Origin of the sequence: Streptomyces sp. CC228A (assembly GCF_021390935.1) — a bacterium.
GTDB lineage: Bacteria > Actinomycetota > Actinomycetes > Streptomycetales > Streptomycetaceae > Streptomyces.
Genome location: NZ_JAJPUI010000003.1, coordinates 344,926 through 402,596, shown reverse-complemented (window position 1 = coordinate 402,596; position 57,671 = coordinate 344,926). Strand labels below are relative to the sequence as shown.

General features: G+C 72.9%; 38 protein-coding genes and 4 pseudogenes (1 of these 42 running past the window's edge). 38 read left to right on the top strand and 4 right to left on the bottom strand.

Features of this window, described 5'->3' with window-relative positions; translation table 11 throughout:
* Positions 1 to 259 precede the first annotated feature (259 nt).
* From L6E17_RS11670 to clpX, 3 genes are all read left to right on the top strand, one after another.
* Positions 260 to 865 carry an ATP-dependent Clp protease proteolytic subunit gene (locus L6E17_RS11670; protein WP_071265509.1) on the top strand — a complete coding sequence of 202 codons (606 nt, stop codon included), beginning with the start codon at positions 260 to 262 and terminating at the stop codon, positions 863 to 865.
* Positions 866 to 944: 79 nt separating this feature from the next.
* Positions 945 to 1,604 carry an ATP-dependent Clp protease proteolytic subunit gene (locus tag L6E17_RS11665; protein WP_071265507.1) on the top strand — a complete coding sequence of 220 codons (660 nt, stop codon included), beginning with the start codon at positions 945 to 947 and terminating at the stop codon, positions 1,602 to 1,604.
* 169 nt (positions 1,605 to 1,773) lie between these two features.
* Positions 1,774 to 3,063, top strand: a complete 1,290-nt coding sequence (gene clpX, locus L6E17_RS11660; RefSeq protein WP_071265505.1) for an ATP-dependent Clp protease ATP-binding subunit ClpX — start codon at positions 1,774 to 1,776, stop codon at positions 3,061 to 3,063.
* A 69-nt stretch (positions 3,064 to 3,132) separates the two neighbouring features.
* Here the strand turns inward: clpX and L6E17_RS11655 are convergent, their stop codons facing one another.
* The gene (locus L6E17_RS11655) at positions 3,133 to 4,119 is read right to left on the bottom strand and encodes a hypothetical protein (protein WP_236240693.1); all 987 of its coding nucleotides are present in this window, start codon (positions 4,117 to 4,119) and stop codon (positions 3,133 to 3,135) included.
* Between the two features lie 137 nt (positions 4,120 to 4,256).
* Between L6E17_RS11655 and L6E17_RS11650 the strand changes: the two genes are divergently transcribed.
* From L6E17_RS11650 to galU, 23 genes and pseudogenes are all read left to right on the top strand, one after another.
* Entirely contained in the window at positions 4,257 to 6,905 is a 2,649-nt protein-coding gene (locus L6E17_RS11650; RefSeq protein WP_236240692.1) for a valine--tRNA ligase, read from the top strand.
* 107 nt (positions 6,906 to 7,012) lie between these two features.
* On the top strand, positions 7,013 to 8,551 hold the full coding sequence (locus tag L6E17_RS11645; RefSeq protein ID WP_236240691.1) for a folylpolyglutamate synthase/dihydrofolate synthase family protein: 1,539 nt from the start codon (positions 7,013 to 7,015) through the stop codon (positions 8,549 to 8,551).
* Positions 8,552 to 8,560: 9 nt separating this feature from the next.
* Positions 8,561 to 8,914 carry a DUF4233 domain-containing protein gene (locus L6E17_RS11640; protein WP_236240690.1) on the top strand — a complete coding sequence of 118 codons (354 nt, stop codon included), beginning with the start codon at positions 8,561 to 8,563 and terminating at the stop codon, positions 8,912 to 8,914.
* Between the two features lie 614 nt (positions 8,915 to 9,528).
* Positions 9,529 to 9,942, top strand: coding sequence for a nucleoside-diphosphate kinase (gene ndk / locus L6E17_RS11635; protein WP_236240689.1), 414 nt, complete (start codon positions 9,529 to 9,531; stop codon positions 9,940 to 9,942).
* Between the two features lie 261 nt (positions 9,943 to 10,203).
* Positions 10,204 to 11,223, top strand: a complete 1,020-nt coding sequence (locus L6E17_RS11630; RefSeq protein WP_236240688.1) for a rod shape-determining protein — start codon at positions 10,204 to 10,206, stop codon at positions 11,221 to 11,223.
* Positions 11,224 to 11,337: 114 nt separating this feature from the next.
* Positions 11,338 to 12,345, top strand: coding sequence for a rod shape-determining protein MreC (gene mreC, locus L6E17_RS11625; protein ID WP_236240687.1), 1,008 nt, complete (start codon positions 11,338 to 11,340; stop codon positions 12,343 to 12,345).
* Between the two features lie 5 nt (positions 12,346 to 12,350).
* Positions 12,351 to 13,028 carry a rod shape-determining protein MreD gene (gene mreD / locus L6E17_RS11620; RefSeq protein WP_236240686.1) on the top strand — a complete coding sequence of 226 codons (678 nt, stop codon included), beginning with the start codon at positions 12,351 to 12,353 and terminating at the stop codon, positions 13,026 to 13,028.
* Between the two features lie 58 nt (positions 13,029 to 13,086).
* The gene (gene mrdA / locus L6E17_RS11615) at positions 13,087 to 15,285 is read left to right on the top strand and encodes a penicillin-binding protein 2 (protein ID WP_236240685.1); all 2,199 of its coding nucleotides are present in this window, start codon (positions 13,087 to 13,089) and stop codon (positions 15,283 to 15,285) included.
* A 9-nt stretch (positions 15,286 to 15,294) separates the two neighbouring features.
* A complete protein-coding gene (gene rodA, locus L6E17_RS11610) occupies positions 15,295 to 16,500 on the top strand; it encodes a rod shape-determining protein RodA (RefSeq protein ID WP_236240684.1) in 1,206 nt (401 codons plus the stop codon).
* A gap of 25 nt (positions 16,501 to 16,525) precedes the next feature.
* Positions 16,526 to 18,061 (top strand): CYTH and CHAD domain-containing protein, encoded by a 1,536-nt coding sequence (locus L6E17_RS11605; RefSeq protein WP_236240683.1) that lies wholly within the window; start codon positions 16,526 to 16,528, stop codon positions 18,059 to 18,061.
* Positions 18,062 to 18,128: 67 nt separating this feature from the next.
* Entirely contained in the window at positions 18,129 to 20,054 is a 1,926-nt protein-coding gene (locus L6E17_RS11600; protein ID WP_236240682.1) for a TIGR03960 family B12-binding radical SAM protein, read from the top strand.
* A 520-nt stretch (positions 20,055 to 20,574) separates the two neighbouring features.
* Positions 20,575 to 21,747 (top strand): peptidoglycan bridge formation glycyltransferase FemA/FemB family protein, encoded by a 1,173-nt coding sequence (locus L6E17_RS11595; protein WP_236240681.1) that lies wholly within the window; start codon positions 20,575 to 20,577, stop codon positions 21,745 to 21,747.
* 392 nt (positions 21,748 to 22,139) lie between these two features.
* Positions 22,140 to 23,743: pseudogene (murJ, locus tag L6E17_RS11590) on the top strand (murein biosynthesis integral membrane protein MurJ).
* A gap of 50 nt (positions 23,744 to 23,793) precedes the next feature.
* Complete coding sequence (locus L6E17_RS11585) at positions 23,794 to 24,477, top strand: response regulator transcription factor (RefSeq protein ID WP_236240680.1); 684 nt, start codon at positions 23,794 to 23,796, stop codon at positions 24,475 to 24,477.
* Positions 24,474 to 25,968, top strand: a pseudogene (locus L6E17_RS11580) (ATP-binding protein). Before L6E17_RS11585 ends, L6E17_RS11580 begins: the two are co-directional and overlap by 4 nt.
* Positions 25,965 to 26,558, top strand: a complete 594-nt coding sequence (locus L6E17_RS11575; protein ID WP_236240679.1) for a hypothetical protein — start codon at positions 25,965 to 25,967, stop codon at positions 26,556 to 26,558. The pseudogene L6E17_RS11580 and the gene L6E17_RS11575 overlap by 4 nt, the downstream one beginning before the upstream one ends.
* A gap of 414 nt (positions 26,559 to 26,972) precedes the next feature.
* Positions 26,973 to 27,755, top strand: coding sequence for a TIGR03936 family radical SAM-associated protein (locus tag L6E17_RS11570; protein ID WP_236240678.1), 783 nt, complete (start codon positions 26,973 to 26,975; stop codon positions 27,753 to 27,755).
* Positions 27,756 to 27,986: 231 nt separating this feature from the next.
* Positions 27,987 to 32,011 (top strand): annotated as a pseudogene (locus L6E17_RS30480) (ribonuclease E/G).
* 390 nt (positions 32,012 to 32,401) lie between these two features.
* Positions 32,402 to 33,520, top strand: a complete 1,119-nt coding sequence (locus L6E17_RS11560; protein WP_236240677.1) for a DegT/DnrJ/EryC1/StrS aminotransferase family protein — start codon at positions 32,402 to 32,404, stop codon at positions 33,518 to 33,520.
* Positions 33,517 to 34,527 carry a Gfo/Idh/MocA family oxidoreductase gene (locus L6E17_RS11555; RefSeq protein WP_308315867.1) on the top strand — a complete coding sequence of 337 codons (1,011 nt, stop codon included), beginning with the start codon at positions 33,517 to 33,519 and terminating at the stop codon, positions 34,525 to 34,527. The genes L6E17_RS11560 and L6E17_RS11555 overlap by 4 nt, the downstream gene beginning before the upstream one ends.
* An 18-nt stretch (positions 34,528 to 34,545) precedes the next feature.
* Entirely contained in the window at positions 34,546 to 36,171 is a 1,626-nt protein-coding gene (locus L6E17_RS11550; RefSeq protein WP_236240676.1) for a glycosyltransferase, read from the top strand.
* Positions 36,168 to 37,451 carry a nucleotide sugar dehydrogenase gene (locus tag L6E17_RS11545; RefSeq protein WP_236240675.1) on the top strand — a complete coding sequence of 428 codons (1,284 nt, stop codon included), beginning with the start codon at positions 36,168 to 36,170 and terminating at the stop codon, positions 37,449 to 37,451. The genes L6E17_RS11550 and L6E17_RS11545 overlap by 4 nt, the downstream gene beginning before the upstream one ends.
* A 106-nt stretch (positions 37,452 to 37,557) precedes the next feature.
* Positions 37,558 to 38,448: a UTP--glucose-1-phosphate uridylyltransferase GalU gene (gene galU / locus L6E17_RS11540; RefSeq protein WP_236240674.1), complete on the top strand. Its 891-nt coding sequence runs from the start codon at positions 37,558 to 37,560 to the stop codon at positions 38,446 to 38,448.
* 108 nt (positions 38,449 to 38,556) lie between these two features.
* Here the strand turns inward: galU and L6E17_RS11535 are convergent, their stop codons facing one another.
* From L6E17_RS11535 to L6E17_RS11525, 3 genes are all read right to left on the bottom strand, one after another.
* Positions 38,557 to 40,866 (bottom strand): glycosyltransferase family 4 protein, encoded by a 2,310-nt coding sequence (locus L6E17_RS11535; RefSeq protein WP_236240673.1) that lies wholly within the window; start codon positions 40,864 to 40,866, stop codon positions 38,557 to 38,559.
* Positions 40,863 to 42,197 carry a glycosyltransferase gene (locus L6E17_RS11530; protein ID WP_236240672.1) on the bottom strand — a complete coding sequence of 445 codons (1,335 nt, stop codon included), beginning with the start codon at positions 42,195 to 42,197 and terminating at the stop codon, positions 40,863 to 40,865. The genes L6E17_RS11535 and L6E17_RS11530 overlap by 4 nt, the downstream gene beginning before the upstream one ends.
* A 79-nt stretch (positions 42,198 to 42,276) precedes the next feature.
* Positions 42,277 to 42,873: an acyltransferase gene (locus tag L6E17_RS11525; RefSeq protein ID WP_236240671.1), complete on the bottom strand. Its 597-nt coding sequence runs from the start codon at positions 42,871 to 42,873 to the stop codon at positions 42,277 to 42,279.
* A 433-nt stretch (positions 42,874 to 43,306) separates the two neighbouring features.
* On the opposite strand from L6E17_RS11525, the gene rplU reads away from it, so the two are divergent.
* The 12 genes and pseudogenes from rplU to L6E17_RS11465 form a co-directional block, all read left to right on the top strand.
* Entirely contained in the window at positions 43,307 to 43,627 is a 321-nt protein-coding gene (gene rplU / locus L6E17_RS11520; protein ID WP_236240670.1) for a 50S ribosomal protein L21, read from the top strand.
* 14 nt (positions 43,628 to 43,641) lie between these two features.
* Positions 43,642 to 43,896, top strand: coding sequence for a 50S ribosomal protein L27 (gene rpmA / locus L6E17_RS11515; RefSeq protein ID WP_071273601.1), 255 nt, complete (start codon positions 43,642 to 43,644; stop codon positions 43,894 to 43,896).
* 162 nt (positions 43,897 to 44,058) lie between these two features.
* Positions 44,059 to 45,495 carry a GTPase ObgE gene (obgE, locus tag L6E17_RS11510; RefSeq protein WP_236240669.1) on the top strand — a complete coding sequence of 479 codons (1,437 nt, stop codon included), beginning with the start codon at positions 44,059 to 44,061 and terminating at the stop codon, positions 45,493 to 45,495.
* Between the two features lie 163 nt (positions 45,496 to 45,658).
* The gene (locus L6E17_RS11505) at positions 45,659 to 46,714 is read left to right on the top strand and encodes a hypothetical protein (RefSeq protein WP_236240668.1); all 1,056 of its coding nucleotides are present in this window, start codon (positions 45,659 to 45,661) and stop codon (positions 46,712 to 46,714) included.
* 329 nt (positions 46,715 to 47,043) lie between these two features.
* Positions 47,044 to 48,393, top strand: coding sequence for a glycosyltransferase family 4 protein (locus L6E17_RS11500; protein WP_236240667.1), 1,350 nt, complete (start codon positions 47,044 to 47,046; stop codon positions 48,391 to 48,393).
* Entirely contained in the window at positions 48,390 to 49,214 is an 825-nt protein-coding gene (locus L6E17_RS11495; RefSeq protein WP_236240666.1) for a hypothetical protein, read from the top strand. The genes L6E17_RS11500 and L6E17_RS11495 overlap by 4 nt, the downstream gene beginning before the upstream one ends.
* Before the next feature lie 265 nt (positions 49,215 to 49,479).
* On the top strand, positions 49,480 to 50,979 hold the full coding sequence (locus tag L6E17_RS11490) for a bifunctional cytidylyltransferase/SDR family oxidoreductase (RefSeq protein WP_236240665.1): 1,500 nt from the start codon (positions 49,480 to 49,482) through the stop codon (positions 50,977 to 50,979).
* 148 nt (positions 50,980 to 51,127) lie between these two features.
* Positions 51,128 to 53,356, top strand: coding sequence for a hypothetical protein (locus L6E17_RS11485; protein WP_236240664.1), 2,229 nt, complete (start codon positions 51,128 to 51,130; stop codon positions 53,354 to 53,356).
* 527 nt (positions 53,357 to 53,883) lie between these two features.
* Positions 53,884 to 55,035: a glutamate 5-kinase gene (gene proB / locus L6E17_RS11480; RefSeq protein ID WP_236240663.1), complete on the top strand. Its 1,152-nt coding sequence runs from the start codon at positions 53,884 to 53,886 to the stop codon at positions 55,033 to 55,035.
* A 123-nt stretch (positions 55,036 to 55,158) separates the two neighbouring features.
* Positions 55,159 to 55,728: a hypothetical protein gene (locus L6E17_RS11475; protein WP_236240662.1), complete on the top strand. Its 570-nt coding sequence runs from the start codon at positions 55,159 to 55,161 to the stop codon at positions 55,726 to 55,728.
* Positions 55,729 to 56,053: 325 nt separating this feature from the next.
* Entirely contained in the window at positions 56,054 to 57,358 is a 1,305-nt protein-coding gene (locus tag L6E17_RS11470) for a glutamate-5-semialdehyde dehydrogenase (protein ID WP_236240661.1), read from the top strand.
* A gap of 110 nt (positions 57,359 to 57,468) precedes the next feature.
* A pseudogene (locus tag L6E17_RS11465) lies at positions 57,469 to 57,671 on the top strand (hypothetical protein) (it continues 353 nt past the right edge of the window).

Sequence of the window (57,671 nt, the reverse complement as noted above, 5' to 3'; positions counted from 1 at the left end):
CGCCCGGGGCCCGCCGCGTCCGGGCGCCAGGGCCGCGCCCGGCGTCCCGCACGGCCGCGGCGCGCCCCTGCCCCCGCCGCGACCCGGGCCAACTACCTTGCGCTCCCAGCGAACAGCTCGGGAAGCGGGATGGCGCCCGCCCACCTGCGCGTTAGGGTCCATGAATACGAGGGCAGGGGAGTACCCGCCCCCGGTACGCAACACACTGAGACGGCCGTCAGCCGTCAAGAGACGAGCAGGTGGATACGTGACGAATCTGATGCCTTACGCCGCCGGTGAGCCGTCCATCGGTGGTGGCCTCGGCGACCATGTGTACAACCGGCTGCTCGGCGAGCGCATCATCTTCCTCGGCCAGCAGGTGGACGATGACATCGCCAACAAGATCACCGCGCAGATGCTGCTCCTTGCCGCCGACCCGGACAAGGACATCTACCTGTACATCAACAGCCCCGGCGGCTCGGTGACGGCCGGCATGGCGATCTACGACACCATGCAGTACATCCCGAACGACGTCGTGACGATCGGCATGGGCATGGCGGCCTCCATGGGGCAGTTCCTGCTCACCGGCGGCACCGCCGGCAAGCGCTTCGCCCTGCCGAACACCGACATCCTCATGCACCAGGGCTCCGCCGGCATCGGCGGCACCGCCTCCGACATCAAGATCCAGGCCGAGTACCTGCTCCGCACGAAGAAGCGGATGGCCGAGATCACCGCGCGCCACTCCGGCCAGTCCATGGAGACGATCATCCGCGACGGCGACCGCGACCGCTGGTTCACCGCGGAGGAGGCCAAGGACTACGGCCTCATCGACGAGATCATCTCCGCCGCCTCGGGCGTCCCGGGCGGTGGCGGCACCGGCGCCTGAGCCGGCCGACACCGAAAGACACGCCCCGCCCCACCAGCAGAACGCCCCCAGGCGAAGCCACCAGGATGGTGAACACCCCATGAGCAACTTCTCCGCGAGCGGCCTCTACACCGGCCCGCAGGTGGACAACCGGTACGTCGTCCCCCGCTTCGTCGAGCGCACCTCCCAGGGCGTGCGCGAGTACGACCCGTACGCGAAGCTCTTCGAGGAGCGCGTGATCTTCCTCGGTGTGCAGATCGACGACGCCTCCGCCAACGACGTCATGGCGCAGCTGCTGTGCCTGGAGTCCATGGACCCCGACCGGGACATCTCGATCTACATCAACAGCCCCGGCGGCTCGATGACGGCCCTGACGGCCATCTACGACACCATGCAGTTCGTGAAGCCGGACATCCAGACGGTCTGCATGGGCCAGGCCGCGTCCGCCGCCGCCGTGCTGCTGGCCGCCGGCACGCCGGGCAAGCGCATGGCGCTGCCGAACGCCCGCGTGCTCATCCACCAGCCCTCCGGCGGCACCGGCCGCGAGCAGCTCTCCGACCTGGAGATCGCGGCCAACGAGATCCTGCGCATGCGCACGCAGATCGAGGAGATGCTGGCGAAGCACTCCAACCAGCCCATCGAGAAGATCCGCGACGACATCGAGCGCGACAAGATCCTCACGGCCGAGGACGCCCTGGCGTACGGCCTGGTCGACCAGATCGTCACCACCCGCAAGAGCACGGCAGCCGCTGCGGCCTGACACTCCACCTTCCCTTGGCGCGGCGCACGGGCGCGGCGGATGAGACCGCCCGCCGATGTGAACCGCGCCAAGGGGGGCCCGAACAGTGGGCCCGGCAAGGTACCGTCGGATATGAGGCACCAGGAGTCGGCTGCGGACAAGCCGCTCCCAGGCGAAGGGGAAGCACCTCGTGGCACGCATCGGTGATGGCGGCGACCTGCTCAAGTGCTCGTTCTGCGGCAAGAGCCAGAAGCAGGTGAAGAAGCTCATCGCGGGCCCCGGTGTGTACATCTGCGACGAGTGCATCGACCTCTGCAACGAGATCATCGAGGAGGAGCTCGCGGAGACGAGCGAGGTGCGGTGGGAGGAACTCCCCAAGCCCCGCGAGATCTACGAGTTCCTGGAGGGCTACGTCGTCGGCCAGGAGCCGGCGAAGAAGGCCCTCTCCGTCGCGGTGTACAACCACTACAAGCGGGTCCAGGCCGGCGAGAACGGCGGCGCGCAGGGCCGGGACGACGCGATCGAACTCGCCAAGTCCAACATCCTGCTGCTGGGACCCACGGGCTCCGGCAAGACCCTCCTGGCGCAGACCCTGGCCCGGATGCTCAACGTCCCCTTCGCCATCGCCGACGCGACGGCGCTCACCGAGGCCGGCTACGTCGGCGAGGACGTCGAGAACATCCTGCTGAAGCTCATCCAGGCCGCGGACTACGACGTCAAGAAGGCCGAGACGGGCATCATCTACATCGACGAGATCGACAAGGTCGCCCGGAAGAGCGAGAACCCGTCGATCACCCGTGACGTGTCCGGCGAGGGCGTCCAGCAGGCCCTGCTGAAGATCCTCGAAGGCACCACGGCGTCGGTCCCGCCCCAGGGCGGACGCAAGCACCCCCACCAGGAGTTCATCCAGATCGACACGACGAACGTCCTGTTCATCGTGGGTGGTGCCTTCGCCGGACTGGAGAAGATCATCGAGTCCCGGGCCGGCGCCAAGGGCATCGGCTTCGGCGCCACGATCCGCTCCAAGCGGGAGATCGAGGCACGCGACCAGTTCCAGGAGGTCATGCCGGAGGACCTGGTGAAGTTCGGGATGATCCCCGAGTTCATCGGCCGCCTCCCCGTCATCACCTCGGTCCACAACCTCGACCGCGAGGCCCTGCTGAAGATCCTCGTCGAGCCCCGCAACGCCCTGGTGAAGCAGTACCAGCGGCTCTTCGAACTCGACGGCGTGGAGCTGGACTTCGACCGCCCGGCGCTGGAGGCCATCGCCGACCAGGCGATCCTGCGCGGCACCGGCGCCCGCGGCCTGCGCGCCATCATGGAAGAGGTCCTGATGTCCGTGATGTACGAGGTGCCGTCCCGCAAGGACGTGGCCCGCGTCGTCATCACCGAGGACGTCGTCCACAACAACGTCAACCCGACCCTGGTGCCCCGCGTGGTCAAGGACCAGGGCCCGGGCCGCCACGAGAAGTCGGCCTGACCCGCTGTCACGGACAGGGGCGCCCGCCCGGTTGCGGAACCGGACGGGCGCCCCTGCCGCATGCACGGGTCACGCCTTGACGCGGACCTCCTTGCGCATGCCGGCGGCCAGCTCCGCCGCAGTCTCCTTGCCCACGCCCTGCGCCTGGCTCGGGATCACCCAGGCGAAGGTGCTGTGGTCGGACCACGCGCAGATCCAGCTGCTCTGCTGCTGCTTCGTGATCGCGTTCTCGCCCGTCGCGGCCTGGCACTTCATGATCCCGTTGAAGTCGTCAGGGGAGACCTCCTCCGGGGAGCCGACGAGCTTGAAGTCCTCGTCCTCGCCCTCCTTCTGCGACTTCTCGTTGATCTCGGCGAAGAAGCCGTCGAGGGTCTTCTCCGGGTCCGCGATCGTGCCGTAGACGCCCATCAGGGTGAGCGACTTGGCGGCCAGCAGCTCCGGTGAGGCCGCGGGGTTGTTCGGGTCGACCTTCGTCGGGTCGATCTTCGACGGGTCCAGCGTGGAGTACGTCCCCCGCACGGACTTGGCGCCCTGCACCCCGTGCTTGGCGGCGTCCGCCTCCAGTTCGCCGTCGGTCGCCCCCTCCTTGGACCGGCGCTCGTACTCCCCGAGGACCTGCTGCGGAGTCGCCAGCTTGTGCGGGCCGTCGTCCTCCAGCCCGCCGCCCAGACCGGGACCGAACACGAAGTACGCGCCGACCGCCACCGCCGCCACCGCGGCGGCGACCCCGATGATCAGGCCCGTCTTCTTCTTCGGGGCCTGCGGGGCCGGTGCGCCCGGGTAGCCGCCGGGCGCACCGCCGTACGGGTGCGGCTGCTGCGGCTGCCCGTACGGCGGCTGAGGCGCCTGGGCGTACGGGTTCGGCTGGCCCGGCTGCTGCTGCGGGTAGCCGTAACCCGGCTGCGGCTGCGGCTGCTGCTGCGGATAGCCGTAGCCGGGCGGAGGCGCCTGCGGCGGCGGGCCGTACGGCCCCGGCTGGCCCTGCGGTCCCGGCTGGCCGTACGGACCGGGCTGCTGCGGCTGGCCGCCGTACGGGCCCGGCTGGTGGTAGCTCATCGAGAAGTTCCCCCTCCAGATCGTTGTGCGCTGCCCACATAGTGGCCGAAGCGGCGATCCGGGAGGACGCCGGGGGCCGCACCGTCACGGAACATTCCCGTTTCAGTACGTGCCTGTGACACCCCTAAACTGGGCCCGTGACCGAGAACACTCAGCAGCAGCCAGCATCCGTCCCCGAACTGCCGACCCAGTACGCGCCGGCCGAGGTGGAGGTGCCGCTGTACGAGCGCTGGGTAGAGCGCGGTTACTTCACGGCCGACGCCACCGGTTCCAAGCCGGCCTACACCATCGTCATCCCGCCGCCGAACGTCACCGGCAGCCTCCACCTGGGCCACGCCTTCCAGCACACCCTCATGGACGCCCTCACCCGCCGCAAGCGGATGCAGGGCTTCGAGGCGCTGTGGCTGCCCGGCATGGACCACGCCGGCATCGCCACCCAGAACAAGGTCGAGCAGCAGCTCGCCGAGGAGGGCAAGTCCCGCCAGGACCTGGGCCGCGACGAGTTCGTCCGCCGCGTGTGGCAGTGGAAGGAGGAGTACGGCGGCCGGATCCTCGGCCAGATGCGCCGCCTCGGCGACGGCGTCGACTGGAGCCGTGAGCGCTTCACCATGGACGAGGGCCTGTCCCGCGCCGTCCAGACCATCTTCAAGCGGCTCTACGACGACGAGCTGATCTACCGCGCCGAGCGCATCATCAACTGGTGCCCCCGCTGCCTCACCGCCATCTCCGACATCGAGGTGGAGTACCAGGAGGACGACGGCGAGCTCGTCTCCATCCGGTACGGCGAGGGCGAGGACTCCCTGGTCGTCGCCACCACCCGCGCCGAGACGATGCTCGGTGACACCGCCGTCGCCGTCCACCCCGACGACGAGCGCTACAAGCACCTGGTCGGCACGCACATCAAGCTGCCGCTGACGGACCGTACGATCCCGGTCGTCGCGGACACCCACGTCGACCCGGAGTTCGGCACCGGCGCCGTCAAGGTGACCCCCGCGCACGACCCGAACGACTTCGCGATCGGCCAGCGCCACGGCCTGGAGTCCATGACGATCATGGACGAGCGCGGGGTCATCACCGTCCACGGCCCGTTCCAGGGACTCGACCGCTTCGAGGCGCGCGACGCCGTCGTCACCGCCCTGCGCTCGCAGGGCCGGATCGTCGCCGAGAAGCGCCCGTACGTCCACTCCGTCGGCCACTGCTCCCGCTGCGGGACCACCATCGAGCCGCGCCTGTCCCTCCAGTGGTGGGTCAAGGTGGAGCCGCTCGCCAAGGCCGCGGGCGACGCCGTCCGCGACGGCCGCGTCGCCATCCACCCCGAGGACCTGTCGAAGCGCTACTTCGACTGGGTGGACAACATGCACGACTGGTGCATCTCGCGCCAGCTGTGGTGGGGCCACCGCATCCCCGTCTGGTACGGCCCGGACGGCGAGGTCGTCTGCGTCGGCCCCGACGAGGAGCCGCCCGCGGGCGAGGGCTGGCGGCAGGAGACCGACGTCCTCGACACGTGGTTCTCCTCCGGCCTGTGGCCGTTCTCCACCCTCGGCTGGCCCGAGGACACCCCCGACCTGCGGAAGTTCTACCCGACCGACGTCCTGCTCACCGGCCACGACATCATCTTCTTCTGGGTCGCCCGGATGATGATGTTCGGCCTGTACGCCATGGACGGCGAGGTCCCGTTCAAGACGATCGCGCTGACCGGCCTGGTCCGCGACGAGCGCGGCAAGAAGATGTCGAAGTCCTTCGGCAACGTCGTCGACCCGCTCGACTGGATGGACAAGTACGGCTCCGACGCCCTGCGCTTCACCCTGGCCCGCGGCGCCAACCCGGGCACCGACGTGCCGATCGGCGAGGACTGGGTCCAGGCGTCCCGCAACTTCGCCAACAAGATCTGGAACGCCACCCGCTTCGCGCTGATGAACGGCGCCACCGTCGAGGGCCCCCTGCCGGACGCCTCCCGGATGTCCGCCGCCGACCGGTGGATCCTGTCCCGCCTCAACGCGACGGTCGCGGAGGTCGACGCCTACTACGAGGACTTCCAGTTCTCCAAGCTCAGCGAGACCCTCTACCACTTCGCGTGGGACGAGGTCTTCGACTGGTACGTCGAACTCTCCAAGACGACCTTCTTCGCGGGCGGCGAGCAGGCCCGGGTGTCCGCCCGGGTCCTCGGCGAGGTCCTCGACGTGATGCTGCGCCTGCTGCACCCGGTCGTCCCGTTCGTCACCGACACCCTGTGGACCACCCTCACCGGCGGGGAGTCCCTGGTCGTCGCCGACTGGCCGACCGCCGTCCGCGTCCCCGGCGCCGACACCCCGGGCGGCTTCCGCGACGAGGCCGCCGAGCAGGAGATCGAGCTGGTCCAGCGGGTGGTCACCGAGGTCCGCCGCTTCCGCTCCGACCAGGGCCTCCAGCCCGGCCAGAAGGTCCCGGCCCGCCTGGACCTGGACGGCACCGCCCTGGCCCCGCACGAGCCGGCCATCCGCCAGCTGCTGCGCCTCCAGCCGGAAGGGGAGGGCTTCCACGCCACCGCGTCCCTGCCGGTCGCCGGCGCCACGGTCGCCCTCGACCTGTCGGGCACGATCGACGTGGAGGCGGAGCGCAAGCGCCTCACGAAGGACCTCGCGGCGGCCGAGAAGGAGAAGGCCCAGGCCGAGGCCAAGCTCGGCAACGAGGCGTTCCTCGCCAAGGCCCCGGACCACGTGGTCGACAAGATCCGCACCCGCCTGGCCGCCGCGGAGGCGGATATCGCCCGCATCGGCAACCAGCTCGCGACCCTGCCGCAGAGCTGACCGACCGCACCGCACGGGCCCCGGAACCGCACGGTTCCGGGGCCCGCGGCGTCCCCGGACCCGGGGCGGCGCCCGGCGTTGTCGGTGCCGCTCCGTAGACTGGGCGCGTGAGTGAGCAGCCCCCGACCAGCGACCACAGCGACCTGCCGGACGACGGCGACCACGGCGACGGTTTCGACGAGATCGTCGAGGCCGAGACCTCCAGCGATCCCGACCTCGCGGTCATCGAGGCCGGCAGCCGCACCCTGCGCGCCCAGGCCGGCCCGCCGCAGGGCGACCCCGTGCCGGCGCGGCCCGCCGACCCGGCGGTGGACCAGGCGCTGCGGGAGGTCGAGGCCGAGCTCGCCACCCGCTGGGGCGAGACGAAGCTGGAGCCCTCCGTCACCCGCATCTCCGCGCTCATGGACGTGCTGGGCGAACCCCAGCGCACGTACCCGTCGATCCACATCACGGGCACCAACGGCAAGACCTCCACGGCCCGCATGATCGAGGCCCTCCTCGGCGCCTTCGAGCTGCGCACCGGCCGCTACACCTCGCCGCACGTGCAGTCCATCACCGAGCGCATCAGCCTCGACGGCGCCCCGATCAGCGCCGAGAGGTTCATCGAGACCTACCACGACGTCAAGCCGTACGTGGAGATGGTCGACGCGGCCCAGGAGTACCGGCTGTCGTTCTTCGAGGTCCTCACCGGCATGGCCTACGCGGCCTTCGCCGACGCCCCCGTGGACGCCGCCGTGGTCGAGGTCGGCATGGGCGGCAGCTGGGACGCCACCAACGTCATCGACGGCGTCGTCTCCGTGATCACGCCCATCTCCCTGGACCACACCGACCGGCTCGGCTCCACGCCCGCCGAGATCGCCGAGGAGAAGGGCGGCGTCATCAAGCAGGGCGCCACCGTGATCCTGGCGCAGCAGCCGGTCGACGCGGCGCAGGTCCTGCTGAAGAAGGCCGTCGAGGCCGACGCCACCGTGGCCCGCGAAGGCATGGAGTTCGGCGTGGTGTCCCGCGAGGTCGCCGTCGGCGGGCAGCTGCTCACCCTGCGGGGCCTGGGCGGCGAGTACGAGCAGGTGTTCCTCCCCCTGTACGGGGCGCACCAGGCGCACAACGCGGCGGTGGCGCTCGCGGCGGTGGAGGCGTTCTTCGGCATCGGCGCGCAGCAGGCGCGGCTGCTGGACGTGGACACGGTCCGGCGGGCCTTCGCGTCGGTCGCCTCGCCCGGCCGCCTGGAGGTCGTCCGGCGCAGCCCCACCGTGGTGCTGGACGCCGCGCACAACCCGGCGGGCGCCCAGGCGGCGGCCGAGGGCGTGCAGGAGGCGTTCGGCTTCTCCCGGCTGATCGGCGTGGTCGGCGCGAGCGGCGACAAGGACGTGCGCGGCCTGCTGGAGGCGTTCGAGCCGATCTTCGCGGAGGTCGTCGTCACCGCGAACTCGACCCACCGCGCGATGGACCCCGACGCGCTGGCCGCCGTCGCCGTGGAGGTCTTCGGCGAGGAGCGGGTCGTGGTAGAGCCCCGGCTCGACGAGGCGCTGGACGCGGCGATCACCCTCGCGGAGGAAGAGGGCGAGTATGCCGGCGCGGGCGTCCTGGTGACCGGTTCGGTGATCACGGTCGGCGAGGCCCGGCTGCTGCTGCGTGGAAAGGGCTGAGGTTCTCCGATGCGTACGCTCTGCTCGTCGACCCTGATCGGTGAGTTCTTCGTGATCGGCTTCGCCGGGCTGGTCGCCATGAAGGACGACGCGCTGTCCATGACCGCGGTGTGGACGGTGTGCGGTGTCGCCATGCTCCTGTCGGTCGTGCTGTGCGGCATGGTCACCCGGCCGGGCGGCGTCCACCTGGGCTGGGCGCTCCAGATCGCCCTGGTCGCCAGCGGCTTCGTCGTCCCGATGATGTTCTTCCTCGGCGCGGTCTTCGCGGGCCTGTGGTGGGCGTCGGTCCACTACGGCCGCAAGGTCGACGAGGCGAAGGCGCAGTGGGCGGCCCAGGCCGGGGCGGACGCCCCCCCGGCCTGACCGGCCCCCGGGAACGCCCCCGGCCCCCGACCGCCCTGCCCCACCCGGCCCCGGGCGGCGCCCGCCACGTGCCGCCGCCCGGCCCGGGCCGGCAGGCCGCGGTCTGCCTGGCGGCGCCCCATCGCCCGGCCGTGCCGACCGCCGTGCCGCTGGGCGGCGCCGCCCCGTACCCGGCAGCCCCGCGGATCCCGCCCGCGGCCCGCCTTTCCGCGCCCGCAACCCGGGGCCCCGCCGCTGCCGCCGCGCCCGCCGCCCTGTCGCCGTCCATCGCCCGGCCTGGTCCGCCGCCGGGTCCCGCCCGCCTTCCGCGGCCTCGCGGATCCCGGCCGCGGCCCGCCCATCGCCCGGCCGTGCCGACCGCCGCCGTGCCACGGCGTCGCCCCCGTGCACCGCGGCCCGGCCGCGCCCATCGCCCGGCCGTGCCGCTGCCCGGCGAGCGCCCCGTACCCGCGGCCCGTCCTGCCCCGGCCCGTGCCCCGCGCCCTGGGGCCCCGCGGCTGCCTGCCCCGGAGGGGGCGCGGGGGGCTTGTCCGGGCCGGGTGCCCGGGGCGCCGTCACACCCGGTAACCTCTGCCGGAACCGCACATCATTCGGCCTGCAAGGAGCCGCACACCATGACCCAGCGCACTCTCGTCCTCCTCAAGCCGGACGCCGTCCGTCGCGGGCTGATCGGCGAGATCATCGGCCGTATCGAGCGCAAGGCCGACTGGGGCATCACCGCGCTGGACATGCGCAGCCTGGACCAGGACACGCTGGAGCAGCACTACGGCGAGCACAAGGGCAAGCCCTTCTACGAGCCGCTCGTCGCCTTCATGGCCTCCGGCCCCGTCGTCGCGCTCGTCGTCGAGGGCGAGCGGGTCATCGAGGGCGTCCGCCGGCTGGCGGGCCCGACCGACCCGATCGCCGCCGCCCCGGGATCCATCCGCGGCGACTACGGCACGATCGTCCGGGAGAACCTGATCCACGCCTCGGACTCGGAGGAGTCCGCCATTCGGGAACTGAAGATTTTCTTCCCCGCCATTTCCTGACCTGGTGTCAGCCATACAGCGCTGTTGACCTGGGGCGACCGAAGGAATTTCGGTCGCCCCAGGACATATGGCGGCGGCGTCCGGGAACGCATCCGTCCGACACCTCGTCACCTATACAGAGGCGGACCACCGCGCCGTGTTCGCGTCAGCGGCACTACGATGGAATCCTCCGCTCCACACGATCCAGCGCGCCGTCCTGAGAAGCCGTCAACGCTCTATTGGGAAGGCCCGGCGCTCCTCATGGGAAACAAGGGGAACTCAATGTCGTTCATCGGCCGTGACATGGCTGTCGACCTCGGGACCGCCAACACGCTGGTGTACGTCAGGGGTCGCGGCATCGTCCTCAACGAGCCGTCGGTCGTCGCCATCAACACCAACACCGGTGGCATCCTGGCGGTCGGCGCCGAAGCGAAGAAGATGATCGGCCGGACCCCCGGCAACATCGTGGCCGTCCGGCCACTGAAGGACGGGGTGATCGCGGACTTCGAGATCACCGAGCGGATGCTCCGCTACTTCATCCTGAAGATCCACAAGCGTCGCTACCTCGCCCGCCCCCGGGTCGTCGTCTGCGTGCCCTCCGGCATCACCGGTGTGGAGCGCCGCGCGGTCATCGAGGCCTCCACCCAGGCCGGTGCCCGCCAGGTGCACATCATCGAGGAGCCCATGGCCGCGGCGATCGGCTCCGGCCTGCCCGTCCACGAGGCCACCGGCAACATGGTCGTGGACATCGGCGGCGGCACCACCGAGGTCGCCGTGATCTCGCTGGGCGGAATCGTCACGGCGCAGTCCATCCGCGTCGCGGGCGACGAGCTGGACAACGCGATCATCCAGCACATCAAGAAGGAGTACAGCCTCCTCCTCGGGGAGCGCACCGCCGAGCAGATCAAGATCACTATCGGTTCGGCCTTCGACCTCGGGGAGGACGAGCACACCGAGATCCGCGGCCGCGACCTGGTCTCCGGTCTGCCCAAGACCGTCGTCATCTCCGCCACCGAGGTCCGCAAGGCCATCGAGGAGCCGGTCAACTCGATCGTCGACGCGGTGAAGACCACCCTCGACAAGTGCCCGCCCGAGCTGTCCGGCGACGTCATGGACCGCGGCATCGTCCTCACCGGCGGAGGCGCCCTGCTCCGCGGCCTCGACGAGCGGCTGCGCCGCGAGACGGGAATGCCGATCCACATCGCCGAGGAACCCCTCGACTCGGTGGCGCTGGGTTCCGGAAAGTGCGTCGAGGAGTTCGAGGCGCTGCAGCAGGTCCTGGACTCCCAGCCCCGCAGATAGCGCGTACGCGATCAGCCGTACGGGTGCTGCCATACCCGTACGGCTGATCGTTGGTATAACGGCACGAAGATTTCCGGCACACACATTCCTACGAGGAAGGCACGGCCGCCCCACGTGAGGGACACGAAAGAGAGCCGGCTGCTCCTGGCGCTGCTGGTGGCCATCGCGTTCGCACTGATCACGGTGGACCTCCGGGGCGGTGAGCAGTCCCCGGTCGACGGAGCCCGGCAGCTCGCCGCCACGGTCTTCGGCCCGGTCGAGAACGGTGTCGCGTCCGCCGTCGACCCGATCGGCAACGCCATCGCGGCCGTCCGGGACTCCGACGAGCGCCACAGCCGGATCGCCCGGCTGGAGAAGGAGAACGCCGAGCTGAAGGCGAGGCTCGGCAGCGACGACCGCAACCGCAACCGCGTGCGCGAACTCGACGAGCTGCTGAAGCGCGCGGGCGCCGGCCAGTACGGCATCAAGGCCGCCGAAGTCATCGGGATAGGAGCAGCGCAGGGCTTCTCCTGGACCGTCACCATCGACGCCGGCAGCAACGACGGCATCAAGCGCGACATGACCGTCATCAACGGCGACGGCCTCGTCGGCCGGGTCACCACCGTCGGCCCGAGCACCTCCACCGTGCTCCTCGCCAACGACCCCGACTTCACCGTCGGCACCCGCATAGAGCGCACCAACGAGCTGGGCTTCGCCACCGGCCAGGGCGCCCGCCCGCTGTCCGTGCAGCTCCTCAACGGCAAGGCCAAGGTCAAGCCCGGCGACCGCCTCGTCACCTTCGGCTCCCAGGCGAACCGCCCCTTCGTGCCCGGCGTGCCCGTCGGCGAGGTCATGCGCGTCGACCCGTCCAGCGGCGAGCTGACCCGCCGCCTCTTCGTCCGCCCGTACGCCGCGTTCAGCCGGCTCGACATCGTCGGCGTCGTGGTGCAGGCGCCGCGCACCGACCCCCGCGACACGGTCCTGCCCGCCAAGCCGAAGCCCGCCCCCACCGTCACCGTCACGGTCACCCCCAGCCCCCAGGACCCCGGCGACCAGCCGCAGGGCGAACCCGACGAGCAGCCGCTCGCCGTCGAGCCCGGCGCGACGCCCCGCCCCGACGGCCAGGACCAGGACCAGGAGTAGAGACGATGCGCTTCAACCGGATCCTGCTCTCCACCACTCTCGTCGTCGTCGCCCTCGTCCTGCAGGTCTCCGTCCTCGCCCGGCTCCACCTGCCCGGCGCCGTCCCCGACCTGGTCCTCCTCACCGTCCTCGGCCTCGCCTTCGTGTACGGCCACGTCAGCGGCGCCCTCATCGGCTTCGGCGCCGGCCTCCTCGCCGACCTCGCCCCGCCCGCCGACCACGCCGCCGGCCGCTACGCCCTCGTGCTGTGCGTCATCGGCTACCTCGCCGGCCTCACGAAGCCCGAGAACGGCCAGGTCCGCTCCGCCACCGGCCCCATGGTCATGGTGGTCGCCGCCGCCATCGGCTCCACCCTGCTGTACGCCGGGGTGGGCGCCCTCGTCGGCGACACCGGCGCCCGCCACGTCGGCCTGGCCTCGCTCATCCTCACCGCCGTCATCTACGACCTGCTGCTCGCACCGTTCACCGTGCCGCTGATCATGGCGCTGGCCCGGCGCGCCGACAGCGACCCGGTCGCCGAGTCCACCGGCGCCGGCAGCGACGTGTCCACCGGCTGGGCGACCGGCGGCACCGGCCTGACCATCGGAAGCCAGCGCGGCAGCCTCCGCGGCGGCCTGCGCACCCGCGCCGCCCGCAGCCGCGCCGCCCGGGCCGCCCGCATCAAGGGGGTCAAGCGCCTGTGACCCCGCGCCGCACCAGCGCCGGAACCACACGCCGCAACCCAGGGGAGGGAGCGACCACATGAGCAACATCCCGGAGACCGGCCGCACCCCGCGGGTGCAGATCCGGCTCATCGTCATCCAGGTCCTCGTCTTCTCCCTCCTCCTCACCCTCCTCGGCCGCCTCTGGTACCTCCAGATCCGCAACGGCGACGAGTACACCGACGCGGCCCGCAGCAACCACGTCCAGCAGGTCGTCCAGCCCGCCGTACGCGGCTCCATCCTCGACGCCCGCGGCGTGCCCCTCGCCGACAACGAGACCCGCCTCGTCGTCTCCGCGTCCCGCACCGATCTCATGCGGATGAAGGACCGCGGCAAGGCCGTCCTCACCCGCCTCGCCGGCGTCCTCGGCATGACCCCCAAGGAGGTCATGGACCGGGTCAGGCTCTGCGACGCCAAAACCCCGCAGCCCTGCTGGAACGGCTCCCCGTACCAGCCGATCCCCATCACCGACGAGGCCACCACCCAGCAGGCCCTGCAGATCCGGGAACGCGCCGAGGACTTCCCCGGCATCACCGCGGAACCCACCGCCGTCCGCCGCTACCCCGCACCCGGCAAGGCCCGCACCGCCCAGGTCCTCGGCTACCTCTCACCCGTCACCGACGAGGAGATCGAGAAGGCCAAGGACACCGACTCGCCGTTCCTCCGCTCCGACCAGGTGGGACGCTCCGGCCTCGAACGCACCTACGACAAGTACCTGCGCGGCAAGGCCGGCGTCACCCGCTACGAGGTCGACAACCTCGGCCGGGTCCTCGGCGAGGCCGAGAACAGCCCCGCCGTGCCCGGCTCCACCGTCGTCACCAGCATCGACGCACGCGTCCAGGCCGTCGCCGAATTCGAGCTCGCCGCCGCCATGAAGAGGGTCCGCAAGGAGACCGACCGGATCACCGGCCGCCCCTACAAGGCCGACGCGGGCGCCGTCGTCGTCATGGAGTCCAAGACCGGCCGTATCGTCGCGATGGCCTCCCAGCCCGACTACGACCCCAACGCCTGGGTCGGCGGCATCTCCGCCAAGGAGTACGCCGCCCTCACCGGCAAGGACTCCAACTTCCCGCTCCTCAACCGCGCCATCCAGGGCCAGGCGCCCAGCGGCTCCGTGTTCAAGGTCGTGTCCGCCAGCGCGGCCGTACGGGCCGGCCACGACTTCAACGACCGCTACAACTGCAGCGCCTCCTACAGCCTCGGCAGCCGCAGCTTCGCCAACTTCGAGTCCAAGGGCCACGGCCCCATCACCCTCGGCGAAGCCCTCAAGTACTCCTGCAACACCGTCTTCTACCGCCTCGGCCACCAGGAGTGGACCCGGGACGGCGGCCTCAAGCCGAAGAAGGACGCCAAGGACTGGTTCTACCGCACCGCCCACGACTTCGGCTTCGGCTCCGAAACCGGCATCGACCTGCCCAACGAGGTCAGCGGCCGCATCCCCGACCGCCAGTGGAAGCAGCGGTTCTGGGAGGCCAACAAGGACTCCTGGTGCAAGCAGGGCAAGAAGGGCGGCAGCTACGTCGAGCAGATCGCCTACGAGAACTGCCTCGAAGGCAACCAGCTCAAGGCGTTCGACAGCATCAACTTCGCCATCGGCCAGGGCGACGTCCTCATCACCCCCATCCAGCTCGCCACCGCCTACGCCGCCATCAGCAACGGCGGCACCCTCCACGAACCCACCGTCGGCAAAGCCGTGATCAGCCCCGACGGCAAGAAGGTCGAGATGATCACCCCCAAGGCCCGCGGCCGGCTCCCCGTCGACGCCGAGACCATCCGCGACCTCGACAAGGGCCTGCAGTCCGTCGTCGAGGCCGGCGGCACCGCGGCCTGGCGCTTCACCCAGGTCGGCTGGCCCCAGGACAAGATCCCGCTGCGCGCCAAGACCGGCACCGCCCAGGTCTACGGCAAGCAGACGACGTCCTGGTTCGCCACCTACACCGACGACTTCACCATCGTCATGACCATCTCGCAGGGAGGCACCGGCTCCGGCGCCTCCGGCCCCGCCGTACGCAACATCTACGACGCCCTCTACGGCCTCGACGACGCCGGCAACCAGGACCTCAAGCGGGCCCTGCTGCCCCAGCCGCAGAAGACCCTGCCGAAGATCCAGCCCGACGGCTCCATCGAGGCTCCGGCCATCAAGCCGTACGACCCGAAGTCCCAGATCCCCGAAGGACAGGACGGCGTCACCGACGGCGGACAACCGGGCCTCGCGGGCCCGCCGGTGTGGAGGGACTGAACGACCGCCATGCCCGCACAGAAGAACACCTTCTCCGTCTCCCGCTACACCCCCGAACCCGGCGGCCTGTGGGCCAGGCTCACCGCCCGCGACTCCGTGGTCCGCCGGCTCGACTGGCCCCTGCTGTCCTCCGCGCTCGCCCTGTCCCTCATCGGATCGCTCCTCGTGTGGTCCGCCACCCGCAACCGCACCGAACTCACCCAGGGCGACCCGTACTCCTTCTTCCTCAAGCACCTCCTCAACACCGGCATCGGCCTCGCCCTGATGGTCGGCACGATCTGGCTCGGCCACCGCACCCTGCGCGGTGCCGTCCCGATCCTCTACGGCATCTCCGTCGTGCTCGTGCTGCTCGTGCTCACGCCCCTCGGCGCCACCATCAACGGCGCGCACGCCTGGATCGTCCTCGGCGGCGGCTTCTCCCTCCAGCCGTCCGAGTTCACCAAGGTCACCATCATCCTCGGCATGGCCGTGCTGCTCGCGGCCCGCGTCGACGCCGGCGACCAGCTCCACCCCGACCACGGCACCGTCGCCAAGTCCCTCGTCCTCGCCGCCGTCCCCATGGCCATCATCATGATGATGCCCGACCTCGGCTCCGTCATGGTCATGGTCGTCATCGTCCTCGGCGTGCTCCTCGCCTCCGGAGCCTCCAACCGCTGGATCCTCGGCCTCATCACCACCGGCATCGCAGGCGCCGTCCTCGTCGCCGTCCTCGGACTCCTCGACGAGTACCAGATCAACCGCTTCGCCGCCTTCGCCAACCCCGCCCTCGACCCCGCAGGCGCCGGCTACAACACCAACCAGGCCCGCATCGCCGTCGGCTCCGGCCGCCTCTACGGCGCCGGACTCTTCAACGGCCACCAGACCACCGGCCAGTTCGTCCCCGAACAGCAGACCGACTTCATCTTCACCGTCGCCGGCGAGGAACTCGGCTTCGTCGGCGGCGGCGGCATCATCCTGCTCCTCGGCGTCGTCATGTGGCGGGCCTGCCGCATCGCCCGCGAGACCACCGAGCTCTACGGCACCGTCGTCGCCGGCGGCATCATCGCCTGGTTCGCCTTCCAGTCCTTCGAGAACATCGGCATGACCCTCGGCATCATGCCCGTCGCCGGCCTCCCCCTGCCCTTCGTCTCCTACGGCGGCTCCTCCATGTTCGCCGTATGGGTGGCGGTCGGCCTGCTCCAGTCCATCCGGGTCCAGCGGCCCATAACGGCATAAGGCGCCCGCGTACTAGATTCGATGTATGGCGGACACCCGAGCTGACGCGCAGCGACCCCACGCGAAGCGCGAGATCGAGCGGAAGTACGAAGCCACCCCCGACACCCGCGTCCCGGACCTCACCGAGACCCCCGGCGTCGCCCGCGTCCTCCACGCCGGCACCGCGGACCTCGACGCCGACTACTACGACACCACCGACCTGCGCCTCGCCGCCCACGCCCTCACCCTGCGCCGCCGCACCGGCGGCGCCGACGAGGGCTGGCACCTGAAACTCCCCGTCGCCCCCGGCGTACGCGACGAGATCCGCGCCCCCCTCGCCGACGAGGTACCCCCCGCCCTGGCCGCCCTCGTCCGCGCCAGGACCCGCGGCCGCCCCCTCCGGCCCGCCGTACGCCTCCGCTCCTCCCGCGACATCCACCACCTCGTCGACGCCGACGGCACCCTCCTCGCCGAACTCAGCACCGACACCGTCCACGCCGAACGCCTCACCGGGGACGGCGGCACCGCCGACTGGACCGAGATCGAAGTCGAACTCGCCGACGGCGCAGACACCGCCCTCCTCGACGCCGTCGACCGCCACCTCCGCCACGCCGGCATCCACCCGGCGGCCGCCCCGTCGAAACTGGCACGCGCCCTCCAGGAGACCGGCCCCGCCCCCACCCCCGCGACCACCGCACCCCCCGCCCCGCGAACCGCCGGCGACCACGTCCTCACCTACGTCCACGCCCAGGCCGACGCCCTGCTCGCCCACGACGCCGCCGTACGCCGCTCCCAGCCCGACGGCGTCCACCGGATGCGCGTCGCGAGCCGCCGCCTGCGCAGCGCCCTGCGCAGCTTCCGCTCCGTCCTCGACCGGTCCGCCACCGACCCCCTCATCGAGGAACTGCGCTGGCTCGGCCGGGAACTCGCCGCCGACCGCGACCAGGAAGTCCTGGAGGAACGCCTGCGCACCGCCCTCGACACCATCCCCCGCCCCCTGCTCCTCGGCCCCGTGCAAGGCCGCCTCCGCCGCTGGTCGGCCGCCCGCAGCGCCGACTCCCGCGGCCGCACCCTGGAAGTCCTCGACAGCCCGCGCTACCTGTCCCTCCTCGACGCCCTGGACGCCCTCCTCGCGGACCCGCCCCTGCGCGGCAAGGCCGCCAAGGCCCCCGAGGCCGTCCTCGCCGCCGCCGTCCTCAAGGACCACGCCCGCCTCGCCGACCGCGTCGAGCACGCCCTCTCCCTCCCCCCGGGCCCCGACCGGGACCTCGCCCTCCACAGCGCCCGCAAGGCCGCCAAACGCACCCGCTACGCCGCGGAGCTGGCCCGCCCCGCGCTCGGCAAACCCGCGAAACGCCTGGTGCGGCGGCTGAAGGGCGTCCAGGACTGCCTGGGCGACCACCAGGACAGCGTCGTCGCCCGCGAAGCGCTGCGGGACCTCGCCATCCAGGCCCACGCGGCCGGCGAGCCGTCCTTCGCCTGGGGCCTGCTGTACGCCAGGGAGGAGGCCGCCGCGGCCGCCCGCGAGCAGGAGCTGCCGGACCTGTGGCGGCGGGTGTCCGTACGGGGCCTCGGCACCTGACCGGCGGGGGGCGGCTCCGAGGGGCGTTACGCTAGAGAGTCGCCCCTGCCAGACGATGAAGGTTCCGATGTCTGCCGAGTCCGTCTTCCCACAGCTCGAAGCCCTGCTCCCGCATGTGCAGAAGCCGATCCAGTACGTCGGCGGCGAGCTCAACTCCACCGTCAAGGACTGGGACGCCTGCGACGTCCGCTGGGCCCTCATGTACCCGGACGCGTACGAGGTCGGCCTGCCCAACCAGGGCGTCATGATCCTCTACGAGGTACTCAACGAGCGCGAGGGCGTCCTCGCCGAGCGCACCTACAGCGTGTGGCCGGACCTCGAGAAGCTGATGCGCGAGCACGACGTGCCGCAGTTCACGGTGGACTCGCACCGCCCGGTCCGGGCCTTCGACGTCTTCGGCCTCAGCTTCTCCACCGAGCTCGGCTACACCAACATGCTCGCGGCGCTCGACCTCGCCGGGATCCCCCTGGAGGCCCGCGAGCGGACCGTCGACGACCCGGTGGTGCTCGCCGGCGGCCACGCCGCGTTCAACCCCGAGCCGATCGCGGACTTCATCGACGCCGCCGTCATCGGCGACGGCGAGCAGGCGGTGCTGGAGATCACCGACATCGTCCGCGCGTGGAAGGCCGAGGGCCGCCCCGGCGGCCGCGAGGAGCTGCTCTTCCGCCTCGCCCGCACGGGCGGCGTGTACGTGCCCCGCTTCTACGACGTCGAGTACCTGCCGGACGGCCGCATCGCGCGCGTCGTGCCCAACCGCTCCGGCGTGCCGTGGCGGGTGTCCAAGCACACCGTCATGGACCTGGACGAGTGGCCGTACCCGAAGCAGCCCCTCGTGCCGCTCGCGGAGACCGTCCACGAGCGCATGTCCGTCGAGATCTTCCGCGGCTGCACCCGCGGCTGCCGCTTCTGCCAGGCCGGCATGATCACGCGCCCCGTGCGGGAGCGAAGCATCACCGGCATCGGCGCGATGGTGGACAAGGGACTGAAGGCCACCGGCTTCGAGGAGGTGGGCCTGCTGTCCCTCTCCTCCGCCGACCACTCGGAGATCGGCGACATCGCCAAGGGCCTCGCCGACCGCTACACGGACGACAAGATCGGCCTGTCGCTGCCCTCCACCCGCGTCGACGCGTTCAACGTCGACCTGGCCAACGAGCTCACCCGCAACGGCCGCCGCTCCGGTCTCACCTTCGCCCCCGAGGGCGGCTCCGAGCGCATGCGCAAGGTCATCAACAAGATGGTCTCGGAGGAGGACCTGATCCGCACGGTCGCCACCGCCTACGGCAACGGCTGGCGCCAGGTGAAGCTGTACTTCATGTGCGGCCTGCCGACGGAGACCGACGACGACGTGCTGCAGATCGCGGACATGGCGGCGAACGTCATCGCCAAGGGCCGCGAGGTGTCGAAGTCCAACGACATCCGCTGCACCGTCTCCATCGGCGGTTTCGTCCCCAAGCCGCACACGCCCTTCCAGTGGGCCCCGCAGCTCTCCGCCGAGGAGACCGACGCCCGCCTGGAGAAGCTCCGCGACAAGATCCGCGGCGACAAGAAGTACGGCCGCTCCATCGGATTCCGCTACCACGACGGCAAGCCCGGCATCGTCGAGGGCCTGCTGTCCCGCGGCGACCGCCGGGTCGGCGCCGTCATCCGCGCCGTGTACGAGGACGGCGGCCGCTTCGACGGCTGGCGTGAGCACTTCTCGTACGACCGCTGGATGGAGTGCGCCGAGAAGACGCTGCCCGAGTACGGCGTGGACGTCGACTGGTACACCACCCGCGAGCGCACCTACGAGGAGGTCCTGCCCTGGGACCACCTGGACTCGGGCCTCGACAAGGACTGGCTCTGGGAGGACTGGCAGGACTCCCTCGACGAGACCGAGGTCGAGGACTGCCGCTGGACGCCGTGCTTCGACTGCGGGGTGTGCCCGCAGCTGGACACGCACATCCAGATCGGCCCCACCGGCAAGAAGCTGCTGCCGCTGACCGTCAAGCAGTAGCCGCCCGGGGTAGGCGTGAAGAGGCGTTCGGACCGTCCGGTCCGGGCGCCTCTCGGCGTTGTCGGAGCGCCGCCTTCAAGGCGGGCGCCCGCTTTCCCGGGCCGTACGAGGGCGGCCCCGCCCCGTTCCTGCCCGCCCGGACGTTCTCGCCGCGCGGTGTCACCGTCACGACCGATGGGCGGTCCCCGGCCGCGGCGCGCCCGGTGGGTCTGCCGTCGGCGGGCGGTGCGCCCGGCCCGGACGGTGCGGAACACGCGGCCAGCGGCACGAGCAGTGCCGCGACCGGTGCTGTGCGTATGGATGACCGGCCCAAGGGGCGCCCCTGTCGCGAGCAGTGGTGGTACCGGGACTGTAGGGCCGGTGAAAGCGCAGGTGGGGGCCGCTGCGGCGCTGTGACGGCGACTGGTGGGGAACGGTCATCGTCCGGTCACACACGCCGTGCGGAGCGGTCACGGACGGCTGTGAGCATCCTCGGCGTCACCCCGGGAGACCGGGCGATCCCCACAGAGAGGCTCCCCTCGTGTCAGCGCTGCTCGTGACGGCCGGCCGCGGCCGGGCAACCCCGCTCGGCCCGATCACGCCCGCCGCGTACCGCCGGTTCCTGGAGTCCCCCGAAGGTGCGGCGCTGGGCGCCGCGTTCCTGCAGTGCCCGTCCTGGGCGCACGTCAAGGAGGGCTGGCGGAGCCGGCTCGTCGGCTGGGGGCCCGACCCCGCGTCCGGGCGGCTGTCCGGGGTGGCGCTGGTGCTGCTGCGGCAGCTGCCCGGCACACGCAAGTACTTCGCCTACCTGCCGGAGGGGCCGGTCGCCGACTGGGCCGACCCCGCTGTCGACGCCTGGCTCGACCCGCTGCTGCGGTACCTGCGGGCCGAGGGCGCGTTCGCGGTACGGATCGGGCCCTCGCCCGCGTACCGCCGCTGGACCGCGGCGAGGATCAAGTCGGCGACCGGTCCCGGGCGGCGGCTCGCGGACGTCCTCGCGAGTGAGGTGGACCCGCTCGGCACCGCCGTCGCCGAGCGGCTGCGGGCGCGCGGCTGGCAGCGGTGCGGCGGTGAGGAGGACGGCGACGCGCAGCCGCGGCACGTGTTCCGGGTGCCGCTCACCGGCCGGACCCCGGACGACCTGTGGGCCGGGCTCAGCCAGGAGTGGCGGCGCAACGTACGGCGCGCGCAGAAGTCCGGGGTGGAGGTGGTCGTCGGCGGCGCGGCCGACCTGCCCGAGTTCCACCGGCTGCTGAGGATCACGGAGGAGCGGGACGGCTTCCGGCTGGGCCGGTCGCTCGCCTACTACGAGCGCCAGTACGCGGCGCTCAACGCGGAGGAGCCGGGCCGGATGACGCTGTACCTCGCCCGCCACGGCGGCGAGACGCTCGCCGCGCACACCATGGTGCGGGTGGGCCGCCGCGTCTGGTACCAGACGGGCGCGTCGGCGGACCACCGCCGCGAGGTCCGGCCCTCCAACCTTCTACAGTGGCGGATGCTGCTCGACGCCCGGGCGTTCGGCGCCGACGTCTACGACATGCGCGGGATACCCTCCACCCTCGACCCCGACGACCGCCCGTACGGGCTGCTGCGCTGGAAGCTGGGGACGGGCGGGGAGGTCGTCGAGACCCTGGGGGAGTGGGAGAGACCGTTGGACGGCACGGCCAACCACGCGCTGCACCGCGCGTTCCAGACGTACCTGGCGCGCCGGTGACGGCGGCGGACGCGCAGGGCGCGGCGCGTGCGGAAGGGGCGGCGTGTGAGCCGGCCGCGGCGCGTGCGGAAGGTGCGGCGCGGGAGTCGGGCGCGGCGCGTGCGCAGAGCGCGGCGCGTGCGTCGGGCGCGGTGGGCGTGCCCGGTGGGGCTCCCGATCCGGGTGGTACGGCCGCGCCCGCTGGTACGGCAGCGTCCGCTGGTACGGCAGCGTCTGCTGAGGCGCCCGGGTCCACCGGCCGTGCGCGGACGGCTGCGTCCGCCGTTACCACCGCGCCCGCTGGTACGGCAGCGCCCGCCGAGGCGCCCGGGTCCGCCGGGCCCGCCCGAGCCGGTGGTCCCACCCCGCAGCCCCCGCCGCGCAAGGCGTCCGTGCTGCGCAGTGGTGTCGTCATGGCCGCCGGGTCGGTCGTGTCGCGGGCGACCGGGTTCGTGCGGTCCGCCGTCGTCGCCGCCGCGATCGGCGTCGGGACGGTCGCCGACGGGTACGCCGTCGGCAACTCCCTTCCCACGATCGTGTACATGCTCCTCATGGGCGGCGCCCTCAACGCCGTGTTCGTGCCCGAGCTGGTCAAGGCCGCCAAGGAGCACGAGGACGGCGGCGCCGCCTACACCGACCGGCTGCTCACGGTGTGCGTGCTCGCCCTGCTCGTGCTCACCGCCGGCGCGGTGTGGGCGGCGCCCGCCATCGTCGACGCCTACACGGACTACCCGCCCGGGCAGACCGCGATGACGGTCGCCTTCGCCCGCTACTGCCTGCCGCAAATCTTCTTCCTCGGGCTGTTCACGCTGCTCGGGCAGGTGCTGAACACCCGCGGACGGTTCGGCGCGATGATGTGGGCGCCGGTCCTCAACAACGTCGTCGTCATCGCCGTCTTCGGCCTCTACCTCGCGGTGTTCGCCACCGGCGGCGGCACGCTGGGCGCCGCCGAGACCGCGCTGCTCGGCTGGGGGACCACGGCGGGCATCGCCGTCCAGGCCCTGGCGCTGCTGCCCGCGCTGCGCGCCGCCCGCTTCCGCTTCCGGCCCCGGTTCGACTGGCGCGGCAGCGGCCTCACCCGGCCGCTGCGCAACGCCGGCTGGCTGGTGCTGCTCGTCCTCACCAACCAGGGCGCGTACTGGGTCACGACCCGGCTGGCGACGGCGGCGGGCCTGCGCGCGGAGGCCGCCGGCGTCGACGGAGGCGCCGGGTTCAGCGCGTACAACCACGCCTACCTGCTGTGGGCGGTACCGCACGGGATCATCACGGTGTCGCTGATGACGGCGCTGCTGCCGCGGATGAGCGCGGCCGCCGCCGACGGGGACACCGCCGCCGTGCGGCACGACGTGTCGTACGGGCTGCGCACCACCGCCGCCGCCGTCGTCCCGGCGGCCTGCGCGCTGTTCGCCCTCGCCCAGCCGCTGATGGCGCTCGTCTTCCAGTACGGCGAGACGGACGCGGAGGCCGTCGCCGTCATGGCGGGCACGCTCATGGCGTTCGCACCCGGCCTGATCGCCTTCAGCGGGCAGTACGTCCTGTCCCGCACGTTCTACGCGCTGTCCGACACCCGCACCCCGTTCCTGCTGAACCTGGTGATCGCGGGCCTCACCGCCGGCCTGTCGGCGGCGGCCTACGTCCTGCTGCCCGCCCGCTGGGTGGTGACCGGCATCGCCGGCGGGTACTCGCTGGCGCTGTGGGCGGGCTGGGCCGTGACCGCGCTGGTCCTGCGCCGCCGCTCGCGGCGCGGGGCGCCCGACCGGGCCCGGCCGCCGCCCGGCGCACCCCCGCGGGCGCCCTCGCGGCGCAGGCCCGGCTGCTGGCCGCCGCCGTGCCCGCGACGGCCCTCGGGCACGGCGCCGCCGACTGGGCCCGGCCCGGCGGGGCCGCGGCCGCTGCCGCGACGGGGGCCGCGGCGATCGCCTGCGTGTTCCTCGTGCTGGCCCGGCCGCTGCGGCTGGACGGGATCGACGCCCTGGTCACCGGGGCCGCCGCGCGGCTGCGCCGCCGGGCACCATGAGCGCCGCCCCGCACCCGACCGCCGCCCCCGACCCTCTGGATACTGTGCCCATGCCTCGTGTACTGCTCATCGAAGACGACCCGTCCGTGCGCGAGGGCGTGGAGCTCGGCCTGCGCCGCCGCGGCCACGAGGTGCGCACCGCGGCCACCGGGGAGGCCGGGCTCGCCGCGCTGCGCGAGTTCCGCCCCGACCTGCTGCTCCTCGACCTGATGCTGCCGGGCATGAACGGCGTGCAGGTCTGCCGCCGGGTACGGGACGACAGCCAGCTGCCGATCATCATGCTCACCGCCCGCGGCGACGACTTCGACATGGTGGTGGGCCTCGAGGCGGGCGCGGACGACTACATCGTCAAACCCGCCCGCATCGAGGTGATCGAGGCCCGCATCCGGGCCGTGCTGCGCCGGATCGAGGAACCGGGCGGCGGGCGGCCCGCCGTCGAGTTCCACGGCGGGCTCGCCATCGACCGGGCGGGGCTCACCGTCACCAAGGACGGCGAGCGCCTCGCCCTCGCGCCGTCCGAGATGAAGCTGCTCCTGCACCTGTCCGCCGCGCCGGAGCAGGTGTTCAGCCGCCAGCAGCTGCTGGAGCACGTGTGGGAGCACAGCTACCACGGCGACTCCCGGCTCGTGGACGCCTGCGTGCGGCGGCTGCGGAACAAGGTGGAGGACGTGCCGGGCAGCCCCCGCTACATACAGACCCTGCGGGGCTTCGGCTACCGCTTCGGGCCGCTGTGAGGCTCCGCCCCGCGCGGCGGCGCCCGGCCCCCGGCGAGCGCCGCCGCCCGTTCGGCCTGCGCACCCGCCTCGTCCTGGCGTTCCTGCTGGTGGCCGCCGTCAGCGCGGCCACGACCGCCGCGCTCACCTTCCGCGAGGCCCGCAACGCGGTCCTCGGCACGGCGCAGGACACGGCGGTGTCCTCCTTCCGCTCCCAGGTGCGCGACCTCGACGTCGTCCTCTTCCAGCACCGCGACCTCGACGACAAGCGGAGCATGCTGCGGGCCCTCGCCCGCTCCGGCAAGCCGCGCCCGTGGTACGTGTACGCGGAGTACGGCTCGCTGCGCGTGTCGTCCGCGACCAGCCCCACGTCCACGGTGATCACGCCCGAACTGCGCCGCAGGGCCCACACGACGCTGCACGGCAGCTTCGAGCGGGTCGTCAAGGACGGGGTGCCGTACCTGACCATCGGCATGCCGGTCGCCTTCGAGGCCGGGGGAGGCAGGACCCTGCCGTCCGGGGTCGTCCTCTTCGCGGTGATGCCGATGCCGGAGGAGCAGGCGAACGTGGAGGCGCTCCTCGCCGCCGCGCGGGACGGCGCGCTGCCGGGCCTCGCCATCGCCCTGGTGCCCGCGCTGGTCGCGGCGCGCAGTGTGCTGCGCCCGGTGCGCGACCTGCGCGAGGCCGCCCGGTCCATGGGCAGCGGCCGCCTCGACACCCGGATCCCGGTGCGGGGCAGTGACGAACTGGCCGACCTGGCAGCGACGTTCAACGCGTCCGCGGGCGAACTGGAGCGGTCCGTGGGCGAACTGCGCCGGGCGGAGGCGCGCGCCCGCCGCTTCGCCTCCGACGTCTCGCACGAACTGCGCACCCCGCTCGCCGGGATGCTCGCCGTCACCGAGGTCCTCGACGAGGACGCCGACCGCCTCGACCCCGACACCGCGCGGGCGGTGCGCCTGATCAGCGCGGAGACCGGCAAGCTCGCGGTGCTCGTGGAGGACCTGATGGAGATCTCCCGGTTCGACGCGCGCGCCGCCGAACTCAACACCGACGAGGTCGACGTGGCCCAGACCGTACGCAAGACGCTGGAGCAGCGGCACTGGACCGGGCAGGTCGGCGCCGACCTGCCGGACGGCATCCGCGCCCGGCTCGACCCGCGCCGCCTCGATGTGGTGGTCGCCAACCTGGTGGGCAACGCGCTGCGGCACGGCGGCGCGCCGGTGGCCGTGCGGCTGCGTTCCGCCACGGGCGCGGACGGGGAGGGGGCTGGTCATCGAGGTGTCGGACCGGGGGCCCGGCATCCGGCCGGACGCGCTGCCGCACATCTTCGACCGCTTCTACAAGGCCGACGCGGCCCGCACCCGCTCGGCCGGCAGCGGCCTGGGACTCGCCATCGCCCTGGAGAACGTACGCCTGCACGGCGGCACCCTCCGCGCCGCGAACGGCCCCGGCGGGACCGGCGCCGTGTTCACGGTGGAGCTGCCGCTGCAGCCGGGGGAGGCGCCGGCATGAGGCGGGTCGCAGCGGCGCTGCTCGCCGGGTGCGCCGCGCTGTGGCTCGGCGGGTGCGACGTCCCGGAGACGGACGTCATCGACGCGGGGGGCCCCGCGGCCGTCAAGGTGGTCCCCCGCCCGACCACCGGGCTGTTCGTCTTCCTCCGGTCGCCGTCCGGGCGGTTGGCACCGTCGATCCGCTACCAGGACGCGGCCACCGACCTGACCGACGAGTCGGGGGTGTCGACGGCGGCGTCCTGGATGGTCGCGACCCTCTTCGCGGGGCCGCTGCCGCACGAACGGGAGGCCGGACTCACCGACGGCCTGCCCGAGCTGCCGTTCGAGGGCGTCGCCCGGACGGAGCCGCTGCCGGGCGGCGGGGTGGAGGTGACCCTGCCGATCGCGCTCGCCGGCCTCGACGACCTGGCGGTACGGCAGCTCGTGTGCACGATCGCCTTCGCCGAGGACACCGAGGGCCGCACACCGGTACGCCTGCGGGGGACCGACACCGCCCTGGCGCAGACCGCCTGCGACGCGGACCTCGACCTCGGCGCCCTCCCCGAGCCGGTCCCGCCCCCCACCGCCGCAAGCACCCCGCCGGGACGCTGAGGGCGGGGCGGGCAGGGGCGCACCGGGAGCAGGGGCGCGGTACGGGACCGCCCGTCCGGCGCCCTCCGCCCGCGCGGCGCAACCCCACCGGGTGTACGTCCCGCGCCGTTCCCGCCGCGGCCGGGAGGGGCCCGGCGGCAGGCCCCGCGGGGCGCCGGCGGCGCCGGCGGGCGGGGCAGCGGGGCGCGGCCGCCCGGGGAGGGCGCGGCCGCGGCGCGTACCCTGGGGGTGAAACGACCGCTTCCGGCGTGGCGCCCGCCCCCGAGGCCTCCCCGCACAGCGGGGACGGCCCGGGCAGGCCCCCCGGGAGGTCCGCCCGCACCCCGTGGGCGGAGCGTCACCGCGCCCGCCCCGCACCGAGGAGAAGAACCACTGGGCAAGCGACAGCCCGTAGGCCCGCCGCCCGCACCGGCGGTGCAGCGCATCCGACTGCGCTACACCAAGCGCGGCCGCCTCCGGTTCACCAGCCACCGCGACTTCCAGCGCGCGTTCGAGCGTGCGCTGCGGCGCGCCGAGGTGCCCATGGCGTACTCGGCGGGCTTCACCCCGCACCCCAAGGTCTCGTACGCGAACGCCGCCCCCACCGGGACCGGTTCCGAGGCCGAGTACCTGGAGATCGCGCTCACCGAGGCCCGCGACCCCGAGGCGCTGCGCGCCCTGCTCGACGAGTCCCTGCCGGACGGGCTCGACGTGGTCGACGCCGTGGAGGCCCGCACCTCCGGGCTCGCCGACCGGCTCACCGCCTCCGTGTGGGAGCTGCGGCTCGACGGGGTGGACCCCGCCGTCGCCGAGCGCGCCGTCGCCGCGTTCCTCGCCGCCGGCACCGTCGACGTGCAGCGGATGACGAAGAACGGGCTGAGGACCTTCGACGCCCGGGCCGCCGTGGCGGGGCTCGAAGCCGTTTCCGGTCGGGCTGATAGGCCCGCGGACCGGCCCTGTGCGATACTGCGGCTGGTTGTTCGGCACGTGACACCTGCCGTCCGACCCGACGACGTCCTGTCCGGTCTCCGAGCTGTGGCCGACCTGGCGCCGCCGGTCCCCGCAGCGGTGACCAGGCTGGCGCAGGGGCTCTTCGACGAGGAGTCCGGCACGGTGACCGACCCGCTCGCGCCCGACCGCGAGGCAGTCACGGCCGCCCTTTCCAAGGCCGCCGGAACCGCTGTCGCGACGGCGCCGGAAGGTGCAGGTTCCGCGTAGGAGCGGTCGTCGAACGCGGCCCTGGCACTCGGGAGCCACCTGGGTCGGGCCGCGTGCAGACAGAAGACTTTCGCCAGGCCGTCCGCAGAAGGCGTACGGAACCGGCGAGCCAGACACAGAGCTCCCGTGCGGCGCCCGCGCCCCGGACGACGGCCACCGCGCACCGCGCGACGCGACCGCCGGACCGGACCACGACGCGGCGCCCGGGAGCGTGACGGGAGAACCGCCCGCATGCTCGAAACGAACGAAGCCGGCACCGCCGGCCCCGACGAGACGAACAACGACACGCCCAGCGACACGCTGCCCCCGCGCCGCCGCCGCAGGGCCGCCTCGCGCCCCGCAGGCCCGCCGGCCGCCTCGTCCGCCGCGGAAACGGTGGCCGAGACCGTCGTCGTGTCCGCCGCGGACTCCGGCGCCCCCGCGGCCGAGGCCGAAGCGGCCCCCGCCGCCGAGCCCGCCCCGGCCCGTACGCGCCGCCGCGCCACCCGCAAGACGGCCGCGCCCGCCGCCGAGGGCGCGCAGGCGGAAGCCGTCGTGGAGGCGCCCGCCGAGGCCGCCGAGGCTCCGGCGGAGGCCGCGCCGCCTGCCCGTACGCGTCGCCGCGCGACCCGCAAGACCACCGCGCCCGCCGCCGCACAGGAGCCGGCCGCCGCGCCCGCCGCCGCCGACGCCGCGCCCGCGGAGCAGCCGCCGCCGAAGCGGCCCCCGCCGCCGAGCCCGCCCCCGCCCGTACGCGTCGCCGCGCGACCCGCAAGACGGCCGCGCCCGCCGCCGAGGGCGCGCAGGCGGAAGCCGTCGTGGAGGCGCCCGCCGAGGCCGCCGCTCCGGAGGCCGCCGAGGCTCCGGCGGAGGCCGCGCCGCCTGCCCGTACGCGTCGCCGCGCGACCCGCAAGACCACCGCGCCCGCCGCCGCCCCCGCGGAGGCCAAGGAGGACGAGGAGGCCGCCGCCGAGGGAGGCGAGAGCCTGCCCGCCGACACGGTCGCGCAGATCACCACCGGTACCGCCGGAGCCGACGTCGCCGCGGCCGAGCAGGCCGCCACCCGCGGCCGCACCCGCCGCCGGGTGTCCACGCCGCAGTTCACCACCGAGGCGGAGAAGGGCTCGGAGTCGGACCGCTCCCGCCGCGCCGCGCGGCCCGCCGTGCCGGTGTTCCAGGCGCCCGTCTTCACCGAGCCGATGTTCCAGACGCCCGAGACGGCCGCTGCCGCCGCCGCTGCCGAGGCGGCCGCCGCCGAGTCCGCCGAGGAGGACACCGAGGCCGAGGTCGAGGCCGAGACGGTCGTCGCCGAGCCCGCGGCCGAGCGGCCCGAGACCGGCCGCCGCCGCCGTCGCCGCCGCGGGGAGGCCGCCGAGCCCGCCCGCGCCGCCGAGCCCGTAGCCGCCGAGGACGAGCCCGGCACCGAGGCCGAGGCCGAGGCGGACGCCGAGGAGGCCGAAGCGGAGGCCGGGGACTTCGACGAGCGCCCGTCGCGCCGCCGCCGCCGCGGTGGCCGTCGCCGTCGCCGCGGTGAGGCCGCCGACGCCGAGGACGCCGAGGACACCGCCGACGGCGCGGAGGGCCAGGAGCAGGAGTACGACGCGGACGAGGCCGAGGAGGACGAGCAGGAGGAGACCGCCGAGGGCGAGTCCACCCCCGCCGCCGCCGGCACCAGCAGCTCCCGTCGCCGTCGCCGCCGCCGTCGCCGCAGCGGCGAGCCCGCCGGCGAGGGCGAGGCCCCGGAGGAGGACGGCGTCCGCACCGTCGTCAAGGTGCGCGAGCCCCGCCCCGCCCGGGACAGGAGCACCGAGCCCTCCGACGAGGTCCAGTCCATCAAGGGCTCCACCCGCCTGGAGGCCAAGAAGCAGCGCCGCCGCGAGGGCCGCGAGCAGGGCCGCCGCCGGGTCCCGATCATCACCGAGGCGGAGTTCCTGGCCCGCCGCGAGGCCGTCGAGCGCGTCATGGTCGTCCGCCAGAACGGCGACCGCACCCAGATCGGCGTCCTGGAAGACAACGTGCTCGTCGAGCACTACGTCAACAAGGAGCAGACCACCTCCTACGTCGGCAACGTCTACCTGGGCAAGGTCCAGAACGTCCTGCCGTCCATGGAGGCCGCCTTCGTCGACATCGGCAAGGGCCGCAACGCCGTCCTGTACGCCGGCGAGGTGAACTTCGAGGCGCTCGGCCTCGCCAACGGCCCGCGCCGTATCGAGAGCGCCCTGAAGTCCGGGCAGCCCGTCCTCGTCCAGGTGACGAAGGACCCCATCGGCCACAAGGGCGCCCGCCTCACCAGCCAGGTGTCCCTGCCGGGCCGCTACCTCGTGTACGTGCCCGAGGGCTCCATGACCGGCATCAGCCGCAAGCTGCCCGACACCGAGCGCGCCCGGCTGAAGACCATCCTCAAGAAGATCGTCCCCGAGGACGCGGGCGTCATCGTCCGCACCGCCGCCGAGGGCGCGAGCGAGGACGAGCTGCGCCGCGACGTCGAGCGTCTGCAGGCGCAGTGGGAGGACATCCAGAAGAAGGCCAAGAACGGCAACGCGCCGACGCTGCTGTACGGCGAGCCCGACATGACGGTCCGCGTCGTCCGCGACATCTTCAACGAGGACTTCTCGAAGGTCATCGTCAGCGGCGACGAGGCGTGGGAGACCATCCACGGGTACGTGTCGCACGTCGCGCCCGATCTGGCCGACCGGCTGCAGCGCTGGACGTCCGAGGTCGACGTCTTCGCCACGTACCGGATCGACGAGCAGCTCATGAAGGCGCTGGACCGCAAGGTCTGGCTGCCGTCCGGCGGCTCGCTGGTGATCGACAAGACCGAGGCGATGGTCGTCGTCGACGTCAACACCGGCAAGTTCACCGGCCAGGGCGGCAACCTGGAGGAGACCGTCACCAGGAACAACCTGGAGGCGGCCGAGGAGATCGTGCGCCAGCTCCGGCTGCGCGACCTGGGCGGCATCGTCGTCATCGACTTCATCGACATGGTGCTGGAGTCCAACCGGGACCTGGTGCTGCGGCGGCTGCTGGAGTGCCTGGGCCGGGACCGGACCAAGCACCAGGTCGCGGAGGTCACGTCGCTGGGCCTGGTCCAGATGACCCGCAAGCGGGTCGGCCAGGGCCTGCTGGAGTCGTTCTCCGAGACCTGCGTCCACTGCAACGGCCGCGGCGTCATCGTCCACATGGAGCAGCCGACCACGGCCGGCGGCGGTGGCGGTGGCGGCAAGCGGGCGCGCAAGCGCGGCCGCGGCGGCGCCGAGCAGCCCGAGGCCGCGGTGGAGGCGCCGGTGGCGGAGGCCGAGCCGGCCGCACCTGCGGTGGCGCCCGAGCCCCCGCGGAGTTCGCCCCGGACGAGGAGCTGTACTCCAGCGCCGCGGAGGCCGAGGCCGCCGTCGCGCGCGGCCGAGGCCGCCGCCGTGCCCGCCGCGCGGCCGCCCCGCGGGTGCGCCGAAGCCGTTCGCCGAGCCCGCGCCCGCCGTGGAGCCGGCACCGGAGCCCCGGCCCGCCGCCCAGGCGGAGCCCGCCCCGAGGCGCCGGCCGCCCCCGAGGCGGAGGCCGCGGCGCCGGTGGTGGAGACACCGCTGACCGCCGAGACGCCCGTGGTGCCCGAGGCGCCCGTGGTGCCCGCGTCCGAGGCGCCGGCCGCCGAGGAGGCGCCGCGCGGCCGCGCCCGTCGCCGCGCGACCCGCAAGGCCACCGCTCCGGCGGGGTCCCCGAAGGCGGCCGAAGCCGTCGTCGAGCCCGTCGTGACCGCCCCGCGGCCGGAGCCCGCCGCCGAGCCGGAGCCTGAGGCCCCGGCCGCCGAGGCGCCCGCAGCCGTGGAGGAGCCCGCCCCCGCGGCGGCCCCGGCACGGCCGCGCCGCCGCGTGGTCCGCAAGGTGACCGCCCCGGCCGGCTCCCCGTCGGGCGCCGAGGAGGCCGCGGTCGTCGTGATGCCCCGCACCGCGGCGCCCGCCGAGGACTCCGCGCCGGAGGCCCCCGAGGCCGAGGCCCCGGCCAAGAAGGCGACGGCCCGCAAGGCCCCCGCCAAGAAGACCGCGGCGAAGAAGGCGGCAGTGGCGAAGACCACGGCCAAGAAGGCCGCGGCCGAGAAGACCGCGGCGAAGAAGACGACCGCGAAGAAGGCCACCACCAAGAAGGCCGCGGCGTCGACGACCACCGCCAAGAAGACCGCTGCCAAGAAGGCGCCCGCGAAGAAGGCGCCCGCCAAGAAGGCCGCGGCGAAGAAGGCCGCCCCGGCCGGGGCGGCCGACACGGGGACCGCGGCCGCGGAGGACTGAGGGGCCGGTAGGGTGGCCCACCCGGAACCGGCCGTGCCCGCGAGGGTGCTGCCGGGGTGATCCGGTCCCGTTTGCGCAACCGTCCGTGTCCCGCTGCTGATTGTCCGGCGGCGGGACACGGGCATTGTTTCGGAATCGAATCATCCAGGGCCTTAACCGTCCGGAATTGGGCGGAGTCGTACCTGATAATGTGACGCCCGTCGACTCCGAGACGCAGCACCCACGGGCGCAGGCGAACGGTGGCCGACTCGGTTCCGGGCCGGACCCGTCCCAGCCCTGAGCGGCCGGGGCGTCGGCATCGCGCCGTTGGGGTTCACTGGGCGCCCGACAACGTCCGCACACCCCGGACCCCTTCACATGGAGTTCTTACGGTGTCCAAGGAGGACGCACATGCCGAGCGTCAACGAGCAGCCCATCGCGGCTGCCCGTCCGGTGATCGCTGAAGAGGAGATCGAGGCCGCGGTACGCGTACTGCGCAGCGGTCGCGTCGTACAGGGCCCCGAGGTGGCCGCGTTCGAGGAGGAGTTCTCCGGACTGGTCGACGGGCGCCACTGCGTGGCCGTCAACTCCGGCACGTCCGCCCTGCACCTGCTGCTGATGGCCCTGGGCATCGGCCCGGGCGACGAGGTCATCGTGCCCTCGTTCTCCTTCGCGGCCTCCGGCAACGCCGTACGCCTCGTCGGCGCGGACGTCGTCTTCGCCGACATCGAGCCGGGCACGTTCTGCCTGGACCCGGCGGCAGTCGAGGCCGCCATCACCCCGCGCACGGCCGCCATCATGCCGGTCCACCTGTACGGCCACCCGGCCGCGATGGACAAGATCATGGCCATCGCGGACAAGCACAAGCTGGCCGTCGTCGAGGACGCCTGCCAGGCCCACGCCGCGGCGCTCCACGGCACTCCGGTCGGCGCGTTCGGCTCGGGCGGCACCTTCAGCTTCTACCCGACGAAGAACATGCACTCCCTCGAGGGCGGCATGATCACCACGGCGGACGCCGAGACCGCCCGCACCCTGCGCCTGCTGCGCAACCAGGGCATGGAGCAGCGCTACGCCAACGAGATCGTCGGCGCCAACGTGCGGATGACCGACGTCTCCGCAGCCATCGGCCGCGTCCAGCTGGGCAAGCTGCCCGCGTGGACCGAGCAGCGCATCGCCAACGCCGCGTACCTGTCGGAGCACATCACCGCGCCCGCCGTCGTGACGCCCGTCGTCGCGGAAGGCGCGCGCCACATCTACCACCAGTACACGGTCCGGATCCGCGGCGACCGCGACGCCGCCATGGCCAAGCTCACCGAGGCCGGGGTCGGCAACGCCGTGTACTACCCGACGCCGATCCACCGCCTGAAGCCCTACTGGGAGCCGGACCAGAAGGCCGGGCGCACCTGGGACCTGCCCGAGACGGACAAGGCCGCCGCTGAGGTCGTCTCCCTGCCGGTGCACCCCTCCCTGACCCAGGGCGAGCTGGAGCGGATCGTCACCGCCGTCAACGCGCTGGGGGAGGGCCTGTGACCGCCAAGGGAGCGCTGCGCGCCGGGCTCGTCGGCCTCGGCTCCATGGGCCGCCACCACGCCCGCGTCCTCGCCGGACTGGAGAACGTCCAGCTCGTCGGCGTCGTCGACCCGATGGGCGACAAGAACGGCTGGGCGCAGGGCGCGCCCGTCCTCGCCACCGTCGAGGAGCTCATCGCCCTCGGCGTCGACTACACCGTGGTCGCCTGCCCCACCGCCCTCCACGAGGAGGTCGGCCTGAAGCTGGCCGAGGCCGGCGTGTGCGCGCTGATCGAGAAGCCGGTCGCGGACACCGTCGAGGGCGCCCGCCGCCTGGTCGAGGCGTTCGAGTCGCGCGGGCTGGTCGCGGGCGTCGGCCACATCGAGCGCTGCAACCCGGCGCTGCGGTCCCTGCGGGCCCGCCTCGAAGCGGGCGAGCTGGGCGACGTCTACCAGGTCGTCACCCGCCGCCAGGGCCCGTTCCCGCACCGCATCGCCGACGTCGGCGTGGTCAAGGACCTCGCGACCCACGACATCGACCTCACCGGCTGGGTCACCGGCCAGACGTACACATCGATCGCCGCGCACACCGTCTCCAAGTCGGGCCGCCCCCACGAGGACATGGTGTCGGCCGTCGGCAAGCTCTCCGACGGCACGATGGCCAGCCACCTCGTGAACTGGCTGAGCCCGCTGAAGGAGCGGTTCACCTCGGTCACCGGCGAGCGGGGCTGCTTCATCGCCGACACGCTCACCGCCGACCTCACCTTCCACTCCAACGCCGCCGTCACCACGGAGTGGGAGGCCCTGCGCGCCTTCCGCGGCGTCTCGGAAGGCGACATGATCCGCTACGCCATCCCGAAGCGCGAGCCGCTGCTGGTCGAGCACGAGCTGTTCCGGGACGCCGTCCTGGGCAAGTCCGACGACATCTGCACGCTGCGGCAGGGCCTGCGCACCGTGGAGGTCGCGGCGGCGGTCCTGGAGTCGGCCGCCTCCGGCGAGACGGTCCGCATCAACGGTTCCGCCGCGTAGGCCGGGGACTGGATCGCGTTGAGCAGACCCGATGTGACCGTCGTCGTGGCGGTCTACAACACGATGCCCTACCTCACGCAGTGCCTGGACTCCCTCGTGGGGCAGAGCATAGGCAGGGACCGGCTGGAGATCGTGGCCGTCGACGACGGCTCGACCGACGACAGCGGCCGGGAGCTCGACCGGTTCGCCGAGCGGTACCCCGGCACGGTGAAGGTGATCCACCAGGCGAACTCGGGCGGCCCGGCGGCACCCAGCAACCGGGCCCTCGACGTCGCCACCGGCCGGTACGTGTACTTCATCGGCTCCGACGACTACCTCGGCGAGGAGGCGCTGGAGCGGATGGTGGCCTGCGCCGACGCGCACGGCTCGGACGTGGTCGTCGGCAAGATGGTCGGCACCAACGGCCGCTACGTGCACCAGGCGCTGTACAAGGCCGACGACCCCGACGTCAGCCTCTACGACTCGGCGCTGCCGTTCACGCTGGCCAACACCAAGCTGTTCCGGCGGGACCTCGTCGAGCAGCACAAGCTGCGCTTCCCCGAGGACATGCCGGTCGGCTCCGACCAGCCCTTCACCATCGAGGCGTGCGTCCGGGCCCGGAAGATCTCGGTCCTCGCGGACTACACGTACTACTACGCGGTCAAGCGCGGGGACGCCTCGAACATCACCTACCGCGCCGACCACCTGTCCCGGCTGCGATGCACCGCGCGCATCATGGAGCACACGGCCGGGCTCATCGAGGCGGGCGCGAAGCGCGACCACGTCCTGCGGCGCCACTTCACCTGGGAGCTCGCCAAGCTGGTCCAGGACGACTTCCCGCTCCTGGACGAGGCGACCCGCACCGAGGTCTGCGCCGGCATCGCCGCACTCGCCGACCGCTACTTCACCGAGGCGCTGCGCGATTCCATGGACGTCAAGCGGCGCGTCCGGATCGCCCTCGCCCAGCGGGGCGCCGTCGACCACCTCGTGCGGGCCATCTCGGAGGAGGCGGCCCACGGGGCGCCTCCGCTGCTGCTGGAGGACGGCCGCGCCTACGTGCGGTACCCCGGGTTCCGCGACCCGGCGCTCGGGCTGCCCGACCGGCTCTTCGAAGTGATCGGCGAAGCGGTGCCCAGGCAGCTCGCGGACGGCACGCGCCTGCAGCAGGCCGAGTGGCTCCAGAACGGCGACGACCTCTCCGCACGCCTCGTCATCCGCGTCCCGGTGTCCGGCGACGGGGCGGGCTCCGCGTCGGTGCGGCTCGCCACCAAGCCGCTGCCGAAGAGCGCGGACAAGCCCGGCGGCCGGAGGGTCCCGGTGGGCACCGACCTGCCGGAGGCGGTGGGGGAGACGGCTTCCGCACCGGACGGCGACGGGACGCTGCTGGAGGCGACCCTCCCGCTCCCGCCCGTGAAGGCGAAGCTCGGCGTCCGCGTCTACCTGGACGTGGCAGGCTCGACCTACGAGATCCCCGTGCCGGTCCAGGGCACGCCGCTGCCCCTGGCCCGCCGCTGGCGGGACCGCGTCCCGTACCGGATCTCCGCCAACGCCAACCCCAAGGGGCGGTTGGTCATCACCACTGCTCCGCTCTGGGAGCCCTCGTCCGGCGTGGCCCTGCGACTGCGCCGCGTCCTGTCACCCGTCAAGAGGAAACTGACCCGATGAACATCTGTGTAGTCGCGCTCGGCAAGATCGGTCTGCCGCTCGCCGTGCAGTTCGCCGACAAGGGCCACAAGGTCATCGGCGCCGACGTGAACGAGAAGGTCGTCGAGCTGGTCAACGCCGGCACCGAGCCCTTCCCCGGCGAGCACGACCTCGACGTCAAGCTCAAGAAGGCCGTCGACGCCGGTCTGCTCACCGCCACGACCGACACCGCCGCCGCCGTCGCGCAGTCGGAAGCCGTCGTGGTCGTCGTCCCGCTGTTCGTGGACGCCGACGGCGTGCCGGACTTCGGCTGGATGGACAGCGCCACCCGGGCCATCGCCCAGGGCCTCAAGCCCGGCACCCTCGTCTCGTACGAGACCACGCTTCCCGTCGGCACCACCCGCACCCGGTGGGCGCCGATGCTGGAGGAGGGCTCCGGGCTGAAGGCCGGCGAGGACTTCCACCTCGTCTTCTCGCCCGAGCGCGTGCTGACCGGCCGGGTCTTCGCCGACCTGCGCCGCTACCCCAAGCTCGTCGGCGGCGTCGATGAGGCGTCGACCCGGCGCGGCGTGGAGTTCTACGAGCAGGTCCTCGACTTCGACGAGCGCGCCGACCTGCCGCAGCCCAACGGCGTGTGGGACCTCGGCACCGCCGAGGCGTCCGAGCTGGCCAAGCTCGCCGAGACCACGTACCGCGATGTCAACATCGGCCTGGCGAACCAGTTCGCCCGGTTCGCCGACAAGAACGGCATCGACGTCAAGAAGGTCATCGAGGCCTGCAACTCGCAGCCCTACAGCCACATCCACCAGCCCGGCATCGCCGTCGGCGGCCACTGCATCCCGATCTACCCGCGGATGTACCTGTGGAACGACCCGGAGGCCACCGTCGTCCGCTCGGCCCGCGAGGCCAACGCCGCGATGCCGGACTACGCCGTCGACCTGCTGGCCGCCGCCTACGGCGACCTCAAGGACGTGCACGTGCTGGTGCTCGGCGCCGCCTACCGCGGCGGCGTCAAGGAGACCGCGTTCTCCGGCGTCTTCCCGACCGTCGAGGCCCTCAAGGCGCGCGGCGCCGTCCCGTACGTCTCGGACCCGATGTACACGGCCGAGGAGCTCACCGCGCACGGCCTCACCCCGCACCAGGGCGAGAAGGTCACCGCGGCGATCCTCCAGGCCGACCACGCCGAGTACCGGGAGCTGGCCGCCTCCGACCTGCCGGACGTCACGGTCCTGGTCGACGGCCGCCGCACCACCGACCCGGCCCGCTGGGAAGGCGTCCGCCGCGTCGTCATCGGCGGCTGAGCGACACCCCCGGGACGCCCCGGCGCCCCACCGCGACCCCTATGGCGAGGCCCTGTCAGCAACCGACGACAGGGCCTCGTGCCATTCACCGAAAGCGAAACCCCTCATGATAAACAAGGCAGTCATCCCCGCGGCCGGGCTCGGCACGCGGTTCCTGCCGGCGACCAAGGCCACCCCCAAGGAGATGCTGCCGGTCGTCGACAAGCCGGCCATCCAGTACGTCGTCGAGGAGGCCGTGGCCGCCGGACTCTCCGACGTACTCATGATCACGGGCCGCAACAAGCGGCCCCTGGAGGACCACTTCGACCGCAACTACGAGCTCGAAGAGGCGCTCACCCGCAAGGGCGACGCCGACCGGCTCGCGCGGGTGCAGGAGTCCAGCGACCTGGCGACCATGCACTACGTGCGGCAGGGCGACCCCAAGGGCCTCGGCCACGCCGTGCTCTGCGCCGAACCCCACGTCGGGGACCAGCCCTTCGCGGTGCTGCTCGGAGACGACCTGATCGACCCCCGCGACCCGCTGCTGTCGCGCATGGTGGAGATCCAGGAACGCGAGGGCGGCAGCGTCGTCGCGCTGATGGAGGTGGACCCGGCCCAGATCCACCTGTACGGCTGCGCCGCCGTCGAGCCGACCGGCGACGCCGACGTGGTCCGCGTGACCGGGCTGGTGGAGAAGCCGGACCCGGCCGAGGCGCCCAGCAACTACGCCGTCATCGGCCGCTACGTGCTGGACCCGGCCGTCTTCGGCGTGCTCCGGGAGACCGGGCCCGGCCGCGGCGGCGAGATCCAGCTCACCGACGCCCTGCAGCTGCTCGCGGCCGACGAGCAGGTCGGCGGACCGGTCCACGGCGTGGTCTTCAAGGGCCGCCGCTACGACACCGGCGACCGCGGCGACTACCTGCGGGCCATCGTCCGGCTGGCGTGCGAACGCGAGGACCTCGGCCCGGACTTCCGCACCTGGCTGCGCGCCTACGTCGCGGAGGAGATCGCCGGCTGAGCCGCGCCGCGGCGGCGGACGGCCGAGCACGGGCCACAGAGCGAAGCGGCCGGCCCCCCTCGCACAGGAGGGGGCCGGCCGCTTCGCTCTGCCCGCGGGCGGACGACGCTACGGGGAGGACACTCCCTGGTCGAGCACGGGGAGGTGCTCGAAGGGCCGCAGGTCCATGCTGTTGGTGACCTTCAGGTGCGGATGCTCCTGGGCCATCCGCCAGGCCGTCACCGTCGCGTTGGTGTCGGCGAGGAACACGTGCTGGGTGAGGTCCAGCCGCAGCTGCGGCAGCGCCTCGTGCTGCGCGATCTTCGCCAGCAGGCGGGGGCGCACCACCCGGTAGCCCCGCTGGAACACCTTCTTGTGGAAGCCGTGCGCCACCTTGTTGTGGGCGCGCCGGGCGACCTTCACCGCCAGCTCGGGCACCGCCTTGTCGCGCTGCCGCTCCGCCAGCCGGTCGGCGCGCCGCAGCACCGCGCGCGGCGCGCGGTAGACGACGAACCGCTCACTGCGCGGAATGACCAGCGACGTCTCGGCGTCCTCGATGGTGAGCAGCGCCACCCGCGGGTCCAGCCGCGACCGCGTCCACGCGGCCGTGCGGGCGGTGACGAGGTCCACGTGCACACCGCGCTTGACCAGCTCGTTGGCGAAGTTGGCGACGCGGTGCGGGCGGGCCGGGGTGTAGGCCAGGATGACCACCCGGCCGGGGTCCGCCGGCTCGGCACCGGACTCCTCAGCCCGATCGGCCTCGGCCTCCCCGGCAGGCGCGGCGGCGGCCGCCGGGCCCTCCGCTGCGGCGGCCGGGGCGGTCTCGTCGGTCTGCTCGTCCGCGGCCGCGGCGGGCGGTTCGACGGCCGGTGCACGGTCCTCGTACAGCTCGACCAGCTGCCGGCCGACGACCTCGCGGCTGTACTTCGCGAGGAGCGCGGCGCGCGCCTTCGCGAGGTCCAGCTCGTGGAACCGGGCCCGCAGCGCCCAGTAGGCGTCGGCGATGACGTCCGGGTCGTCGCTGACGTCCATCAGCGCGCCCGCCAGGTCCTCGATGCCCGCCAGGGTCTCGTCGGGGCCGTAGCTCCGGGTCACCAGGACCGGCAGGCCTGCCGCGTTCGCCTCGACGACCGTCATGCCGAAGGTCTCGAAGCGGCTCGCGTGCACCAGCAGGTCGTACTGGTGCATCAGCTCGTTGACCTCCTCCGGCGGCACCGGCGGGAGGATCCTGAAGCGGTCGCCCAGGCCCAGCTCCTCGCCGCGGGCCCGCAGCTCGTCCTCCAGGAAGCCCGAGCCGACCATCGTCAGCGTGGCCTCCGGCTCCTTCTGCGCGACCAGCGCGAACGCCTCCAGCAGCGGGAGGACGCCCTTGTGGCGGATCAGCCGGCCGAGGTACAGCCAGTTCAGCAGCTTCTCCGACGGCTTCGCCTCCGGGGTGAACCGGTCGAAGTCGATGACGTTCGGCACCACCCGGATCTTGCCCTCGTGGTGCGGGAACTCCCGGACGATCTGGTCGCGCAGGTAGCTGCCGACGCACAGGAACTCGTCCGCGCGGTGCAGGACCTCGTCGTACAGGCGGCGCCCGGCCGGCTGCTTGAAGATCTTCTCCAGGAAGGTGGAGTGCTCCGTCACGATGATCCGCGCGTCGGGACGGCCCAGCCGCATCGCGTGGACGCCGCCGTAGATGGCGGTGTGCGCGTGGATCACCGGCGCTTCGATCCGGCCGGTGGGGAGCGCCTTGCGCAGGGCCGCCTCCTGTGCGGCCGCCCAGGCGAAGTAGCCGCGGCGGGTGGTGAGCGGCACCGGGACGCGGGTGAGGACGCCGTCCGGGGTGTCGATGACAGGGATCAGCTCCCGCCGGTCCAGAAACCGGTCGCCGGTGACCCTGATGGCATCCTCCAGGAGAGCCGGCGCGCTGCCCGCCCAGTCCTCGGTGTGGAGGATGGAGATCCGGTCGTAGTGCCCCCGCACGGCCTCCGTGGCGGCCTGGACGAACGAACCCGCGAAGGGGTTGTTCGGCGACGGGTACCACGGAGTGATCACCGCGAGCTCGGCGGGCTCGGTGACCCGGCCGCCGTTGTCGTACGGCTCCAGGCGGAACTCCAGCCCGGGGCGGCGGCGCAGCGCCGCCCACGCGACGGGCAGGGCCTGCGCGTCGCCGGCGACGAGCAGGCCGGCGCCCTGCAGCGGGCCGTCCTTGGCCAGGAGCAGCTTGCGGGCCGCCCGCCACGGGGAGCCCTTCTTGTTGCGCTGGACGCGCAGCACCCGGACGCCGGGGAGGTCCGGCAGGTCGTCCCACTCGGGGCGGTCCGCGATCACCAGGACGACGGGGCGCCCCTCGGCGGCGAACGTCTCGACGTGCGCCCGCGTGGCCCGGACCCGGTACTCGCCCAGGGCGAGGTACAGGACGTGGCCCTTGCCGGTCGTGCTCGTGCTCATCGGGTCCCCTCCACCAGCTTGCGCATGCGCTCCTCCCAGGGGCCGAGGGTGGCGGCCCGGGTGTAGGTCTGCGCGTGGGCAACGGCCTGCTCGTGCTGCGCGCGGTCCACGCCGCGGGCGGCCTCGGCGGCCGCGATGAACGACTTGGCGACGTCGTCGCCGGTCAGTTCGCTGCCGCGGAACCAGAGCGGGTAGCCGTCCAGGACCTCGGTGGCCGCGATGTCCGGGCGGTGCACCGACACGATGGGCTTGCCTGACGCCATGTACTCGAAGATCTTGCCCGACGTCACGTAGCGGGCGCCCGGCACGCAGAAGACCAGTGCGTCGGTCCGCGCGTACACCGCCTTGGCCTCGGCCTTGCCGAAGGCGCCGTGGTAGCGCACGCCGATGTTCTCGTCCAGCGGCAGCCGCTCCATCAGCGGGGCCACGTCCTGCGGGAAGAAGCCCAGGTGCCCGTGGATGTCGAGCTCGGCGTCACGGAGCAGGGGGTGGCTGCGGGCGATCCGCCAGCCCTCGAAGAGCTCCTCCAGCGGCAGGTAGGAGGTCACCGTGCCGAGGTAGCCGAACCGCAGCGGCCGGTCGGGGGCGGGCGGCACGAACTCCTGCTCGCCCATGAGTTCGGGCTCCCAGCCGTTCGGCACCACGGTCATCCGCTCCGCCGCGTACGGATACCGGTCGATGTGCCACTGGCGCATGCCGTCGTTGACGAAGACGATCTCCGCCGCGTCCCGCAGCACCCTGGCCTCCCATTCGAAGGCCTTGCTGCCCTCGGGGAACTTCAGCTCCTCGGTGAACTGGTTGAACGTCCACGAGTCGCGGTAGTCCACCGCGTACGGAATGCGCAGCAGCTTTCCGAGGACCTGGGCGGCGGCGAACGAGACGAAGGGGTTTCCCGTGGCGATGATCAGGTCGAATTTCTGCTTGAAATGCGCCTTCACAGCATGGGAGAGAACCCCGGGAATCCAGGTCAGGTAGTGCTCGGGGAACACCTTGCTCTGGAAAAGCTTGTAGAGGTTCCCGGCCACCGTCGGGAAGTTCCGGCGGAGTCGCCCGAACCGCCGGATGTCCTTCTCCCACGCGTAGTACCCCATGGGAGGCCGCACCACGGTCACGTCCGGGTCGATCGTGTCCTCCAGCGACGGGTCGCACGCGTTGTGCAGATACGTCTGGAAGAACTCCCGGGGTGCCGTGTAGACGGTGACGTCCCAGCCGGCCTTGGCGAAGTGGTTGGCTGTCGCCCGGGCTCGAAATATGCCGCTCGCACGGCTCGGCGGGAAATAGTACGCGAGGTAGAGAACGCGGGGACGGCGTCCGCGTGATCCAGGCGGCATGGTGGTCGTGAAACCCTTTCTATAGGCATGCGGGCAGGAGCTTACCGCCGCACACGCCACTTCACGTTCTGTGTCCGGTTCAGCGCTCGGTGAGAACGCCGTCCTTCTCTTCGTACACTGCGCCGGTCTGCGGGCACTCCCACACACCGTTCTCCTCTTCGCGCTCGACCAGCCGGACGCCCGACCTGCCGACCCAGCCGATCCGGCGCGCCGGGACCCCGGCGACCAGGGCGAAGTCCGGCACGTCCCTGGTCACGACCGCCCCGGCGGCCACCATCGACCAGCGGCCCACCCGCACCGGCGCCACGCACACGGAGCGGGCACCGAGGGAGGCGCCCTCCGCGACCCTGACGCCGACGGCCTCCCAGTCGCCGCCGCGCTTCTGCTTGCCTTCGGGGTCCACCGAGCGGGGGTTGTGGTCGTTGGTGAGGACGACCGCCGGGCCCACGAAGACGCCGTCACCCAGCTCGGCCGGCTCGTACACGAGCGCGTAGTTCTGCAGCTTGACGTTGTCGCCGATGCGCACGCCGGTGCCGACGTAGGCGCCGCGCCCGACGACGCAGGCCTCGCCGAGCCGCGCGCCCTCCCGGATCTGGGCGAGCTCCCAGACGCTGCTGCCGGCGCCGATCTCTGCGGTCTCGTGGACCTGGGCGGTGGGCTGGACCCTGTAGTTCACTTCTGCGTCTCTTTCCGGGCGGAAAACGGGAACGGGAACGGCGGCACGTTTCGGGCCGAGCATACGCGCCGGACGCTCACCGGCCGTGCCGCCCCTGCCGGGCAGGCGGGCCCGGACGGGCCCCCGGACACCGCGGCAGGAGAGCGCGGCAATAAAGAGGAGTGCGGTGCGGGGGCGGAGGGAGGCCCGCTGGCCACCCGGAGGGCTCCGGGGCGGCGCACCGCCGCCCTGGGAGAGCCCCGGTTTGACCCGTCCGGGGCGGGCCCGTAGCCTTGACCGTCGGCGTGTCTGCAGACGCGCCAACCTCTGAGCACCTCCCTCCCGGCCCCGGGTCGGGAGAGGCCGTCCCAGACCATCCGGTCCCGCCGCAGGCCCTGCCCGCGTGGGCGGCTGGCGTCAGGGGTTTCACCCGAGCGAGGAAAGAGAGATCCGCGTGTACGCCATCGTGCGCAGCGGTGGCCGCCAGCACAAGGTTGCTGTCGGTGACATCGTTGAGGTTGACAAGATTTCCACTGCCAAGGTTGGCGACACGGTCGAGCTCTCGACCCTGCTCCTGGTCGACGGCGACGCCGTGACCAGCGACCCCTGGGTCCTGGCCGGCATCAAGGTCGAGGCCGAGGTCGTGGACCACCACAAGGGCGCCAAGATCGACATCCTGCGCTACAAGAACAAGACCGGCTACCGTCGTCGTCAGGGTCACCGTCAGCAGTACACCGCGCTGAAGGTCACCGCGATCCCGTCGGCCGCGAAGTAAGGGACTGAGGAGACATGGCACACAAGAAGGGCGCATCGTCCACCCGGAACGGTCGCGACTCCAACGCTCAGCGGCTCGGCGTGAAGCGCTTCGGCGGTCAGGTCGTCAACGCCGGTGAGATCCTGGTCCGCCAGCGCGGCACCCACTTCCACCCGGGCGCGGGTGTCGGCCGCGGCGGCGACGACACGCTGTTCGCCCTGCAGGCCGGCGCGGTGCAGTTCGGCACCTTCCGCGGCCGCAAGGTCGTGAACATCGTTCCGGTCGCCTGACCGGACGCATCACTTCGCGAGGGCGGGCCTCTCTTCCCATGCGGTGCACACCGCACGGGAAGCGGGTCCGCCTTTCGCGTGTTACAGCTGAGGCGACAGCCGGACGAACGCCGGCGTCGCACGTACGCAGAGACATCCCCGCACTGCTGGAGGCACCCCACCATGACCACCTTCGTGGACCGCGTCGAGCTGCACGTCGCCGCGGGTAGCGGAGGCCACGGCTGCGCCTCCGTGCACCGGGAGAAGTTCAAGCCGCTCGGCGGCCCCGACGGCGGCAACGGCGGCCGCGGCGGCGACGTGATCCTCGTCGTGGACCAGTCCGTCACCACGCTGCTCGACTACCACCACTCGCCGCACCGCAAGGCCACCAACGGCAAGCCCGGCGAGGGCGGCAACCGCTCCGGCAAGGACGGCCAGGACCTCGTCCTGCCCGTGCCGGACGGCACCGTGGTCATGGACCGGAACGGCGAGGTCCTCGCCGACATGGTCGGCCACGGCACCCGGTTCGTCGCCGCCCAGGGCGGCCGCGGCGGCCTCGGCAACGCCGCGCTGGCCTCGGCCCGCCGCAAGGCCCCCGGCTTCGCGCTGCTGGGCGAGCCCGGCGACGTGCTCGACATCGTCCTGGAGCTCAAGACCGTCGCCGACGTGGCGCTGGTCGGCTACCCCAGCGCCGGCAAGTCCTCGCTGATCTCCGTGCTCTCCGCCGCCAAGCCGAAGATCGCGGACTACCCCTTCACCACCCTGGTGCCCAACCTCGGCGTGGTGACCGCCGGCTCCACCGTCTACACCATCGCCGACGTCCCGGGCCTCATCCCCGGCGCCAGCCAGGGCAAGGGCCTCGGCCTGGAGTTCCTGCGGCACGTCGAGCGCTGCTCGGTCCTCGTGCACGTCCTGGACACCGCCACGCTGGAGTCCCAGCGCGACCCGGTGTCCGACCTCGACATCATCGAGGAGGAGCTCAAGCAGTACGGCGGCCTCGACGACCGGCCCCGCGTCGTCGTCCTCAACAAGACCGACATCCCGGACGGCCGGGACCTCGCCGAGATGGTCCGGCCCGACCTGGAGGCCCGCGGCTACCGCGTCTTCGATGTGTCGGCCGTCGCCCACCAGGGCCTCAAGGAACTGTCGTACGCCCTGGCCGAGATCGTCGCCGCGGCACGCGCCGCCAAGCCGCAGGAGGAGGCGACCCGGATCGTCATCCGCCCGAAGGCGGTCGACGACGCCGGCTTCACCGTGACGAGGGAGGGCGACGACCTGTTCCGCGTCCGCGGTGAGAAGCCGGAGCGCTGGGTGCGCCAGACGGACTTCAACAACGACGAGGCCGTCGGCTACCTCGCGGACCGCCTGAACCGCCTCGGTGTCGAGGAGGAGCTGATGAAGGCCGGCGCCCGCGCAGGCGACGGCGTCGCCATCGGCCCCGAGGAGAACGCGGTCGTCTTCGACTGGGAGCCGTCCATGATGGCGGGCGCCGAGATGCTCGGCCGCCGAGGCGAGGACCACCGCTTCGAGGCCCCCCGGCCGGCCGCCCAGCGCCGCAAGGACCGCCAGGCCGAACACGACGAGGCCCAGCGGGAGTTCGACGAGTTCGACGCCTTCTGAGGCGTCCGCCCGACACCGCCGCGCGCACCGGCCCACGGCCCGTGCGCGCGGCGCGGCCGGCGGAACCGACCCGCCGGACCGCACACCGGGCGGGGCCGGGGCACGGGGCAGGCCCCTCCCTCGGGCGGCGGTCGGGCGGACGCCGCCTGCTAGGTTCCCGATCATGCTGATCAACACCGTCCCCAGGCCGGCGGCCCTTCGGCCGGGGAGTCGCGGGGCCGCCCCACGGCCATGGCGCTCCCGCAGCGCGACCGCCCTCCTGGCGCTCGCGCTCTGCGCCGGTACGGCTGCGGGCGCGGCCGCACCCGCAGCCGCCGCCTCCACGACCTTCGACTTCCCGGCCAGGCCCAGGGCCGACCAGTACCACGACATCCCCGGAACGCAGATCACCTTCACCGCCGAAGCCGGCCAGAAGTCCTATCTGTGGTCCCGGCACCTCTCCGTCAGCAACGTCACGCCCCTCGTCAGCGGGGAGAACATCGGCAACACCTTCGCCATCCGCTGCCGGTACGCTGACGGCGCCCCCCTGGCGAACGGCGCGGAGTCCGGCGCGTACTGGGCGGCGAACCTCGTGCCGCCCGGGGAGACGTCGCTGTCCCCCGGTGTGCGGTGGCTGTTCACCGCCCCCACCTCCGCGACCTACTCCTGCCGGCTGTCCGTCGTCGCGTACTCCTCCGTCGTCGCCGGAGGCAAGAACGTGACCATGCGCGTGCCCGCAGGCGCGGAGCTGGCCCGCACGACCCCGCCCGTGGCGGCCCGCTGGACCCTGCAGTCGGCCGACGCCACCGTGGTTCCGTCCGGCTCCGAGGCGACGACGCTGGGCTACACGTTCTCGCCCGCCGGCGGGGACCGTATCGCCGTCGTGCAGGACGCCGCACTGTCCACCTGCGCGCCGGGCTCGCCGATCTGCGCGGGCGGCACCGAGGAGTACGACGGCACCGAGGCCGAGACGTGGATCGAGGCGCAGCCGCGGAACCCCGACGGCGCGCTCTGCGGCGGTCCTGTCAAGGGGCCCGTGGGGAAGTGGCGCATCTCCGACGCCAAGCACCACCAGACGGCCACCAACACGCTGTATCTCGACACGGCGCAACTCGGCGGATGCACGCAGGTCCGCGTCACCCTGAAGGTGAGGAACGTCCACGGCAACCCGGTGAACATCCACGCGGGCCACGCCTCGGAGTGGATCGCGGCCACCCGCGGCACGGCCTTCACGTACTGACGGCCTCCGCCCGTCGGGGTGCGGTGGCGCGGCGGGCCGGCGCTCCGGACGGGGCGCGGCCCGCCGCGCTCTGCATGACCGCTCCGGGTGGACGGGTGAGGTGGGGCGGAGGCCGGCGGGCCACGCGGGTGCGCGACCGGGCGGGCGGTACGGGCGCCCGGTGAGCACATCCCTGCTGCAAGGCACCTGACCCGGGGGCGGCGGGTCACCCCCGGTGCGCCGGGGCGTTCGGGGCAAGGGCAGGCCGGCAGGCAACCTCAGGGCCTCCGATGGCATCTGACCCCGGGGGCGATGCGCAGCGCCCCGTCTCCGCCGGGAACAGGGCCCTGATGAAGATCTCCTTCCTCATCCACACGATCTACGGGATCGGTGGCACCATCCGCACCACGCTGAACCTCGCGGAGGAACTGGCCGCCCGGCACGACGTGGAGATCGTCTCGGTCTTCCGGCACCGGGACATCCCGCTCTTCTCGATCGACCCCCGCATCACCGTCGTCCCGCTGGTCGACACCCGCCCCACCTCGCCCACCTGCGAGAAGCAGCACCCCGACCAGCTGACGCCGGCGGCCTTCTTCCCCCGCACCGAAGCGCGTCACCAGGAGTACAGCAAGCTCACCGACGAGCGGGTGCGCGCCCACTACGCCACCTCCGACGCCGACGTGGTGATCGGCACCCGACCCGGACTGGTCGCCTACGCCGCGCAGTTCGCCCCCAGGGGCGCCGTGCTCATCGGGCAGGAGCACATGACGCACCATCACCACAAACCGGAGCTCCGCGAGGAGATACGCCCCCATCTGGAAGCGCTGGACGCCTTCGTCACCGTCTCCGAGGGCGACGCGGAGGTCTGGCGCGAGCAGATGCGGCTGCCCGCGACCCGCGTGCTGTGCATCCCCAACAGCGTGCCCGCGCCGATGGTCGCGCCCTCCGACCAGTCCGGCACCACCGTCGTCGCGGCGGGCCGCCTGTCCAAGGAGAAGCAGTACGACGTGCTGATCACCGCCTTCGCGAAGGTCGCGGAGGCGCGGCCCGAGTGGACCCTGCGCATCTGCGGCTGGGGACCCGAGAAGGCGCGGCTGCGCGCCCGCATCGACAGGCTGGGGCTCAACAACCACGTGTTCCTCATGGGCCCCCGCTCACCCATCGAACCCGAGTGGGCGAAGGGAGCCATCGCGGCCTCCACCTCCCGCCACGAGTCGTTCGGCATGACCCTCGTCGAGTCGATGCGCTGCGGCGTTCCCATGGTCAGCACCGACTGCGACTACGGGCCCCGCGAGATCATCAAGGACGGCGAGGACGGCCTGCTCGTGCCCGTCGGCGACGCCGACGCCGTGGCCGGGGCGCTGCTGGCCCTGATCGACGACGAGGACCTGCGCCGCAGCATGGGGCAGGCGGCCCTGCGCAACGCCCGCCGCTTCGACCCGGCCGCCATCGCCGCGCAGTACACCGACCTCTTCGCCGAACTCGGCGCGGGACGCCGCGCCCCCGCTGCGGCCCCCGGCACCAGCCCCGGCACCGGCATCGGCACCAGCACCAGCACCGGTACCGGCACCGCTCCGCCCGCCGGAGGCGGCGGCTCACCGGAGGAGCAGCGGGCGGACCGCGGCCGGGCCGACCGCGGCGCGGGCGGCTTCGCCCCGCCGCGGACGCCGTCGCCGCACCCGACGGCTCCGTCACCGTGACCCTCGTGACCCCGCCCGGCGCGGCCCGCCCCGACGGGCTGCGGCTCGTGTGCGTCCCGCACGCAGGACCCGCCAAGGCGGACGGCGCGGCCGAGCGCACGTACGCGTTCGACAGCGGCGGCACCGCCACCATCCCGGCAGGCGACGACATCGCCGAGGGCACCTGGGTGTGCCATGCCGCCCCCGCGGGCGGAGGGCCGCGCGTCCCCGTCACCGCCCGCTCCGCGGACCAGCGCGGCTCCATGGACGCCACCCGCCTGCTGCGGCCCGGCACCCCGGTACGCCACCTCGTGCCCCACCGCCGCTCGCCCGAGCCGGTGCTGGAGATCCGGGCCTGGGCCCGCGACGTCCACGCCGAGGCGGGCGACCTCCACGTCACCCGGCACGACATCACCGTCACCGGGCGCCTCCACGGCCAGCACGGCCGCACCCGCGCACGGCCGCAGGTGCTGCTGCGCCCGGCGGGCGGCGGCAGCGACGTCAGCGCGGACGGCACCTGGCTCCCCGGCGGCGGCTTCCGGCTGCCGCTGCCGCTCACCGAGCCCGTGGCGCGGCGCACCGGCGCGGAGCACGACGACTGGTCGCTGTGGCTGCGCTACGCCGACGACCGGCCACCGGTGCGGATCAGCCGGATCCTGGACGACGTCGTCGCCAAGGCCGACGTCTTCACCTACCGGCCCGCCGCACGCCTCAAGCCCCGGCCGCTGCTGCTCCTCCGGAGGGCCTGGCGCAGGCTGCGCCGCCGCAAGCAACTCGTGGTCACCATGACGGCCTTCTACGACCGGGACAACGCCCTCCACGTCCGGGTGGCAGACCGGTAGGAGACCCCAGCGGACCGGGCCCCGTACAGGCCTACGCGGCGCCGCCGAGCAGGCCCGACCTGCGCGGAGCCCCGCCGACCCGTGTGCTGTGCCTCACTTCGTACCCCGCCGGACCGTGTCTCCCCGTGCCGCAAGGGCCCCTGGCCGTCTTGTGAACGGCCGGTGTCCACGGGGTTGTGCGCGGCCGCCGCCCGCCTTGCACGGCGGTCACGCAGAGTGCGACTATCAGCCCGTTCCCCCAGCGATACCAAGGTAGGTCGTCTCCGTGTCCGTGCCGCAGGAAGCCAAGACCCGCACCACCGCAGTCGTGCTCGCCGGGGGCACCGGTCAGCGGGTGGGCCTCGCGATCCCCAAGCAGCTCCTGAAGATCGCGGGCAAGGCCGTCATCGAGCACACCCTGACGATCTTCGAACAGGCCGACTGCGTCGACGACGTGATCGTGCTGATGGCCCCCGGCTTCGTCGGCGACATCGAGAAGATCATCGCCAAGGCGGGGCTCACCAAGGTCACCAAGGTCATCGAAGGCGGAGCCACCCGGAACGAGACCACCGAGCGCGCCATCGCCGCCCTCGGCGAGGGCCTGGCCGACGGCGAGGACCTCAACGTCCTCTTCCACGACGCCGTGCGCCCCCTGCTCTCCCAGCGCGTCATCAAGGACTGCGTCGACGCCCTGGAGCGCTACCAGGCCGTGGACGTCGCCATCCCCTCCGCGGACACCATCATCGTCACCCGCACCCACGGCGAGGACGGCGAGTTCATCACCGACGTCCCCGACCGCTCCCGGCTCCGCCGCGGCCAGACCCCGCAGGCGTTCAAGCTGTCCACCATCCGCAAGGCGTACGAAGTCGCGGCCGGCGACCCCCACTTCCAGGCCACCGACGACTGCTCCGTCGTCCTCAGGTACCTGCCCGACGTGCCCATCCACGTCGTGCCGGGCGACGAGTACAACATGAAGGTGACGCAGCCCGTCGACGTCTTCATCGCCGACAAGCTGTTCCAGCTCGCCTCCACCGCCGCCCCCGCCCAGGCCGGCGAGGAGGCCTACCGCGAGCAGCTCACCGGCAGGACCGTCGTCGTCTTCGGCGGCTCCTACGGCATCGGCGCCGACATCGCCCGCCTCGCCGGGCAGTACGGCGCCTCCGTCTACGCCCTGGGCCGCTCCACCACCGGCACCCACGTCGAGAACCCGGAGCACATCGAAGACGCCCTGGCGAAGGCGTACGCGGAGACCGGCCGGGTCGACTACGTCATCAACACCGCCGGCGTCCTGCGCATCGGCAAGCTCGCCGAGACCGACAGCGCCACCATCCAGGAAGCCCTGAACGTCAATTACCTGGCACCGGTGCAGATCGCCCGCGCCTCGTACAAGTACCTGGTCGAGAGCAAGGGGCAACTGCTGCTCTACACCTCCTCCAGTTACACCCGCGGCCGCGCCGAGTACAGCCTGTATTCGTCCACCAAAGCCGCGATGGTCAATCTCACCCAGGCCCTCGCCGACGAATGGGCCGGCGACGGCATCCGCGTCAATTGCGTCAACCCGGAGCGCACCGCGACTCCCATGCGCACCAAGGCTTTCGGACAGGAGCCCGCCGGCACCCTGCTGTCCTCGGAAGCCGTCGCCCGCACCTCCCTCGACGTGCTGCTCTCCGAACTGACGGGCCACGTCATCGACGTACGGCAGCAGGACCCGACCGCCGGGGCCAGCGCGGCCTCGGGCTTCGAGCAGGCCCTGGCCGCGGTCCTTGACCGACAGGAAGATGTGTAATACTCGCGAGTCGTGAATTCCCGGGCCCCCGTGTCACAGCCGAATTCGACGGCCGACGCGGGGGCCCGAGCAGTGAAGCCCCACCTTCACGGAACCGACGCCTTGTGAAAAACACCGGCATCCCTCTTGGATCTGGAGCAGGTTCTACGTGATCTCAACAGCCATTCGCCTGGCCCGAGCGGGCAGTGGGGCAGAGCTGGCCGCGGCGGTACTCCTCCTCGGAGTCGGCTACCCGGCCGTCCTGCTCGCCGCGCTGCTTCCCAACCTCTGGCTGTTCGCGGCGGCCGGCGCCGTGACCTACCTCGCCGACTGGTACCTCCACCAGAAGCGCAGCCGACTGACGAACCTCCTCAGCCGCGTACGCCTCGGCACATCCCTCCGCTTCCTGCTGCGCCAGCTCCTGCTGATCCTGCTTCTCGCCCGCGAGGGCCTCGCCGAGCAGCCGGTCTTCTACGCCGCGGCCGGCGGGTTCCTGCTCTTCTACGCCCTGCAGGCCCCGCACGGCGCCCTCACCCACCTGATCCTGCTGCGCCGCACCATGCCGGTCGTCACCCGCAACATCGACCTGCACGCGGTGCGCATCGCCGACGCGCCGCCGCGCGCCCTGGTGCACCGCCCCGCCGAGAAGATGCTGCACCTCGACGTCCCGGCCGTCGCCGGCGTCATCGCCGCCGTCGCCACCGGCCAGGCCGCCCTCGCGTATGCCGGGGTCGCCGCCACCCTGGGCCTCGCCGTCCTCTACACCCTGCTCCTCGTGCCGTACCTGCGGCGCAGCCGCCGAGCCCCGGGCGCGGGCGCCGTCTTCAAGGCCGTCGACACGTGGCTGCGCGAGTACCAGCCGACCGTCGTGCTCTACTTCTCCGGCTCCGCCGACTCCGCCTACCAGGTCAACATGTGGCTGGAGACCCTGGAGCAGATCGACGGCCGCCCCCTCATCATCATGCGGGAACGCAACCTGGTGGAGCAGCTCGGCGACACCTGGGTCCCCGTCCTGTGCGTGCCGGGCGCCCAGCACCTCATGGCCATGGACCTGCCGACCGTCCGCGTCGCCCTCTACCCGGCGAACGTCGGCAAGAACATCCACCTGCTGCGCGTCCCCACCATGAAGCACGTCTTCATCGGGCACGGCGACAGCGACAAGCTCGCCAGCGTCAACCCCTTCTCCAAGGTGTACGACGAGGTGTGGACCGCCGGCCGCGCCGGCCGCGACCGCTACGCCCTCGCGGACGTCGGCATCCGCGACGAGGACATCGTCGAGGTCGGCCGCCCGCAGCTCGCCCCGATCCAGCCGTGGACGGGCACGCCGAAGAACCCCATTCCCACCGTCCTCTACGCCCCCACCTGGGAGGGCTGGGACGGCAACCCCGGCAACACCTCGCTCCTCCTGGCCGGCGAGAACATCGTCCGGCGACTGCTGGAGGCCGACAGCCCCGTCCGGGTCCTGTACAAGCCCCACCCGTTCACCGGCCTCGTCGACAAGAAGGCCAAAGCCGCCGACGCACGCGTCAAGGCGATGATCACGGCGGCCTCGGCCCGCCGTGCCGCCGACCCGCGCTGGGCGGAGGAAGCCGCCGCCGCCCAGGCCGGCCAGGCCGCCGCCCGCGCCGAGCTGGCCCGCATCGAGGCCCGCCTCGACGCCCTCGCCCACCGCGGCCGCGACGGCGCCGACGAGGCCGAGACGTCCCGCACCTCCCTCGCGGACCCGCAGCGCCTCGCCGAGGCCAAGCGGCTGCGCGCCGAGTGGAACGACGCCTACTGGCGCTCCTTCGGCTGGTGGGAGCACAAGGTCATCACCGGGGCGGAACCGCGGCTCTACGACTGCTTCAACGAAGCCGACGCGCTGGTCTCCGACATCTCCAGCGTGGTCTCCGACTTCCTCGCGAGCGGCAAGCCGTACGCTGTCACCGACTCCGCCGAGGTCGGCGCCGAGGAGTTCAAGCGGCAGAACACCGCCGTGCGCGCGGCGGTCGTCCTGAGCAACAGCGCCGCCGAGATCGACGAACTGCTGGCCGCCGTGGCGGACCCCGCCGCCGACAAGGCGGCGCAGGCCCGGCGCGACCTCAAGTGCTACCTGCTCGGCCCCGACAAGCCCACGTCGACGGAGCGGTTCAACGCCGCGGTAAGCGACCTGGCGGCCAGGGCCGAAGCCCGCAACGAGCGCGTCGCCCAGCGCCTCGCCGGGCAGCCGCTCGGCGAGCTCGACCGCGAGGACGGCGCCGTCTCGCTGTCCGCCGAGGGCGGTGTGGAGGTCCCGGGCCCCTCGGGGGAGCGCGTGAAGGCCCGCAAGGGCGGCAGCGGCGACCCCGAGGCCGACGCGGAGATGGCGCAGGCGGCCAAGGCCGCCGCCGACGACGCCGAGACCACACCGGTCGCCTGACGGGCCGCACCGCGGCGCGGCCCTGACCGGCGGGGGCGGGGCTCTCTTCGCACCCCCCGGACGGCTGCAGGGGCCTGCCCGGGGCGGGCGGGTCTTGTGCGCTACGCCGGCGCCGCCCCCTCCTCGGGCCGCCGGGTCTGCCCGGGGCGCGCGCCTCTTCCGTACTGCCCACTGCCCTGCCCGAGGACGCCGGGCCGGGACGGCCGCAACGGCCGCACTGGGCGGCCCCGCGGGCGTCCCGTCCGCAACGGCCGCCCGCGGGCGTTTCCGGTAGGCGCCGCGTCGACCGATCGCGGGCGGAAGGGCTGCCGACCGGAGCCCCGGCCGTAGGGCTTCCGGCGGACGCCGCACCGGCCCCGTACGCGTCGCGCCCCAGCGGCGCCCCGTGCACGAGCCGGGAGGCAGCCGGACGGAACGCTCCCGCGGCTACGGCACAGCCGGCACACGACCCCGGGCAGTGTCCACCCGGCCGTCCAGTCGGTGGGATGCGGCGGCACTGATCATCGCGCCTCGCGTAGATTCACCCTGTGACAGTGGCAAGGCAGCAGGTGACGGAAGCCCGCAGGATCGTCGTCAAGGTCGGCTCGTCCTCGCTGACCACCGCGTCAGGAGGGCTCGACGCCGACCGGGTCGACGCGCTCGTGGACGTCCTCGCGAAGGTACGCGGCGGCGGCCCCGCAGAGGGGCCGGCCCGCGAGATCGTCCTCGTCTCCTCCGGCGCCATCGCCGCCGGACTGGCACCGCTCGGGCTCACCCGCCGCCCCCACGACCTCGCCCGGCAGCAAGCCGCCGCCAGCGTCGGCCAGGGCCTCCTCGTGGCCCGCTACACCGCGTCCTTCGCCCGCTACGGCGTACGCGTCGGCCAGGTGCTGCTGACCAGCGACGACATGAGCCGCCGTGCCCACTACCGCAACGCCTACCGGACGCTCGACCAGCTGCTGACCATGGGCGCCTTCCCCATCGTCAACGAGAACGACACCGTCGCCACGGACGAGATCCGGTTCGGCGACAACGACCGGCTCGCCGCCCTCGTCGCCCACCTCGTCCGCGCCGACCTGCTCGTCCTGCTCTCCGACGTCGACGGCCTCTACGACGGAGACCCCAGCCGCCCCGGCACCTCCCGCATCGCGCAGGTGCGCGGACCCGAGGACCTCGCGGGCGTCGAGATCGGCTCGGCCGGCAAGGCGGGCGTCGGCACCGGCGGCATGGTCACCAAGGTGGAGGCGTCCCGGATCGCCGCGGAGGCGGGCATCCCCGTGGTCCTCACCTCCGCCAGCCGGGCCGCCGACGCCCTCGCGGGCCGGGACACCGGCACCTACTTCCACGCCACGGGGCGCCGCTCCGCCGGCCGGCTGCTGTGGCTGGCCCACGCCTCCGCCCCGCAGGGCTCCCTGACCCTCGACGACGGCGCCGTACGGGCCGTCGTGCACGGCAGGAAGTCGCTGCTGCCCGCCGGAATCGCCGCCGTGGAAGGGGACTTCGGCGCCGGCGACCCGATCGAGCTGCGCGACACCGACGGCCGGCTCGTCGCCCGCGGACTGGTCAACTTCGACGCGAAGGAGCTCCCGCAGCTACTGGGACGTTCCACCCGAGACCTGGCGAAGGAACTGGGTCCGGCATACGAGAGAGAAGTCGTACACAGGGACGATCTGGTCGTCTTGCACCCCTGGAACGGCTGAAAGTAGCGTCAACCGGCCGGGACCTTCACCAAAACCGCCCCACGTCCCGCCCGGGGCTGGTCAACTTTGTCTGGGGGGTAAGGCGGGGTGACAGCACGACAACGCATCAACAGGAGGCCGCCGGTGAGACGAGCGCGCCCTGGGGCCGGGCCCCGCGGGACGACCGAACGTGCCTTGACGAGTGTCGAGGCGGGGGCGGATTTCGACGAAGCCAGGCACCGCACGGGCAGCGGCGGCACGGACGACGCCAGGAGCACCCCGCACCCCGCGCAGCCCCCGTACGTCAGGGACGCAGGCGGCGCACGGGGCGCGCAGGAGGCCGCGGGCGGCAGCGCCGTACCCGACCGGCCCGTGTCCCGGCTCTGGCACATCACGCTCAGCGTCTCCGGCGAGGAGGCACCGCTGAACGACGTCCGGCGCGCCCTCGAACAGCTCGCCCACGACCACCCCTTCCTGCTGACCAGCAGATACGCCGCCGACCACGCCGAGATCCGCTACTGGGAGGAGGCCCGCGACCTCCACGACGCGGCCGCGGTGGCGCTCCGGCTGTGGGGCGAGCACCGGCACAGCGCCAACCTGCCGCCGTGGGAGATCGTCGGGCTGGAGGTCATCGACCGCGAGACCTACCACCAGCGCGTCGCCGAAGGCTACGGCCCGCCCCCGGCGTCCCCCGTCGGCGTCCACCCCTACTGACCACTCACCGATCGCCCTACTGACCACCTCTGCTGACCACCTCCACGGGTGACCACTCCCGGCCGCCACTACGGGACCACGCGGGACCACGCGGGACCGCCTCTGCAAGGTCACCACTACGGGCTGCCTCCACCGGCCGTATCCATCGGCCGTATCCCGTCACGATCCCTCGTGACCGCTCCGCCTCACCGCCCCCGCGGACCGCACCTGCCGGCGCCGGGGCACCCGCCCAGCCCCGCCCCGCCCCGTCTCGCCCCGTCTCGCAGAACGGGACGGGGCAGGGCAGGGGAGGAAGCCCGCGCCGCGAGCGCATTACCCTGCGGATATGACCTCGCACTCCGCCTCCTCCCTCCCCCTCAACCCGTACGACGACATGTCGCCGGTCACCCAGGCCGCCTACCGCGCCAAGGCCGCCGCCGCGGAGATCGCGCCCCTGCCGCGTGCCCCCAAGGACGACGCGCTGCTCGCCATGGCCGACGCCCTGGAGGTCCGTACCGCCGAGATCGTCCAGGCCAACGCCGAGGACGTGGCCAAGGCCCGGGAGGCCGGCACCAGCGAATCGGTCATCGACCGGCTGACCCTCACCCCCGAGCGGGTGCGGGCCATCGCCGCCGACGTCCGCCACGTCGCCGCGCTGCCCGACCCGGTCGGCGAGCTCGTCCGCGGCTCCACCCTCCCCAACGGACTCGACCTGCGGCAGGTCCGCGTCCCGCTCGGCGTCGTCGGCATCATCTACGAAGCCCGGCCGAACGTGACCGTGGACGCCGCCGCGCTGTGCCTGAAGGCCGGCAACGCCGTGCTGCTGCGCGGCTCGTCCTCCGCGTACGCCTCCAACACCGCGCTGGTGCGGGTGCTGCGCGACGCCGTCGGCGGCGCGGGACTCCCCGCCGACGCCGTACAGCTCGTCCCGGGGGAGTCCCGCGACTCGGTGCGCGAGCTGATGCGCGCCCGCGGCCTCGTGGACGTCCTCATCCCGCGCGGCGGCGCCTCCCTGATCCGCACCGTCGTGGAGGAGTCCACCGTCCCGGTCATCGAGACCGGCACCGGCAACTGCCACGTGTACGTCGACGCCGACGCCGACCTCGACATGGCCGTCGACATCCTGATCAACTCCAAGGCGCAGCGCGTCAGCGTCTGCAACGCCGCCGAGACCCTCCTCGTCCACCAGGACATCGCCGCGGAGTTCCTGCCGCGCGCCCTTGACGCGCTCGCCGAGGCGGGCGTCACCGTCCACGGCGACGAGCGGGTCACCACCTACGCCGAAGGCTCCAAGGCCGAGGTCGTCCCGGCGACGCCGGAGGACTGGGAGACCGAGTACCTCTCCCACGACATCGCCGCCGCCGTCGTCGACTCGCTCGACGCCGCCGTCGCCCACATCCGGCTGTGGACCTCCGGACACACCGAGGCGATCGTCACCACCTCGCAGGCCGCCGCCCGCCGCTTCACCCAGTTGGTGGACTCCACCACGGTTACCGTGAACGCGTCGACGAGGTTCACGGACGGTGGCGAATTCGGCTTCGGCGCCGAGATCGGCATCTCCACCCAGAAGCTCCACGCCCGCGGCCCCATGGGCCTCCCCGAGCTCACCTCGACGAAGTACATCGTCACCGGCGACGGTCACACCCGGTAGGCAACAGAGCCCCGGGGCGCGACGCCGCCCCGGGGCTGCCCGGCCGTGCGGGGCGCGGAAGCTTTCCGCTCTCCCTGCCCAAAGCCCGCTCCCGGGTCTACCCTGAGCGTGTGCCGGACGACGTGGGGGGCAGGCCGTTCCCGGACGGCTGGGAGCCCGACGACGACCGCGGAGGCGCCGACGAGGACTTCGCCTCCGTGGTGTTCGACGAGGACTTCGTACGCGCAGCCCGGTTCCACGAACCCACCGCCGCCGAGAGGTTCGTCGCCGCCGCCCAGGCGCGCGGCAGGCGCACCGCTCAGGACAGCGCGCC

Excerpts from the sequence above, each read along its gene's own strand:
- L6E17_RS11670 (WP_071265509.1), top strand. The coding sequence starts at position 260 with ATGCCTTACGCCGCCGGTGAGCCGTCCATCGGTGGTGGCCTCGGCGAC.
- L6E17_RS11665 (WP_071265507.1), top strand. The coding sequence starts at position 945 with ATGAGCAACTTCTCCGCGAGCGGCCTCTACACCGGCCCGCAGGTGGAC.
- L6E17_RS11655 (WP_236240693.1), bottom strand. The coding sequence starts at position 4,119 with ATGAGCTACCACCAGCCGGGCCCGTACGGCGGCCAGCCGCAGCAGCCC.
- L6E17_RS11640 (WP_236240690.1), top strand. The coding sequence starts at position 8,561 with ATGCGTACGCTCTGCTCGTCGACCCTGATCGGTGAGTTCTTCGTGATC.
- ndk (WP_236240689.1), top strand. The coding sequence starts at position 9,529 with ATGACCCAGCGCACTCTCGTCCTCCTCAAGCCGGACGCCGTCCGTCGC.
- L6E17_RS11630 (WP_236240688.1), top strand. The coding sequence starts at position 10,204 with ATGTCGTTCATCGGCCGTGACATGGCTGTCGACCTCGGGACCGCCAAC.
- mreD (WP_236240686.1), top strand. The coding sequence starts at position 12,351 with ATGCGCTTCAACCGGATCCTGCTCTCCACCACTCTCGTCGTCGTCGCC.
- mrdA (WP_236240685.1), top strand. The coding sequence starts at position 13,087 with ATGAGCAACATCCCGGAGACCGGCCGCACCCCGCGGGTGCAGATCCGG.
- rodA (WP_236240684.1), top strand. The coding sequence starts at position 15,295 with ATGCCCGCACAGAAGAACACCTTCTCCGTCTCCCGCTACACCCCCGAA.
- L6E17_RS11605 (WP_236240683.1), top strand. The coding sequence starts at position 16,526 with ATGGCGGACACCCGAGCTGACGCGCAGCGACCCCACGCGAAGCGCGAG.
- L6E17_RS11600 (WP_236240682.1), top strand. The coding sequence starts at position 18,129 with ATGTCTGCCGAGTCCGTCTTCCCACAGCTCGAAGCCCTGCTCCCGCAT.
- L6E17_RS11585 (WP_236240680.1), top strand. The coding sequence starts at position 23,794 with ATGCCTCGTGTACTGCTCATCGAAGACGACCCGTCCGTGCGCGAGGGC.
- L6E17_RS11575 (WP_236240679.1), top strand. The coding sequence starts at position 25,965 with ATGAGGCGGGTCGCAGCGGCGCTGCTCGCCGGGTGCGCCGCGCTGTGG.
- L6E17_RS11560 (WP_236240677.1), top strand. The coding sequence starts at position 32,402 with ATGCCGAGCGTCAACGAGCAGCCCATCGCGGCTGCCCGTCCGGTGATC.
- L6E17_RS11545 (WP_236240675.1), top strand. The coding sequence starts at position 36,168 with ATGAACATCTGTGTAGTCGCGCTCGGCAAGATCGGTCTGCCGCTCGCC.
- galU (WP_236240674.1), top strand. The coding sequence starts at position 37,558 with ATGATAAACAAGGCAGTCATCCCCGCGGCCGGGCTCGGCACGCGGTTC.
- L6E17_RS11535 (WP_236240673.1), bottom strand. The coding sequence starts at position 40,866 with ATGAGCACGAGCACGACCGGCAAGGGCCACGTCCTGTACCTCGCCCTG.
- L6E17_RS11530 (WP_236240672.1), bottom strand. The coding sequence starts at position 42,197 with ATGCCGCCTGGATCACGCGGACGCCGTCCCCGCGTTCTCTACCTCGCG.
- rpmA (WP_071273601.1), top strand. The coding sequence starts at position 43,642 with ATGGCACACAAGAAGGGCGCATCGTCCACCCGGAACGGTCGCGACTCC.
- obgE (WP_236240669.1), top strand. The coding sequence starts at position 44,059 with ATGACCACCTTCGTGGACCGCGTCGAGCTGCACGTCGCCGCGGGTAGC.
- L6E17_RS11505 (WP_236240668.1), top strand. The coding sequence starts at position 45,659 with ATGCTGATCAACACCGTCCCCAGGCCGGCGGCCCTTCGGCCGGGGAGT.
- L6E17_RS11500 (WP_236240667.1), top strand. The coding sequence starts at position 47,044 with ATGAAGATCTCCTTCCTCATCCACACGATCTACGGGATCGGTGGCACC.
- L6E17_RS11470 (WP_236240661.1), top strand. The coding sequence starts at position 56,054 with ATGACCTCGCACTCCGCCTCCTCCCTCCCCCTCAACCCGTACGACGAC.